This is a genomic window from Rubritalea spongiae (assembly GCF_042652385.1).
Lineage (GTDB): Bacteria > Verrucomicrobiota > Verrucomicrobiia > Verrucomicrobiales > Akkermansiaceae > Rubritalea > Rubritalea spongiae.
The window spans coordinates 1896800-1953778 of the sequence record NZ_JBHSJM010000001.1 but is presented as its reverse complement, the minus strand read 5'-3'; the positions used below and the strand labels follow the sequence as shown (position 1 = coordinate 1953778).

Annotated in this window: 57 protein-coding genes (2 of these 57 only partly in view); 42 read left to right on the top strand and 15 right to left on the bottom strand. The window is 47.5% G+C overall.

The window, feature by feature from the left end; genetic code table 11:
• On the bottom strand, positions 1 to 859 hold the 5' portion of the coding sequence (locus tag ACFPK9_RS08905; RefSeq protein ID WP_377094510.1) for a sodium:solute symporter family protein. 965 nt of this gene lie to the left of the window's left edge; 859 of the gene's 1824 nt are visible here — the first part of the coding sequence; its start codon is at positions 857 to 859; its stop codon lies off the left edge, out of view.
• Between the two features lie 63 nt (positions 860 to 922).
• Entirely contained in the window at positions 923 to 1189 is a 267-nt protein-coding gene (locus tag ACFPK9_RS08900) for a DUF4212 domain-containing protein (RefSeq protein WP_377094509.1), read from the bottom strand.
• Positions 1190 to 1482: 293 nt separating this feature from the next.
• Here ACFPK9_RS08900 and ACFPK9_RS08895 point away from each other — a divergent pair, with 293 nt between their 5' ends.
• Together ACFPK9_RS08895 and ACFPK9_RS08890 are read left to right on the top strand one after the other, a co-directional pair.
• A complete protein-coding gene (locus ACFPK9_RS08895; RefSeq protein WP_377094508.1) occupies positions 1483 to 2556 on the top strand; it encodes a CNNM domain-containing protein in 1074 nt (357 codons plus the stop codon).
• 60 nt (positions 2557 to 2616) lie between these two features.
• Positions 2617 to 4266, top strand: a complete 1650-nt coding sequence (locus tag ACFPK9_RS08890) for an ATP-binding protein (protein WP_377094507.1) — start codon at positions 2617 to 2619, stop codon at positions 4264 to 4266.
• 117 nt (positions 4267 to 4383) lie between these two features.
• Here the strand turns inward: ACFPK9_RS08890 and ACFPK9_RS08885 are convergent, their stop codons facing one another.
• Complete coding sequence (locus ACFPK9_RS08885; RefSeq protein ID WP_377094506.1) at positions 4384 to 4842, bottom strand: outer membrane lipoprotein; 459 nt, start codon at positions 4840 to 4842, stop codon at positions 4384 to 4386.
• Positions 4843 to 4917: 75 nt separating this feature from the next.
• On the opposite strand from ACFPK9_RS08885, the gene ACFPK9_RS08880 reads away from it, so the two are divergent.
• Complete coding sequence (locus ACFPK9_RS08880) at positions 4918 to 6066, top strand: hypothetical protein (RefSeq protein WP_377094505.1); 1149 nt, start codon at positions 4918 to 4920, stop codon at positions 6064 to 6066.
• On the opposite strand, the gene ACFPK9_RS08875 is transcribed toward ACFPK9_RS08880, so the two are convergent.
• The 4 genes from ACFPK9_RS08875 to ispG are packed head-to-tail and all read right to left on the bottom strand — an operon-like array spanning position 6059 to position 10720.
• Positions 6059 to 7183, bottom strand: a complete 1125-nt coding sequence (locus tag ACFPK9_RS08875; RefSeq protein WP_377094504.1) for a HupE/UreJ family protein — start codon at positions 7181 to 7183, stop codon at positions 6059 to 6061. The two genes, ACFPK9_RS08880 and ACFPK9_RS08875, sit on opposite strands and share 8 nt — an antisense overlap.
• Entirely contained in the window at positions 7158 to 8042 is an 885-nt protein-coding gene (locus ACFPK9_RS08870) for a thiamine-phosphate kinase (RefSeq protein ID WP_377094503.1), read from the bottom strand. The genes ACFPK9_RS08875 and ACFPK9_RS08870 overlap by 26 nt, the downstream gene beginning before the upstream one ends.
• 5 nt (positions 8043 to 8047) lie before the next feature.
• Positions 8048 to 8893: a CPBP family intramembrane glutamic endopeptidase gene (locus ACFPK9_RS08865; protein WP_377094502.1), complete on the bottom strand. Its 846-nt coding sequence runs from the start codon at positions 8891 to 8893 to the stop codon at positions 8048 to 8050.
• A gap of 24 nt (positions 8894 to 8917) precedes the next feature.
• The gene (gene ispG / locus ACFPK9_RS08860) at positions 8918 to 10720 is read right to left on the bottom strand and encodes a (E)-4-hydroxy-3-methylbut-2-enyl-diphosphate synthase (RefSeq protein ID WP_377094501.1); all 1803 of its coding nucleotides are present in this window, start codon (positions 10718 to 10720) and stop codon (positions 8918 to 8920) included.
• Between the two features lie 97 nt (positions 10721 to 10817).
• On the opposite strand from ispG, the gene ACFPK9_RS08855 reads away from it, so the two are divergent.
• A complete protein-coding gene (locus tag ACFPK9_RS08855) occupies positions 10818 to 11468 on the top strand; it encodes an SDR family NAD(P)-dependent oxidoreductase (RefSeq protein WP_377094500.1) in 651 nt (216 codons plus the stop codon).
• Between the two features lie 124 nt (positions 11469 to 11592).
• Here ACFPK9_RS08855 and ACFPK9_RS08850 read toward each other — a convergent pair whose 3' ends face one another.
• From ACFPK9_RS08850 to ACFPK9_RS08835, 4 genes are all read right to left on the bottom strand, one after another.
• Positions 11593 to 12645 carry a nucleoid-associated protein gene (locus tag ACFPK9_RS08850; protein WP_377094499.1) on the bottom strand — a complete coding sequence of 351 codons (1053 nt, stop codon included), beginning with the start codon at positions 12643 to 12645 and terminating at the stop codon, positions 11593 to 11595.
• 62 nt (positions 12646 to 12707) lie between these two features.
• Positions 12708 to 13574 carry a hypothetical protein gene (locus ACFPK9_RS08845; RefSeq protein ID WP_377094498.1) on the bottom strand — a complete coding sequence of 289 codons (867 nt, stop codon included), beginning with the start codon at positions 13572 to 13574 and terminating at the stop codon, positions 12708 to 12710.
• A 27-nt stretch (positions 13575 to 13601) separates the two neighbouring features.
• Positions 13602 to 15128, bottom strand: a complete 1527-nt coding sequence (locus ACFPK9_RS08840) for an SUMF1/EgtB/PvdO family nonheme iron enzyme (protein WP_377094497.1) — start codon at positions 15126 to 15128, stop codon at positions 13602 to 13604.
• A 9-nt stretch (positions 15129 to 15137) separates the two neighbouring features.
• Positions 15138 to 16295, bottom strand: a complete 1158-nt coding sequence (locus tag ACFPK9_RS08835; protein ID WP_377094496.1) for a tetratricopeptide repeat protein — start codon at positions 16293 to 16295, stop codon at positions 15138 to 15140.
• Positions 16296 to 16434: 139 nt separating this feature from the next.
• On the opposite strand from ACFPK9_RS08835, the gene pabB reads away from it, so the two are divergent.
• Positions 16435 to 17655 carry an aminodeoxychorismate synthase component I gene (gene pabB, locus ACFPK9_RS08830; protein WP_377094495.1) on the top strand — a complete coding sequence of 407 codons (1221 nt, stop codon included), beginning with the start codon at positions 16435 to 16437 and terminating at the stop codon, positions 17653 to 17655.
• A gap of 54 nt (positions 17656 to 17709) precedes the next feature.
• Complete coding sequence (locus tag ACFPK9_RS08825) at positions 17710 to 18324, top strand: YdcF family protein (protein WP_377094493.1); 615 nt, start codon at positions 17710 to 17712, stop codon at positions 18322 to 18324.
• A 58-nt stretch (positions 18325 to 18382) separates the two neighbouring features.
• Here ACFPK9_RS08825 and ACFPK9_RS08820 read toward each other — a convergent pair whose 3' ends face one another.
• From ACFPK9_RS08820 to ACFPK9_RS08810, 3 genes are all read right to left on the bottom strand, one after another.
• Complete coding sequence (locus tag ACFPK9_RS08820) at positions 18383 to 18856, bottom strand: hypothetical protein (RefSeq protein WP_377094492.1); 474 nt, start codon at positions 18854 to 18856, stop codon at positions 18383 to 18385.
• A 42-nt stretch (positions 18857 to 18898) separates the two neighbouring features.
• Complete coding sequence (locus ACFPK9_RS08815; RefSeq protein ID WP_377094491.1) at positions 18899 to 19783, bottom strand: polyprenyl synthetase family protein; 885 nt, start codon at positions 19781 to 19783, stop codon at positions 18899 to 18901.
• A gap of 80 nt (positions 19784 to 19863) precedes the next feature.
• Positions 19864 to 20865: an aspartate-semialdehyde dehydrogenase gene (locus ACFPK9_RS08810; RefSeq protein ID WP_377096596.1), complete on the bottom strand. Its 1002-nt coding sequence runs from the start codon at positions 20863 to 20865 to the stop codon at positions 19864 to 19866.
• A gap of 575 nt (positions 20866 to 21440) precedes the next feature.
• On the opposite strand from ACFPK9_RS08810, the gene ACFPK9_RS08805 reads away from it, so the two are divergent.
• The 29 genes from ACFPK9_RS08805 to ACFPK9_RS08665 all read left to right on the top strand — a co-directional run bounded on the left by ACFPK9_RS08805 (position 21441) and on the right by ACFPK9_RS08665 (position 46661).
• The gene (locus ACFPK9_RS08805; RefSeq protein ID WP_377094490.1) at positions 21441 to 21563 is read left to right on the top strand and encodes a hypothetical protein; all 123 of its coding nucleotides are present in this window, start codon (positions 21441 to 21443) and stop codon (positions 21561 to 21563) included.
• 107 nt (positions 21564 to 21670) lie between these two features.
• Entirely contained in the window at positions 21671 to 21820 is a 150-nt protein-coding gene (locus ACFPK9_RS08800) for a hypothetical protein (protein ID WP_377094489.1), read from the top strand.
• A 62-nt stretch (positions 21821 to 21882) separates the two neighbouring features.
• Positions 21883 to 22359 (top strand): GbsR/MarR family transcriptional regulator, encoded by a 477-nt coding sequence (locus ACFPK9_RS08795; protein ID WP_377094488.1) that lies wholly within the window; start codon positions 21883 to 21885, stop codon positions 22357 to 22359.
• Positions 22359 to 22889, top strand: coding sequence for a transcription termination/antitermination protein NusG (gene nusG / locus ACFPK9_RS08790; protein WP_377094487.1), 531 nt, complete (start codon positions 22359 to 22361; stop codon positions 22887 to 22889). The genes ACFPK9_RS08795 and nusG overlap by 1 nt, the downstream gene beginning before the upstream one ends.
• 264 nt (positions 22890 to 23153) lie before the next feature.
• Positions 23154 to 23402, top strand: a complete 249-nt coding sequence (locus ACFPK9_RS08785; protein WP_377094486.1) for a DUF2061 domain-containing protein — start codon at positions 23154 to 23156, stop codon at positions 23400 to 23402.
• A complete protein-coding gene (gene cysC / locus ACFPK9_RS08780; protein WP_377094484.1) occupies positions 23399 to 23995 on the top strand; it encodes an adenylyl-sulfate kinase in 597 nt (198 codons plus the stop codon). Before ACFPK9_RS08785 ends, cysC begins: the two co-directional genes overlap by 4 nt.
• 7 nt (positions 23996 to 24002) lie before the next feature.
• Positions 24003 to 24908, top strand: coding sequence for a sulfate adenylyltransferase subunit CysD (gene cysD / locus ACFPK9_RS08775; RefSeq protein WP_377094482.1), 906 nt, complete (start codon positions 24003 to 24005; stop codon positions 24906 to 24908).
• Between the two features lie 61 nt (positions 24909 to 24969).
• Entirely contained in the window at positions 24970 to 25140 is a 171-nt protein-coding gene (locus ACFPK9_RS08770; RefSeq protein WP_377094481.1) for a four helix bundle protein, read from the top strand.
• On the top strand, positions 25088 to 25315 hold the full coding sequence (locus ACFPK9_RS08765) for a four helix bundle protein (RefSeq protein ID WP_377094480.1): 228 nt from the start codon (positions 25088 to 25090) through the stop codon (positions 25313 to 25315). The genes ACFPK9_RS08770 and ACFPK9_RS08765 overlap by 53 nt, the downstream gene beginning before the upstream one ends.
• Before the next feature lie 56 nt (positions 25316 to 25371).
• On the top strand, positions 25372 to 26616 hold the full coding sequence (gene cysN / locus ACFPK9_RS08760) for a sulfate adenylyltransferase subunit CysN (protein WP_377094479.1): 1245 nt from the start codon (positions 25372 to 25374) through the stop codon (positions 26614 to 26616).
• 111 nt (positions 26617 to 26727) lie between these two features.
• Positions 26728 to 27300: a PEP-CTERM sorting domain-containing protein gene (locus ACFPK9_RS08755; RefSeq protein WP_377094477.1), complete on the top strand. Its 573-nt coding sequence runs from the start codon at positions 26728 to 26730 to the stop codon at positions 27298 to 27300.
• Positions 27301 to 27329: 29 nt separating this feature from the next.
• Positions 27330 to 28517: a DegT/DnrJ/EryC1/StrS family aminotransferase gene (locus ACFPK9_RS08750; RefSeq protein ID WP_377094476.1), complete on the top strand. Its 1188-nt coding sequence runs from the start codon at positions 27330 to 27332 to the stop codon at positions 28515 to 28517.
• Between the two features lie 11 nt (positions 28518 to 28528).
• Entirely contained in the window at positions 28529 to 29464 is a 936-nt protein-coding gene (locus ACFPK9_RS08745) for a UDP-glucuronic acid decarboxylase family protein (RefSeq protein ID WP_377094475.1), read from the top strand.
• A 14-nt stretch (positions 29465 to 29478) separates the two neighbouring features.
• The gene (locus ACFPK9_RS08740; RefSeq protein ID WP_377094474.1) at positions 29479 to 30267 is read left to right on the top strand and encodes a WecB/TagA/CpsF family glycosyltransferase; all 789 of its coding nucleotides are present in this window, start codon (positions 29479 to 29481) and stop codon (positions 30265 to 30267) included.
• A 10-nt stretch (positions 30268 to 30277) separates the two neighbouring features.
• Positions 30278 to 31594: a flippase gene (locus ACFPK9_RS08735; RefSeq protein ID WP_377094473.1), complete on the top strand. Its 1317-nt coding sequence runs from the start codon at positions 30278 to 30280 to the stop codon at positions 31592 to 31594.
• Entirely contained in the window at positions 31578 to 32255 is a 678-nt protein-coding gene (locus ACFPK9_RS08730; RefSeq protein ID WP_377094472.1) for an FkbM family methyltransferase, read from the top strand. The genes ACFPK9_RS08735 and ACFPK9_RS08730 overlap by 17 nt, the downstream gene beginning before the upstream one ends.
• Before the next feature lie 3 nt (positions 32256 to 32258).
• Entirely contained in the window at positions 32259 to 33128 is an 870-nt protein-coding gene (locus ACFPK9_RS08725) for a hypothetical protein (protein ID WP_377094471.1), read from the top strand.
• Between the two features lie 19 nt (positions 33129 to 33147).
• Positions 33148 to 34119, top strand: coding sequence for a sulfotransferase family protein (locus ACFPK9_RS08720; RefSeq protein ID WP_377094470.1), 972 nt, complete (start codon positions 33148 to 33150; stop codon positions 34117 to 34119).
• 7 nt (positions 34120 to 34126) lie between these two features.
• The gene (locus ACFPK9_RS08715; RefSeq protein WP_377094469.1) at positions 34127 to 34996 is read left to right on the top strand and encodes a glycosyltransferase family 2 protein; all 870 of its coding nucleotides are present in this window, start codon (positions 34127 to 34129) and stop codon (positions 34994 to 34996) included.
• Between the two features lie 59 nt (positions 34997 to 35055).
• Positions 35056 to 36531: a hypothetical protein gene (locus ACFPK9_RS08710; RefSeq protein ID WP_377094468.1), complete on the top strand. Its 1476-nt coding sequence runs from the start codon at positions 35056 to 35058 to the stop codon at positions 36529 to 36531.
• Entirely contained in the window at positions 36503 to 37606 is a 1104-nt protein-coding gene (locus ACFPK9_RS08705; RefSeq protein ID WP_377094467.1) for a glycosyltransferase family 4 protein, read from the top strand. The genes ACFPK9_RS08710 and ACFPK9_RS08705 overlap by 29 nt, the downstream gene beginning before the upstream one ends.
• A complete protein-coding gene (locus ACFPK9_RS08700) occupies positions 37603 to 38766 on the top strand; it encodes a glycosyltransferase family 4 protein (RefSeq protein WP_377094466.1) in 1164 nt (387 codons plus the stop codon). Before ACFPK9_RS08705 ends, ACFPK9_RS08700 begins: the two co-directional genes overlap by 4 nt.
• Positions 38767 to 38865: 99 nt before the next feature.
• The gene (locus ACFPK9_RS08695) at positions 38866 to 39576 is read left to right on the top strand and encodes a sulfotransferase family protein (RefSeq protein ID WP_377094464.1); all 711 of its coding nucleotides are present in this window, start codon (positions 38866 to 38868) and stop codon (positions 39574 to 39576) included.
• A 23-nt stretch (positions 39577 to 39599) separates the two neighbouring features.
• Complete coding sequence (locus ACFPK9_RS08690; RefSeq protein WP_377094463.1) at positions 39600 to 39989, top strand: adenylyltransferase/cytidyltransferase family protein; 390 nt, start codon at positions 39600 to 39602, stop codon at positions 39987 to 39989.
• A 6-nt stretch (positions 39990 to 39995) separates the two neighbouring features.
• Positions 39996 to 41117 carry a CDP-glycerol glycerophosphotransferase family protein gene (locus tag ACFPK9_RS08685; RefSeq protein ID WP_377094462.1) on the top strand — a complete coding sequence of 374 codons (1122 nt, stop codon included), beginning with the start codon at positions 39996 to 39998 and terminating at the stop codon, positions 41115 to 41117.
• Between the two features lie 69 nt (positions 41118 to 41186).
• Complete coding sequence (locus tag ACFPK9_RS08680) at positions 41187 to 42101, top strand: exosortase/archaeosortase family protein (RefSeq protein WP_377094460.1); 915 nt, start codon at positions 41187 to 41189, stop codon at positions 42099 to 42101.
• 3 nt (positions 42102 to 42104) lie between these two features.
• A complete protein-coding gene (locus ACFPK9_RS08675; protein ID WP_377094459.1) occupies positions 42105 to 42851 on the top strand; it encodes an exosortase-associated EpsI family protein in 747 nt (248 codons plus the stop codon).
• Positions 42852 to 43353: 502 nt separating this feature from the next.
• Positions 43354 to 44748 (top strand): sugar transferase, encoded by a 1395-nt coding sequence (locus ACFPK9_RS08670; RefSeq protein ID WP_377094458.1) that lies wholly within the window; start codon positions 43354 to 43356, stop codon positions 44746 to 44748.
• A gap of 8 nt (positions 44749 to 44756) precedes the next feature.
• The gene (locus ACFPK9_RS08665) at positions 44757 to 46661 is read left to right on the top strand and encodes an O-antigen ligase family protein (protein ID WP_377094457.1); all 1905 of its coding nucleotides are present in this window, start codon (positions 44757 to 44759) and stop codon (positions 46659 to 46661) included.
• A 180-nt stretch (positions 46662 to 46841) separates the two neighbouring features.
• On the opposite strand, the gene ACFPK9_RS08660 is transcribed toward ACFPK9_RS08665, so the two are convergent.
• A complete protein-coding gene (locus tag ACFPK9_RS08660) occupies positions 46842 to 48320 on the bottom strand; it encodes an O-antigen ligase family protein (RefSeq protein WP_377094456.1) in 1479 nt (492 codons plus the stop codon).
• Positions 48321 to 48517: 197 nt separating this feature from the next.
• On the opposite strand from ACFPK9_RS08660, the gene ACFPK9_RS08655 reads away from it, so the two are divergent.
• The 7 genes from ACFPK9_RS08655 to ACFPK9_RS08625 all read left to right on the top strand — a co-directional run.
• Positions 48518 to 49777, top strand: coding sequence for a hypothetical protein (locus ACFPK9_RS08655; RefSeq protein WP_377094455.1), 1260 nt, complete (start codon positions 48518 to 48520; stop codon positions 49775 to 49777).
• Positions 49778 to 49902: 125 nt separating this feature from the next.
• Positions 49903 to 50706 carry a hypothetical protein gene (locus ACFPK9_RS08650; protein ID WP_377094454.1) on the top strand — a complete coding sequence of 268 codons (804 nt, stop codon included), beginning with the start codon at positions 49903 to 49905 and terminating at the stop codon, positions 50704 to 50706.
• A gap of 9 nt (positions 50707 to 50715) precedes the next feature.
• Positions 50716 to 51588, top strand: coding sequence for a polysaccharide biosynthesis/export family protein (locus ACFPK9_RS08645; protein ID WP_377094453.1), 873 nt, complete (start codon positions 50716 to 50718; stop codon positions 51586 to 51588).
• A 266-nt stretch (positions 51589 to 51854) separates the two neighbouring features.
• Positions 51855 to 53918, top strand: a complete 2064-nt coding sequence (locus tag ACFPK9_RS08640; RefSeq protein WP_377094452.1) for a polysaccharide biosynthesis tyrosine autokinase — start codon at positions 51855 to 51857, stop codon at positions 53916 to 53918.
• A 68-nt stretch (positions 53919 to 53986) separates the two neighbouring features.
• Complete coding sequence (locus ACFPK9_RS08635; protein ID WP_377096594.1) at positions 53987 to 54955, top strand: SDR family NAD(P)-dependent oxidoreductase; 969 nt, start codon at positions 53987 to 53989, stop codon at positions 54953 to 54955.
• Between the two features lie 11 nt (positions 54956 to 54966).
• A complete protein-coding gene (locus tag ACFPK9_RS08630; RefSeq protein ID WP_377094451.1) occupies positions 54967 to 55641 on the top strand; it encodes an inositol monophosphatase family protein in 675 nt (224 codons plus the stop codon).
• Positions 55589 to 56979, top strand: partial view of an N-acetylneuraminate synthase family protein gene (locus ACFPK9_RS08625; RefSeq protein WP_377094450.1) — the 5' portion only. Its footprint extends 154 nt past the window's final position; 1391 of the gene's 1545 nt are visible here — the first part of the coding sequence; the start codon lies at positions 55589 to 55591; the stop codon falls past the right edge of the window. The genes ACFPK9_RS08630 and ACFPK9_RS08625 overlap by 53 nt, the downstream gene beginning before the upstream one ends.

Genomic DNA, 56979 nt, shown 5'->3' with positions numbered 1-56979 from the left:
TCCAGCAGGCTGACTTGCGCACGGCTTTGACGTTTTTCACGGTGAAGAATCGGACGATCACGTGTGGCAGGCCAGCGGTGCCACACATCAGGGCGGCGGTGATACAGAACATGTTGACGGTGGAGAGTTTACCCGAGGTGTATTCTTGGAAGCCAAGTTCAGTGTTGATGTTGTTGAGTTTGTCTAGGAAGGGGACGGGCTCAACTCCGCCAGCAGTGTATTCGCCAATGAGGCCGAACTGTGGGACGACATTTCCTGTGAGGGCCATTGAGATAAAGATGGCGGGGATGGTGTAGGCGAAACACATGACGCAGTATTGGGCGACTTGAGTATAGGTGATGCCTTTCATGCCGCCGAGACCCGCGTAGAAGAAAACGATGGCGGCGCCGACGATGACACCGGCGGATATGCTGATGCCGAAGAGCTGAGAGAAGACGACCCCGACTCCGCGCATTTGCCCCATGATGTAGGTCATGCAGATGAAGATGGCGCAGACAACGGCGACGGCTCGGGCGACTTTGGAGTAATAGCGGTCGCCTACAAAATCAGGCACGGTGGCTTTACCGAATTTCCGAAGGTAGGGAACCATGAGGACGGTTAGCAGGACGAAGCCACCGGTCCAGCCCATGAGGAAGCGGGAGCCATCGTAACCACTGATTGCTACAGTCCCGGCCATGGAAATGAAGGTAGCGGCAGACATCCAGTCGGCAGCCGTGGCCATGCCATTGGCAAATGGAGAAACGCCGCCGCCTGCAGTGTAATATTCCTTAGTGGAAGAGGCGCGAGAGCGTACGGCAATGATGATGTAGACGGCGAAAGTGATGCCGATGAAGATGAAGTTGAGAAGGTCTTGGGACACGAGTTTTAGAGGTGGAAATTAGAAAAAAGCAGTTAGATAATCGAAAAAGTGTTAGAATGGTGCTTAGTCTTCTTCGGTGTAGCCGTGTTTTTTATCGAGTTTATTCATTCCCCAAGCATAGACGACGAGGATGAGGAGGAAGGTGATGATGGAGCCTTGTTGGGCCATCCAAAAGCCGAAAGGAGCAGTGCCGATGTTAGGCATATTCATGTCTAACCAATCTCGAAAAAGAACGCCGCACCCGAGACTGACAAAGAACCAGACGGCGAGAAGTGCGAGTACGAGGCGGAGGCAGGCAGCGCGGTGACGGCGTGGATGATCAACTTTCATAGGGTTTGAGAAATTTAGTAATCTACCATTGCTATGTGTTAGTCATCTTCATGACAAGGAAGGAAATGTGGCAAATGTAATTGAGCGTAGGCCATGTGGACAAATTGCTTCACTACAAGAGCGGATGGTTGTTCCTTTAAACTTGAGTCAAGTTAGACCCGTGCTATTTTCCCCTAGATCAATCAAACTATCGTGCATCCTTATTATAATCCGACTCAACGCGCTCGCTGCGCAGCGCTCTTTTCTTTTGTTAGTCCCCAAAAAATCACTAAGGCTCATAGATAATTACTGAGATGGGATTACTAGTATTTTATGTTGTATTGGCGTTGGGGGTGTCTTTTTTGTGCTCCGTACTGGAAGCTGTTTTGCTTTCGATCACACCTGGATTTATTCAGCACGAACTGACCTCCGGTAAGAAGTATGCGAATCGTTTAGCGAAGATGAAGGAGGAGGTAGACGAGCCGCTTTCTGCTATTCTGACGCTGAATACGATTGCCCATACGATGGGTGCAGCTGGAGCGGGTGCGCAGTGGAAGGTGCTGTATAATGACACTGGCGAGGCGATCTTTGCGGGTGTGCTTACATTATTAGTTTTGATTCTTTCAGAGATTATCCCAAAGACATTAGGCGCGAAGCTTTGGCGTCAGCTGGCGGCTCCAACAACTTACATTTTACGCATAATGATTTGGGTGCTGACCTACCTGCCTCCGTGGCCATTACCGGTTCTGAAAATGATTACCAAGTTGGTTGGTGGTGGCGGACATGGATCTGGTGTGAGTAAGGCTGAGTTGGCCGCGATGGCAGACATCGTGAGCCAGTCAGGTGAACTTAAGAATGAGGAAAGCCTGATTCTTAAGAATCTCTTGTTGTTTCAGTCGACTAAGGTGAGAGACATCATGACGCCTCGGACGGTGGTTTATGCGATGCGCCAGTCGAACACGGTGGATGATTTTCTAGAGGATTCCATGTTGAAGCCATTTTCGCGCGTTCCTGTGTTTGAGAAAGATAGAGACCATATCACGGGATTTGTACTTAAAAGTGACATGATGTTAGCAAAACTCAGTGGTGGGCATATCGACAAAACGCTCGCGGATTTTATTCGTCCCATCATGGCCGCATCTGGTCAGGATTCGATTTATGAGGTCTTCAAAACAATGACACAGAAAAAGCAGCATTTGATGTTAGTGGTGGATGAGTTTGGTGGAATGGATGGCGTGGTATCTATGGAGGACGTCGTTGAGACATTATTAGGAATGGAGATTGTAGACGAGGCGGATCGCAATGAAGACATGCAGGTTTTGGCTAGAAAGCTGTGGGCTCAGCGTGCGAAGTCGATGGGGATGGAGGAAGATACTGGCAGTAAATAAACTGAATGATTTCGATTTGAGTTGTCGACTCGGGTCAAGATCGGTGAGTTTGTAGAGGTGATGGAACTTCCTAATTGGTCGAAAGAGGTGATAGCGTCCTACGAGAGTGGGACAGCGGGTTGCTTTGTGCTACATGGTAATGTGAATGATCGCCTGTTGTTAGGGTATGGCAGGCAGAAGCGCAAACTGGGGAGTTTGAGCGAGTTTGTGCAAGAGACTCTCGTGCCGCAGTTTGAGGTAGTGCTTAGTTATGATCTTGGATTTGGATTGAGAATTGAACGAGGTGGGGAAAAGTTTCGTGAGTGGCCATCGCTCGAAGATACTCCAGAAATGCCACATGACCCGTTAGAAGCGGTGCGCTTCATTACGCATTATTTACAGTATTGCAGAAATCTACAGATTATGGGGCGGATGGCTCCGCGGGTGGCAGTGATCGTTAAGCAAGCGCATTTGGTGTGTCCTGCGATTCCTAATTTGTTGAATTACGATCTTAGCTCGATGGCCTCCTTGCTGCGAGGCTGGGCGGCAGATGCGCGACTTCAGGAATATGGGCAAACTGCCTTTTTAATTTCTGAAAACCTCAATGGCTTGCATCCACTGGTGGCTGAAAGCAGCCGTGTGAGCTCGATCGAGGTGCCCTTGCCGAATGCGGGGCAGATAGTGGATTTGTTAGATTTTTTGAAGGTGCGCTGTCCGAAGCCGCTCGAGGCATATGAGAACCAAATTAGAGCTGTCGCTGAAAAGCTGTTAGGTGCGAGCACCACTGCTGTTGAGCAATTGTTGTTGAGAGCGCAGCACGATGGGGAATCGCTCAGTGAAGGGCGTCTCTCGGAGCTGAAGAAGCAACTAGTGGAGCGTGAGAACAAAGGGTTGATCGATTTTGTTGAGCCTGATCGTTCTCTAGAAAATGTGGTTGGTCTGGACGGTGTGAAGCAATGGCTGAGACAAGATATCGCATTGTGGAATCAAGGGGAGTTAGAAGCGCTGCCGATGGGGTATTTGTTCTGTGGCCCGGTTGGTACTGGTAAAACTTATTTGGCCGAATGTCTCGCTGGCGAAGCTGGAGTTCCAGTGGTGACGATGCGTAATTTCCGAGATAAGTGGGTGGGCTCGACCGAAGCGAATTTAGAGAAAATCTTTGCCCTGCTTCACGCGCTTGGGCGCTGTATTGTGTTTGTCGATGAGGCGGATCAGGCACTCGGCAAGCGTGAGAGTGGATCGGGTGACTCCGGTGTGTCATCGCGCGTTTATTCGATGATGGCAAAGGAGATGTCGAACACGCGCAACCGTGGGAAGATTGTGTGGGTGCTGGCGTCGAGTCGTCCCGACTTGATAGAGGTTGATCTAAAGCGGCCAGGGCGAATCGATGTAAAAATCCCGCTCTTTCCCTCGCTCAATGCGAAGGAAGGTTTCGACCTGATCCAAGCGCTGTGTAAGCGCAGGGGCATTGTGTTAGAGGATGGCGATTTCGAAGAGCTGGCAGCTTATGTGCCTGAGTTGTTAACACCAGGTGCCGCGGAGACGCTGGCTGTGAAAGCGTATCGCATTAAGATGACGCAACAGTTCAGCGACAGCGAGTCACTGATTGCTTGCCTTAAAGAATATCGCCCACCCGTGGCACTGGAGACTCTGCGTTTCCAAATGCAGATCGCTGCTGACGAAGCAACGGATGCGAGCCTGATTCCTGAGGAGCTGGGACTTCATGAATAGTGGTCAAGTCTATGGTAGAGGTGTTTTATAGGGATGGGAAAATGGATTAACTGTAAAAAAATGGCCCGCTAGTTGCGAACTAGCAGGCCATAATTAAAGTGAAGTTGATGTGATTGATTAGTGAGTCACACGAGAGGTGCTACCATTGCTGAGGACGCGGACGCGGTCACCGACGGAGAAGGTCTCACGTTTGTTGACTTCTTGTACGACTGATACGCTACGGCCGCTGTCGAGGTCGACATTGATTTCGATGCCTTGGCGGGAGCCGATTGCTTGTTCGAGGTGTGAGCCGAGGGCTGCACCCGCTGCGGCACCACCGATTGCACCAGCAGTGTTTGCTGCGCTACCGCTACCGATTTCGTTACCGAGGAAGCCGCCGGCGATACCACCGAGCACGGCGCCAGCTTTGTTATTACCTTCGATTTTTACGTAACGGATAGAAGTGATACGGCCAGGGTTGACGGATTGTGCACGACCAGCTTCACCACGTGTGTAGGTGTCACCTGTCATGGAATTTTGAGCACAAGATGCAAAAAGCAGTGGGGCTGCTACTGAAAGGATAAGTAACTTTTTCATAGTCGACAGCGATGGTACATTGGTTTTTCTTTTCTGCAAGGACCATGATATGAAGGGGGTTGCGTCCGTATTATTATGAAATTTCCAAAGCTTACAGTTGCTGCATTGTCCTTACTATCAGATTTTTTATCTGCTCGCACTTGGACTGATGTAAAAGGGCGAACACTTGAGGCTGAGATGGTGAGTAAGAGTGAGAGTTCAGTGACCGTGTTGGTTAGGGGGCAGAAAACGGAGATAGCTTTGGAGATGCTGAGTGAGTCCGATCAAAAGTTTGTTAAGAATTGGGAGCGAGGGGATGTAGCGGGGTATGAGGCTTTATTTGAGCAGAAATGGCCAAAGCTCGTATCGATAGATCTGGATATTGAAATTACCGAAGAAGAGGGTGAAGATGGGAGTTACATTTACCGTAGCCCACATTATGAATTTATTAGTAATACTGAACTGAGTAAGGTTCCAGTGAAGCGGTTTTCAGTGTTGTTTGAAGCGACGCGCGAGTATGTGAGGCAATTGCCGTATGCGAATAAAAAAGCGCATCAGGAAAGTGTGCGTTATCAGGTGTTTTTATTCGATACGATGGAGTCCTACGTGCGAGCGGGTGGGCCTGAGGGATCGGCTGGAGTGTATTTGGGCGGCAAAGACGTGATCATGGTGCTGTGCCAGAGTTTGGGCTTAGTCAAACGGGGTAGCACTTGGGCGATGGATTATGATCGTACTAACAAGACCTTGCCCCACGAGATTACTCATCAGCTGACGGATAGAGAGTATTTTGTGGAGGGGGCGCGAGGATGGTTTAGTGAAGGTTTTGCTGAGTATGTGGCTGTCACGCCGTATCGCAGTGGGAAGTTTTCAGTGAGTAAGGCTCCATCGTATATTGAAGAATATGTGACTTCGTTCTCAAGAGTAGACAATAGGGGGCGTAATTTAGGTGAGGAGATTTTGGCGCCTCGCTTAGAGAAATTCATGACGATGTCGTACAGTGATTTCGCTTCTGCGGAAAATGGGAATTTCAATTATGGTCTCGGAGCTTTGTTAGTGACCTACTTTAACCATTATGATGGTGAGGGAGATGCAGCGAATATTAAGAATTTTTTACGCGCAATAAAGCAGGGGAAGACAGGGACGGAAGCGCTTGAGGTTTTGCGCGCAGGACGGAGCTGGGAGCAGTTAGAAGAGGATGTGACGACGGGTTGGCGCAAGCGTGGGGTGAAGATTGATTTTATGTGATCCGTTCGAAAATCCAGTAGCTTCCAGTGAGAGCAATGGCGCAAGAAGTGGCTTTGAGTACTTTGGGGAAGTAGGTTTTTTGTCGGAACCAAAATAGTATTAGAAACACTATGGCGATGACGGTGATTTGCCCTAGTTCGACCCCAAGGTTTGCTGCGATGAGTGGCGTGGTGATCTGGTCGGTGGTGCGAATGGTATTGCCTAGTACGGCGGCAAAACCGAGACCGTGGATAAGTCCGAAGAGGAAAATAGTGGCGAGTCGGTGAACTCGCATTTTTTGAGAAATGACATTTTCGATAGCAATGTAAACGATGGTCGCCGCGATGCCTATTTCGACCCATTGCAGCCTGTTAGGGGAGAGCGTAGGGAGAACATTGGTGATACTTAGCGCCATGGTGATACTGTGGCCGAGGGTGAAGATGAGTGATTGCGCTAAGAGCGGTCGCCACTTGAAACTTAGGCAGCAGAGGGCGGCGATGAAAAGGACGTGATCCCAGCCTTGTGGAAGGACATGGCGGTAGCCATAGTGGACGAAATTCCAGAAGCTTTGCGAGCTGCTCGGTTTGTTTTGAAGAGTTTGCCAAATGACGATGGACTGAGCTGGTTCTACGGTGAGCAGGTTCTCTCCATTGGCAAAGACGAAGTCGGGGTGATCTCCATCAGTGACAGTTACATTGAGTTTTTGCTGTGGTAGAGGCCCGTTCATGACAATGTCAAAGTAGGCAAAGCCAAGGTCGGTGAAAGGATTGCGGAATTGTGGAGGGCTGCTTTGCCATTCAGGGTACTGGGCTGTCCATTCTATGGCTTTGTTGCCATCGCTAAAAATGAGGCAGCTGCGGAGGTATTTTTCCGCTTCTTTGCGGAACATTGCCTGTTCAGTAGTGGATTGTTCTAACAGCCACTGTCGTCTTGGTTGAAGAGCTTGTTTGTCAGCCCGCATTTCGGGGAGGGCTATGCCGGCGTCGAAGCGGACAGTAGCGTTCCATTGTTTTTCATCTGTGGTGACATCGACGAAGAGTTGTTCGACGATATGGGCGTTAACGCTCAGGCAGGTGAAGAAAAAAATGGAGAGGAGCAGCCGCATGCGAGATTTAGTAAAAATGATCCCAGCCGCCATCGAGCGCAGTGTTTGTTTCGCTACGCTGTTCTAGAATCCCAATCTGAGTAAGAGGAGTGAGATCGCCCGGCCAGTTAGAAAGGAGGTACTCTACTTGTTGAGTGGGCAGAGTAAAAAGAAGTTCGTAGTCTTCACCATCACCGAGGGCTTGTTCAACTGTGCAGTTAGGGCTGATGGGGAGGGTTTGAGGATCGAGAAGGAAGCCAAGATTACTGAGTTTGGCGAGGCGTGGAAGGTCTTTTGCTAGGCCGTCTGAGAGGTCCATCATTGCACTTGGTTTGCAGTGATTTGCTAACCATTGTGATTCTTTGACTCGGGGGGTGAAATCGAGATGTTTACCCGTGAGTGAGCCGCCTAAGCGGCCTGTGACGAAGATCGTATCGCCTTGGTTCGCGGTGCTGCGGAGGATCAAGTTGTCCTTCGTGACATTGCCTGTGCCTGCGATGGAAAGCATATTGGCTGAGTCTTTTGGAGCGGAGGATGTTTCGCCTCCGACGATGGAGAAATCGAAGGTGTTAGCGCAGTTTTGTATCCCTTGATAGAGTGCTTCGAGCCACGCTAATTTAGTATCTGAACGTAATATGAGTGTGACGAGCATGGAGCTAGGAGTCCCCCCCATGGCGGCAATGTCGCTGACGACGCGCGCCATGGCTTTCCAGCCGACACGTTCGGCCATTTCTTCTGGGTAGAAATGAACGCCTTCGACGACACAGTCGGTTTTTTGCAGCTGGAGTGCGCCATTTTCTAACTGAACGACAGCACAGTCGTCACCGGGGCCGACGAGGATGTCTGAGCGCTGCGTCAGCTGAGAGCAGATACGCTCGATGATTTGATCTTCGCTGCTTTCGCCCAAAGTCATAGGGTTTAGAGCTGATCCCCCATGGAGAGCATGAAGGCTACATTGATGGAGTTAAAGAGTGCGTGACAAAGGATGCAGGACCAGATGCTTCCACTCCATTCATAGAGGGCTGCGAGTAGGATACCGAAGAGTGAGAGCGGGATGACAGCCCAGATGTTACCGTGAATAGCTCCAAAGATGATCCCAGTGACGATAGCAGCGAAGACGGGCTCGGTGTAACGTTTGAGTACTGGGTAGAGGTAACCGCGGAAGATGATTTCTTCTGCGAGCGGAGCGATGATGCAGGTGCCGAGAATGAGGATGAGTTTGCGCTCCACTTCCACGGCATTGATCATTTCTTGAACGATTTGTTGATGCTCTGGTTCGCCGAGACGGCTCTCTAACCAGGCTTCGAGACCGGCGTGCTGCAGCACAATGGAGAGCAAAATAAAGCCAACATACACAGCTACGCCCCACGCAAAGACGTAGGCAGGATGCTTGGGGCTCAAGCCTAGAGCCTCTGGCAGCATGTCGCGCTGCTTGTACATGAAGAGTACGATGCCAGACATCATGAGTAACATCCCAAAGCTAATCGCTAATTCTATGGGAGTGAGCGACCGCCCTGGTCCAGCATAGGAGAGGAAAAGTGTGTGGGTGAATGGCAGGGTTACAAAGATACAGCCGATGATGTCTGCAGGTGCAATGCGTGAAGTGTCGACCTTACCAGATTGGTTCCACTGTAAGCTTGGTGTTGTTTTACGTAGCCATGCGTGGAGTAGCCCAGCCAGAACTATGGAGATCAAGCAGATGAACCCAATGTCTTGAAGGACTTGATGGCCGAAGGCGCCTTGGCTGAGTGCGAGTTGCAGCATTGCTAGAGTGTTCTGTTAGGTGGCTTAGATCTCAGCAACGACAGTTGGAGGTTCGATCCATTTGTCATGTTCTTTGATCAGATCGATCAGGCGATCCACGGCTTCAGCTTCAGGGATGTTGAACTTCACTGGTGTCTTGTTGACGTAGAGGTTGATCTTGTTAGGAGCTCCCCCAACGTATCCGAAGTCGGCGTCAGCCATTTCACCTGGACCATTGACGATACACCCCATGACCGCGATGCGGACTCCTTTGAGGTGGCCGGTGGCGGCACGGATTTTTTGAGTGGTTTCTTGGAGATTGAAGAGAGTTCGGCCACAGCTTGGGCATGCAACGTAGTCGGTTTTGAAAATACGAGTGCCAGCTGCTTGTAGGACGTTATAGGCGAGTCTGAGAGATTGGCCCGGTGCTTGTTCGCCCTGAATGAGGATAGCGTCGCCAATGCCATCGCAGAGCAGGGAACCGATGTTTCTAGCAGCTGTTAGTAGTGTGTCTTGGAAATCTTTTTCAGGATCGTTAGACGGGTGGAATGTATCTTTGAGGAGGATCGGGTGGTGGGCGTCGAGCTTACATGCGAGAAGGCGGTAGGCGTGGATGACGGCCATCGGGTGACCATTTGGAATGGTGACTAGGGTGGGTTTAGACTCCGCATTGATAGCCGCGATTTCTTTGTCGTTTTCAGGGTCGACCTCAACTGCTCCAGAAGTTTCGATGACGATTTCAGGTTTGAAGTCGCCGAGTTTATCGAGTTTGTGCTCTAGTGCATCGTATTTTTCCTGAGAGGTGAAGACTCGGACAGTGTTGGCTCCACCGAGCTTGAGGTTGCCGATGGTGATTTCCTTGCTGCCACGGCGTTTGTAGGAGAATGGATCGTAGCTGAGTGTGCCGCTTTGTTGGTTCTCTGGGTCGTGTGGCAGGTGGGAGAATTCGATATTATTGACCAGTGCTTTGGCTACTGGGATTTCTTTTACTGGATCTTCGGTGAGTGAGACGCGGATAGTGTCGCCGACGCCGTCAGCTAATAGTGAGCCGATGCCGATAGCGGATTTGATACGGCCGTCTTCGCCGTCGCCAGCTTCGGTAACGCCGAGATGTATTGGGTAATTCCAGTCTGGCCCTTCTTGGGTGAGGCGGGCGACGAGAAGGCGATAGGCTTCGATCATGACCTTCGGGTTGGAGGCCTTCATCGAGAAAATGAAATTGTGGTAGTCGTTATCGCGGGCGATACGGGCGAATTCGAGGGCGCTTTCGACCATGCCGAGAGGGGAGTCGCCGTAGCGATTCATGATGCGGTCGGAGAGCGAACCATGGTTGGTGCCGATGCGCATGGCGCGGTTGTTCTCTTTACAGAGTTCTACGAGAGGAGTGAATTCTTCGCGAATACGTTCGAGCTCTTCTTCATATTGAGCATCAGTGTATTCGCGGATTTCGAATTTCTTTTTGTCGGCGTAGTTGCCTGGGTTGACGCGGATTTTCTCGACCCATTTGGCGGCTTCGAGTGCTGCGTCTGGTTTGAAATGGATATCTGCGACGAGTGGGACATCGCAGCCGGCGGCGCGGACTTCGCGGACGATATTTTCTAGGTTTTCTGCGTACTTGCGAGTTTGTGCGGTGACGCGGACGAGTTCGCAGCCAGCTTCGGCGAGTTCTAGAATTTCTTTCACACAGCCATCGGTGTCGCGGGTGTCCGAGGTGATCATGGACTGGATGCGAACGGGGTTGTCGCCGCCCATTTTTAGTGGGCCGATGGTGATTTCACGTGAGACTCGGCGCTGATAGGCAAAGAGGTCTGGGCAGTAGTGGAGAGCTGTGTGAGCGTCTGCGGTCATGATGTTTTAGGGTATAGACTAGATTTCTGATCCCGTCCAACTTCCAAGTAGTTAGTTTTCGGTGGTCTGACAAGAAATCTGCTAGTAGAAGGTGTGTATGGCGAAGCGTGCAGTGATCACAGGTGGACAAGGAGACTTAGGTGAGGCTTTGCATACGCAGTTGAAAGCGAGTGGTTATGAAGTACTTGCTCCAGGACGAGAGGAGCTGGATGTGACGGATGACGCCTCGGTTGATGCGTTTTTTAAAGTATGCGGAGAGGTGGATCTTCTCGTTTGTAACGCAGGAAAGACGGAGGATGGACTTTTGGCTAAAATGTCAGAAACGGTGTGGGACAGGGTCATGGAAGTGAACCTGAAGGGGGCGTTTCGCTGTGCGCGTGCAGTGAGTAAAGCGATGCTTAAGCGTCGTTCAGGTCACGTGGTTTTTGTGAGTTCGTACTCGGCATTTCATCCGCCGCTGGGGCAGGCGAATTACTCTGCTGCAAAGGCTGGGCTAGAGGGTATGTGCAAGTCGCTTGCTCAGGAATGGGGCGGGTGCGGAGTGCGCGTGAACTTGATAGTGCCTGGATTTATGGAGACAAGGATGACGGAGAGTCTCAATGAATCTGTGCTCGATGCGGTGAAGAAGAAGCATGTACTGTTCAGTTTTAACTCTCCTGATAAGGTCGCGCAGTTCGTGAGATTTCTTGATCAAACAATGACTCAGACTTCTGGGCAGGTATTTAATCTGGATAGCAGGATTTTGTGAGATAGGACTACTTGCTTACATCAGCCAAGAGGGTTCTTGGTGTTTCAGAGTGTCGAAGGGCGGTGGGTTGGAATTGAGAGTCTCATCGTGTGGTCGCGATGGGATTTCGAGCCACGGCTGTGATTTACACTTCGTCGTTGTAGTAGACTTTGACGTATTTCATTTGCATTTTTTCGTCGTAGCCGCGCTCCATGATTTCGTTTTGGCGCTCAGCGAAGTCAGGAGTGAACTTGAGGACAACACCAGTATCGAGTCGGAGGTTTGATTTGATCTTGCTGCCAGCTTTTTTGGCTGCCGGTTTGCTGATTTCAAATTCGTCTGCGAGTGGTTCGCCGTCTTCGTCTTTGTAATTGTCTTTGAAGTGAGAGAATTTTTCTACGATTGCTGGCTCTTTGAGGACTTCTTCTTGGAAGTGCTTTTCATCGAACCTTTCTTTTTCGGCAAAGTACTGCATGGCATCGTTCGCTACGCGGTACTTGTCTTCTTGTGGCATGTCTTCGGGGAGACCTTCATCGGCGAAGGAGACACACATTTCAGCATATTGCTTGGTTTTGTAGTTGTTGTCCTTGCGCGCGCGAGCGCCGAGGAAGTCGCGGACCCAGAAGTTGGTGTCGGCGCCTCCTTTATCAAAGGTGAAGACGGTGTAGCCGGAATCTTTTTGGGAGTTAATGACGAGACAGCCTTTGTCGATTTTGTCTGGGTAGATGCCGTTATGAGTGGTGAGCTGGAGGTCGCCGTCGTTGTCGGAAATCTCGAGGAAGGGAGTGAGGCTTTCGGATTTGACGACGGAGATGGCGTCGCAGGGTTCACCATCGATCTGCACTCCTTTAAGGTAGGCGATGCAGAGGTCACCCGATTTGATGTTAGGGTGTTTGGTTTTGTCGTAAAGGTGGCGTGCGATCTTACGGGAGTAGGTGAGGAAGCGCTCTTGCTGGTCGAAGATGGTATTGACGTAGCAATGCATCTCGTGGAGGTCGAGCGAGCTGGTGTGGTGGAAGTGGTAAGGTTCGAGATTTTTGAATGGTTTGAGGAAGGCGAGAGTGAGAATTTCTTTATCGTCTTCGCCAAATTTGCAGAGGTCTTTAGAAGTTTTCAGGGATTCTCCACGCAGAGGGTTGCCGATTTTTGCAAGGGTGACGTGAGAGAGTGTGGCTTTATTAAAGTTAGGTTTGGACATGAGTGTGGTGCGCTGGCTGGTGGCGGGGGACGCTCAATGAGGATGTGGTGGGATGCAATATTTTATTGTTCAAATCCACCAGGAACTTCGGAGAGGCTGTGGAATTTTTTCTGCTCTTCCGCTTCTTTTTCTGGGTCGTAAAGCACAGAGTTCGCAACGACTACGGATCCATCATCGTGGGTGTGGAGGTAGGGTTTGGTGGAGCCTATTGCTTTATGGTAGAGTCGTTTGACTGTGTCTCCTGAGGTGTTGACGATGGTGTAGCAGTAGAGTTCAGGAGTGGTCATGAAGAGGACGTGGAGTTTATTTTCTCGGTCGATCGCTTTGAGAGCCTGGCGGAAGGAAAGGTTTCGGCCCATGCTGTAGCAGGCGAGCATGCGGCCGAGTCTGACATCTTCTACTTGTACGTATAGTTGCGGGCTGGAGCCATTATTAAAGTCGATGAGTCGGTATTCGCGCTGGTCACCAGCGACGCCTGGGACGCCGACTTTTGCTTTCCATGAGGGGACTCCACGGTTGACTGTAAAATAGCCTTGATTGGAGCGCGTGCCTTCGCGGCCATTCTGCTCTGGTGTTCGGACTACAGCATATACGCTGTAGTTGCCAGGAAGAGCGAGATCGTAATGATTGTTGAGAGTGAATGAGGAGCGGATGGTTTCACCGGTGGGGATGGTGGTGCCGGCGTATGCGGTGGCTGCGACTTGACCGACAACGCGACCACTTTGGTTTTTGACGACAAATTCGATCCAGCTGTTGTTGCCGGTGTTACGGAGGGTGAGTGGTCTGCCCGCTTGGTTGGTAATGGTGACTTGGATGTCGATGGGTTCGTAACTGAGGTAGGCCTCGCGGCTAGGTTTCGTATGTACGGTGATTTGAGCAAATAGGTTTGGGCTGAGCAGGAGTGCTGTGAGTAGGATAATGAGGCGCATAAGAGTGTGGGCGTGTTAGAATTTAGTTTAGTCGGGGCGGTTAGAAATGGTTCGGAAGCCGATGTCTCCTCGGCGAATGCTGCGGGCGTCTATTTCTTCGGTTTGTTCGGTGGAGAGCCATTCGCGGGAAGTCGCGGAGCTACTTTTTTTGAGGTAGGAGCCGCCGCAAACTACAGGCATTTCAGGTTTGGTGGGAAAGGTGGGATCTTTGCTTGGGTTGGCGGCCCACTCTGAGACATTTCCGGCGAGGCCATAAATGCCATTGTTGGTGATGTCTTTACTTTGCTGGTCGACGGGTCCCCAGTTTGAGCGAGTTAAGTGATCGGCTTTGGAGTGACGCAGAGTGGCGTTCCATTCTTCTTGAGTGGGAAGGCGGCGTCGGTTGTAGGCACAATAGGCGAATGCGTCCCACCAGTCGATTCCAATGATTGGGCAATTGAGGTCGACTTGGATGCCATTCCATGAGGCGCCATTGCGTGCAGCGGTGAGCAGGGATTGCCAGTCGAGTGGGAGATGGTTAGTTTTTGAGCTGGGTTGTTCAGGGTGCTGGTAAATTTCTGATTCTTCTGCGCTGAAGAGGTCCATGGCTTCGAGGAATTTGGCGTACTCGGCGATGGTGACTTCGTGTGCATCTATCCAGAATTCGTTTAGCTCGTTTCGGGAGCCTTCGTGAGTAAGATATTTTCCCGCCGGGATGTGAACGGTGTCTGTGAGTTGACGTTCTTTTGGTTTTTCAGGCTGATTGAGAAGGACGGCGCCGAGGCCTATTACAATGGCGGCTCCAATTCCAGCGCCAGCTAGTAGAATGAGGGATTTCGATTTGTTGGGTGAGGGAATTTGTTCAGAAATAGCAATGGGGACGCTGGGCTCGGAAAGTTGGAGTTCGACCTCTTCTGAAAGTTCGCGAATTTGTTCCCAAGTTAAAGGGATTTCTCGCCCGAGGTCTTCCATGTAGTTAAGCAAAGAACGGGTGCGGGTGGAGCCGGGGCATCCTTCTTGCAGTATGGGAATGAAGGCGGTGGCGATGGTGTGCTTGTCCTGAGTGGAAATGTTGTGGTCGCGATCGCCACCGACGGCCATATTGATTAGTCGGCAGAGGCTGTGCTCGGAGATAAAGATCTGCTCGGGGCTAATCGGCAATGAGGCAATTTTGTGTTGTTCGAGATAGAGGTTGGCTTCGGCAATTTGGCGGATGATGTGGACGACTTTTTCAGGTCGCATCTTGGTCTCATCTTCGGAGAGTTGCTGGAGGGTTTGTCCGTGGAGGCATTCTCTGGCGTAGAAGCAGAGTTTACCTTTTCGAACGGCTTCGAAGACGGATCCAATGAGTGGGTGGTCGACATGTGCCTTCGCTCGGACGTCGCTGAGGAAGGTGGCAACGGTTTCTTCGTTGTCTTGTTCGGAGCGGTTGAGGCTGTCGATAATGACCTCGCGGTCGACTGAGACTTGGTGGGCCTGCCAGGTGCGGGTGGTGGGGCCATCGTAGATAAGTTCATCTAAGCGATAGTCTCCGACCTGCATGCCGACTTCGAGGCGTTGGTTTGCATTCTCCATGGTGTTTTATTAATTGCGCGGGAGTGCGGGCAGCAAAGGGTTGTCGGGGTTTATATTTGGCAATGGCTCATCGAGCGGGAAGTCGAAAGGCATGTCGTAATTTGGCTGATTTTGTTTTTCAGCATGGATAGCATGTAGTCTGCGTGGGTACGCTTGCTGGTCGAGGAGTTCATTTTTGTAATAGAGCTCAGCGACGTAGCCAAAATATTTTCTTTCGCCGAAGAGGTGGACGTCGGCTTCAGTGGCGGAAGGGAGAGTGTAGGTAGCTTCGGCGATTTCTTCACCATCCGCCCAGTCCATGGGAGGGTTGAGCCAGCGTTCGGACTTGGCATCTGCACGGGCGGGCGGGACGGGTTCGATGCGTTTATTGTCGACGAGGTCGTAGTGGTGGACTTCGACAGAGATGTGGGTGGGATCGAAGTCGCTATTGGAGCCAGAGCGAATAGGGATAGTAAGGCGGGCGTGGAGCTTGTCGTCTGAAATGCGGTGGAGGATGTGGCCAATGACGAGGAGGTTTTGCTTGTTAGCCTCTGGATTAATACCGTGAGAGAGTTTGAAGGCCGCTTTGTGGTAGAGGACGCCGATGCTGGGGCCCATGGTGAAGATTTTTTCGTAGTTATCGGTGGCGCGATCCCACTGACCCATGTCCTCGAAAAGTAGGGCCTTGCGGTAGAAAATGGCGGGTTCGTCGGAGGCGAGGGATTCGGCTTCTTCGAGTTTGACGAGGGCGTTCATGATGTCGCCCTTGCTGTGTTCTTGGATTGCTTGTTCGATGAGGAGTTCGGCTTGCGGGTCCTCGATGAAAAATTCTGAATCTGAGGGTGTGGGTGAGTAGGTTACAGGGGTAGAATTTGTAGTGGCAGTTGTAGTTTCGAGGGCTTCAGAGGAGACTTCGACATCGCTGGCGTAGGTGGCTAGGATTTGTTCAATACTGCGTGGCTCCGCGGCCTTGCCTTTGGGTTCGATGGGGTCGCGGAGGGTGGGGACTGAGACGATGAGTGGATCGCCTTTGACGTAGCGGATGACTTCGCGGGTTTCACCGGATCTAAGAGCGATGGCTATGCCTACTGAAAGTAGCTGGGCAAAGGCGATACAGGCGAGCAGACCGCACGCGAAAGCGAAGGTCGGACGCCGAGTTGCAGCCGATTGTGGGGTAGGTGTGCCCATGAGCAACGCAGACTAGAGGAGAGAGGTGGGGGATGGAAAGGATGATTTTCGCTAAATGATTTGCTGTTAGGGTGAATATTCGATTGGAGGAAATGGGTGGATGGCGTATGGATTTTGCACGGAAATGATGAGCGCTGAAATGAGAAAGCTAGAGCTGGATATGAAGCCAGTGGAGGTTGCTGCTGGCTTGCGGCATCTCGGCGGTTTGGTGTTTTTTGATAGTTCTGGAAATTTCCCCGAGAGTGCGGGTGAGATTGTGAGTGTGGTGGCGGCGCGTCCAGCTCGAGTGTTGAGGGGAAATGTGGATGATATTTCGGAGCTCGAGCAGGTGCTCGCTGAGAATGATGGTGCGCAGTCTGAGCTGCCGAATGGAGGGCTTTGTGGTTGGGTCGAATACGATGGTGGGTATTGTTTCGGCGAATACCGGGAGATGTTAGTATATGTGCACGCTGCTCGCCAATGGTATGAAGTGGGGGAGCTTTCTACGGAATTTAAAGATGTGACTGAAGAGGAGGTGAGTCTGGGTGTGTTTGAAGCGCAGATGGAGCGGGAGGATTATATGAGCAAAGTGGAGCGGATTAAGGAATACATCGCGGCGGGAGATATTTACCAAGTAAATTTGACCCAGCAGTTCGTTGCGACGATCCAGGGTGGCAGTGGGTGGGGGCTGTACAGAGTTCTGCGAGACGTGACTCCGGCACCCTTGGCGAGCTATCTTGCGCTTGGAGGAAGAGAGGTGCTGTCTTCGTCGCCCGAGACATTTCTTAAATTTGATAATGGAAGAGTGGAGACGCGGCCAATTAAGGGGACGCGCCCGCGATTTGAGGATCCGGCGCAGGACCAGCGCAGTGCTTTTGAGTTGAGGACATCTGAGAAGGAGGTGGCTGAGCTGGTGATGATTACGGACTTGGAGCGCAACGATCTCGGGCAGGTTTGCGCTTTTGGATCGGTGCAGGTGGAGGCGATGCTGAAGTTAGAAAAATACGCGCAGGTGTATCACTTAGTTTCTACTGTTACAGGGCAGTTAGAGGATGGCGTGAGTCAAGTGCAGGCACTGAAGTCGTGTTTCCCTGGGGGTAGTATCACTGGAGCTCCGAAGAAGCGGGCGATGGAGATTATTGATGAATTAGAGGAAGAATCGCGTGGTTTGTACACTGGGGCGGTGGGGTATTTTGGATTTAATGGTCAGAGTCAATTTAACATAGCGATCAGGACATTAGTGCGCGATGGCGAGAGCCTGCACTACCATGTTGGTGCTGGGATAGTGGCGGATTCTAATCCAGTGGCTGAGTATGAGGAAACATTACAGAAGGCGAGGGGGATGCGGCTGGCTGTGGATCAATATAAAAAGAGAAGTTAGAGAGTTTACAGTGGTGACTTTTCTAGAGAAGCTGCCGCGAACACGTGTTTCCCCTTGGCAACGAAGAAGACATTTTTTGAATCTTGGCGACGCCGATTAAAGATCGGTGCGTTGATTCTTGTACTGTTGCTCGCTTACATGGGCTGGCAGGCGTGGTCGATTCATCACATTGGTTATAGCGATGATGGATCGAATGCTGACTGTGCGATTGTTTTAGGTGCGGCAGCGTATCACACGAAGCCGTCGCCGGTGTTTCAGGCGCGGATCGATCACGCGATTGAACTCTACAAAGATGGGCGGGTGAAGTCCTTGGTGCTGACGGGAGGTTATGGCAAGGATGCTGAATTCTCTGAGAGCGAGGTGGCTTACGATTATTGCGTGGAAAATGGGATCCCGGAGCGTGATCTTTTTATTGAGAAAAAGTCGCAGACGACAGAGCAGAATATCATGGAGGCGCAGAAGTTAATGCGGGCTGAGAATTTCGATAATGCGCTATTAGTCAGTGATCCATGGCATCTCAAGCGCGCTTTAGCGATGGCTAAGAAGCATGATGTGGAGGCGAAGCCTTCTGCCACGCGAACTACGATGTATCGCTCAGAAAAGAGCCAGTGGCAGTTTTTGTTACGCGAGATGTATCACATTCACGTGTGGCGCCTGGTGGGTGAGTGATTTTCACCGTGAAATACGGGATTTCTAAAAAGGAAGGCCGAGAGTGCGGTGTTGATGTCTATTTTTTATAGCCTTCTTTTTTTAAGATTGCAGTGAGTTCGTTGAGGAATTCTTGGGGTAGGCGGACGTCGAGCACAAGGGGTGCGTTTTCTTCAAACTCTGATAGGTATTGGCGGGTGCCGATATCCATCATTTCGCGAATGACATAGATGCCGTATTCCGGTGCGTATTTACCGACGAGTTCACGGACGGATTTGACGACAGAGTCTTGGATATTGAGTTCGGATTTAAGTTCAAAATGCTTTTTTACGAGCACGCCTTTTTCGACAAGGAAGTCGAGTTTTTGATTGATTTGGCTGAGTTGCTTTTCGAAGTCTTTAGCATTGGGTTTACCCGTATCGACACCCATCATGTGAATGTGATAGCCGGCATTTTGGCTGACGATGGAGAGTTCGTGCCACGCGTCTTGGACATCGTCCGCATTGGCGAGTGGGGCGAGCAGTAGGGTGGCGAGGAAGAAAGTTTTGAGCATGGTGGGAGTATGCTCAACATTGTGCCTAGCGTCTAGCAGGAATCAATATTCGCGCTCGAGCATGTAGCGTGCGATTTGCTCGAGGCGTGTGGCCTGTTCGCCGAGTGGCTTGAGAGCATCGAGGGCGAGCTGGGTGAGGCGGACGGCTTCAGCTTTTGCTTCCTCGAGACCGAGAATAGCTGGGTAAGTGGATTTATCGACCGATTCGTCCTTGCCGGCCGTCTTGCCGAGTTGCTCGGTGGTTTGGGTGACATCGAGGATGTCGTCGATGACTTGGAAGGCGAGGCCGAGATTGTAGCCAAAGTCGGTGAGTGCCTGAAGTTGTTCAGCGGAACAGTTTGCGCTCATGCCGCCGAGACGGAGTGAGCTGCAGAGTAGAGCGGCGGTTTTTGCCTCGTGGATGTGGACGAGTTGCTCTTGGTTGAGGTTTTTTCCTTCACCTTCGAGGTCGAGGACTTGGCCACCGATGAGCTTTTTGCTGCCTCCTGTTTGCGATAGTTCGAGGACGTAATCGCGAGCATTGTAGCGCTTGGTGGTAGGTGTTTGAGCGACGATGGTGAAAGCCTCGGTGAGGAGAGCGTCACCAGCGAGGACGGCAATGCCTTCGCCATAGACAACGTGAGCTGTCGGACGGCCGCGGCGGAGGTCGTCGTCGTCCATGCACGGGAGGTCATCGTGCACCAAGGAATAGGTATGCATGACTTCGACTGCGCTGGCTGGAAAGAGAGCGGCTTCTATATTACCTGAGCAGGCTTCAGCGGCAGCGAGGCAGAGGACGGGACGGAGTCGTTTACCCCCAGCGAACATGCTGTAGCGCATGGCTTGGTGAATGGTGGTCGGACGTGTGTCTTCTGATGGCAAGAGTGAGTCGAGCGCACGGTCGACGATTTCTTGTTGGGATTTCAGCCAAGTTTTGAGCTCGCTCATAGATAGAAACCCACTACCCCAAAAATGGGATAGTGGGTAGTGTTAAGTTTGAAGTATTAGTTTCGTGTTTCGCGAATCTCTTAGAGAATTTCTGCGATTTGGACAGCGTTGAGCGCTGCACCTTTGCGTACTTGGTCCCCAACTACCCAGAGAGCGAGGGCGTTGTCGATGACTTTGTCCTCACGGATGCGGCCAACGAGACAGTCGTCTTTGAGAGTCGTGTCGAGTGGCGTTGGGAAGAGGTTTTGCGACGGATCGTCCTTAGAGTCGACACCTGGGTAGTTTGCGTAGACTGCTCGTGCGTCTTCCACGCTTGGTTTGTTTTCAAAAACAGCGGTGATGGAGACAGCGTGGGAGCGGTAGACTGGTACACGAACACAGGTGCAGGTGACTTTGAGTTCAGGGACGCCGAGAATCTTGCGGGATTCGTTGAGCATCTTGAGCTCTTCCTTGGTGTAGTTGTCTGGCTGGAAGACATCGACTTGCGGAATCACGTTGAAAGCGATTTGGGTCGGGTAGACTTCGGAAACTATTTCACCGCCGTTGGCTAGTGCTTCGCACTGTTGTTTGAGCTCAGCGATGCCTTGAGCACCTGAGCCGGAAACTGCTTGGTAGGAGGAGGCTATGATCGCCTTAAGTCCGTACTTCTTGTGAAGCGGGAACAGAGCCATTAAGGAAATGATGGTGGTACAGTTCGGGTTGGCGATGATGCCTTTTTTCGCTTCCTTGGCTGCTTCTGGATTTATTTCCGGCACGATGAGCGGGACCTCATCGTCCATGCGGTAGGCGGAGGAGTTGTCGATGACGATGGCGCCTGCTTTGGCGGCGGATGGAGCGTACTCGAGTGAGGTGTCGCCACCAGCTGCGAAGAGGGCAATGTCTACGCCTTCGAATGAATCGTGAGTGAGTTCCTTAACAATAATGTCTTTGCCTTGAAAGGGAATGGTTTTGCCTGCAGAGCGTGCGGATGCGAGCAATGTGAGCTCGCTGATTGGGAAGTTGCGCTGGTCGAGACAAGCGAGCATTTCTTCACCTACGGCACCTGTGGCGCCGACGATTGCGATGTGTTTAGCTTCTTTCATGGTCTTAGAACTCGGGTTGAGTTGGGCGGGAAACATACTCATGAATTTTGATTTGGCAATGCTAGTCTTTGGAGAGTTTGTCAGTTTATTTTGTTAAGATTAATTGATTTAAATGGCTGCGAGTGAATGGGTTGGGTGATTGAGTTTTCGAGGGTGAGTGGGAATATTCAGGAAAACGATTGAATTCACTAGAATAGACCTTGCATCTAGCAGGATTGTTTACTAGTTTAGGTTTGATGTTAGATGGCTGTAGGGCTTGTCTAACCGTACATTTAATTAACCTATAAAACTTATGAAGTTCATTAAACTTATCGCACTATTGGCGGCCTCCGTGTCATTCGCTTCTCTCACCTCATGTGGTAGCAATGCCGAACCAGCACCTGTGTACGTAGCTCCAGCGAAGTAAATCTATGAAATTCGTTAAAGCTTTCGTCTATGCTGCTGCGGCAGCATCTCTCGCTTTCCTTAGTTCTTGCTGTGCAGGTTGCATGTAAGTCTAATGGAATGGCATGTTTGACATGCTAGTCTAACCAATGCCCGTATGGGCGTCTAACTAATAAAAACTAAATAGTATTATGAAATTCGTTAAAGTAATCGCACTCGCAGCAGCTGCAGCAGGTCTTGCACTCACATCTTCATGTGGTTCAGCTGGTTCATCTCCTGAGCCTGCTCCAGTGCCAGTAATGCCAGCGAAGTAATAGCTGATAAGCAACACATTTGAAGCGGGCTTTCCTGTGGAAGCCCGCTTTTTTCTTGCGCTGATGTTTTGCTCGCGCAATATGCATTGCGAAATAAATAACACTCTATGAAAGCACTACGTATTCTAACAATCGCTGCAGCTGCTGCAGGTTCTGTTCTTTTAAGCTCCTGTGGCTGTTGCACAGGTGAGGCCAAGGCTCCACCGCTTCGACCACTTCCGCAATTTGCTGATATTCCTGTACACTCCGGCAAATAATTTTTTTGAGGCCGCTACTTCTTCTGGAAGTAGCGGCTCTTTTTTTGTCCTAAATTTAAGTAATGGCTGAGGCGAGTTCTGATTTAACGCGATTAGAAGAGGGTGTAGTGGCGCTATTTGCCGATGGGGTGAAGGTGTTAGGTTTGCCTAAATCGGTAGGTGAAATTTATGGCTTGCTGTACATTCACGAGGAGGCGCTGTCATTAGATGATTTAGTGGAGCGTTTGCAAGTGAGTAAAGGGACAGCGAGTCAGGGCTTGAAGATGCTTAGGACATTGGGGGCAGTGCGTGAGTGTGGTTTGACAGAGGGGCGCAAAACATATTATGAGGCTGATGTTGAGCTAAAGAGTTTGGTGGGAGGATTTATTCGGGAGGAGATTCGTCCGCACCTTTCTTCGGCGAAGGCGAAGATTGGGGTATTGCGCGAAGAAGTGGAAGAAGGAGATGCTTTTTTGAAGGATCGGGTAGATCGTTTGGATAAGTGGCGTGCTAAAGCTTCGCTGTTGTTGCCCATTTTACAGAAACTATTGTCGAGTTAATGAGTGAGGATGCAATGGCGTGGTACGTGGTGCGTTCGCAACCGAAGCGCGAGCGTTTGGCAGCGAGTTCGCTGCGGGAGGCATTGGGGATTGAGGTGGTTTGTCCTATAGTGAAGTATCAAAAAGTGACTCGTAGGGGTAAGGTGTGGTGGAGTGAGGCGATGTTCCCAGGCTACCTTTTTGCACGTTTTGATAGGTCGCAAGATGGGCGTGCTGTGCAGTATGCGCAGGGGGTGCTGACGCTGGTGCAGTTTGGTGATTATGTGCCAGCGTTATCTGATAGCTTTATGCGGAGCTTGAAAGATGAATTAGGCGATACTGAGGAAGTGGAAATTGCGCATAGCGTGGAGGCGGGGGAGAGTTATGAGATTGCGGGTGGCCCTTTGATGGGGGAAATGGGCGAAGTGGTTGAAGTGTTGCCGGCGCGCGAGCGTGTGCGGTTGTTAGTCGAATTTATCGGTGGAGAGCGCGAAGTGGAGCTGGATATTTACTCTTTATTGCTGCCTGGGAGGCCTGATGATGCGAGTTAACTCGGTGGGGTTCAACTTTGTTCATTTTTAATTGAACTTTTTTCTAATCCTGTTGTTTTTCATCTGATTGATCGTTGGATAATGCGGTTAGGTCGAAAAAATTCACAAAAAATGCTCTGAAGGTTTCTGGTAGAAAACGCTGGATCGACCAAGGGCGGCAGCGTCTTTGGAGTATCACCACACCTAATCATTAGTAAACTTGGTAAGTTAACAATGAAATAATTCTTGCCAAAATGAAGGGGCAAGCTTAAAGCCGTCGGCGTCATGAGCGAACCCCAAGGAGACAGCAAAAGAAAAAGTGTGATTAAAGGTATCACTTGGCGTTGTTTGGCAACGTTGACTACTTATCTGATTGCATGGTTGTGGACTGGAGAAACTGAGATGGCTGGCAAGATTGCGGCGGTTGAGTTCTTTTTGAAATTTTTCATTTATTATATGCACGAGCGCTTCTGGCAGTGGCTGCCGAGACAAAGTGCGATTTGGAAAGCAAAATTTAGCAAAGCAGAAGCATGAGTAATATCTATCCAGAGTACGAGCGCCAGCTACCACAGTCGGCGAAAGAGGAGCTTCTTGGTCAACGCGGTTTGGTAGTGTGGATGTACGGGCTTTCGGGTTCGGGAAAATCAACGATCGCAAATGCTGCGGAACAAGCGCTGCACGCTGAGGGCCGCTATGTGACGATGCTCGATGGCGACAACCTTCGTAGCGGTCTCAATGCAGGACTTGGCTTTACGGATGAAGACCGCAAGGAAAATATCCGCCGGGCTGCAGAGCTTGCGAAGATCCTCCGTCATAACGGAGCGATTGTCTTAGTGTCATTGATCACACCGCAGAACATTTTTCGCGACCAAGTGCGTGAGATACTTGGAAATGATCAATACCTCGAGGTCTATGTGAAGGCGTCATTCGAAGCTTGTCAGGAGCGAGACGTGAAAGGGCTTTACGCGAAAGTGAAGGACGGTAAGGTTGCGAACTTCTCTGGAAAATCTTCTTCATTTGAAGAACCAAACAATGCCGATCTAGTGATCGAAACCGAAAACCAAAGTGTTGAAGAGAGCTTGGCGCTTCTCCTGGAAGTAATCTCTCCCCAAATTTCTCAGAACTAAAAAGAATATGTCTAATTATAATTTGAGTCACCTTAAGCAGCTTGAAGCGGAAGCGATCTACGTTCTCCGTGAGACAGCGGCACAGTTCGAAAATCCGGGTCTCCTTTTTTCTGGAGGTAAGGATTCTATCGTGATGGCGCATCTTGCGTACAAAGCATTCCACCCTGCGCGTATTCCATTTCCATTGGTGCACGTAGACACTGGACACAATTTCCCTGAAACCATCGAATTCCGCGATTTTTATGCGGATAAGATCGGCGCACGTCTTGTGATAGGCTCTGTGCAGAAGTCCATCGACGAAGGTCGTGTGCAGGAAGAGACTGGTCCAGATGCGAGCCGTAACGCGTTACAGACGATCACGCTTCTTGATACTATTGAGGAGCACAATTTTGACGCCTGTCTCGGCGGTGGACGCCGAGATGAAGAAAAAGCACGTGCGAAAGAGCGTTTCTTCTCACACCGTGACGACTTCGGTCAGTGGGATCCGAAAAACCAGCGCCCAGAGCTCTGGAATCTTTTCAATGGCCGCAAACAGCAGGGCGAGCACTTCCGTGTATTCCCGCTCTCTAACTGGACAGAGATGGACATCTGGCAGTACATCAAGGCTGAGAACATCGATCTTCCAAGCCTCTATTTCGCAGCGGAGCGTGAGTGTATTACTCGTAATGGCACCATCCTTGCGATCTCTGAGTTCGTTTCTCCTCGCGAAGGTGAAGTAGTCGAGAAGAAGAGCATTCGTTTCCGTACCATGGGTGATGCGACCATCACTGGCGCAGTAGAATCTACAGCAACCGAATTTGATGGCATTATTGAAGAGGTTGCAGCAGCACGTCAGACTGAGCGCGGTAACCGTGCTGATGATAAGCGCTCTGAAACCTCCATGGAAGACCGCAAAAAAGAAGGTTACTTTTAGAACAAGCTTTGCTTGTTAGAAGAATGAAGAGAGATCGGCATTGCCTGTAAGCATTTAGAAAATGGCACATAATTTTCAAAATCTAGAGATCTGGAAACGAGGTTGTGTGCTGACTGAAAAAACTTACGCCGCATTTAAAGGATCAACAGAATACGAGCTGAAATCTCAAATGGTACGCAGTGCTCTTTCTATCCCATCGAATATCGCGGAAGCGATCGGAAAGGAAGAGTAATCCAGATTCCATTCGTTTTCTGGGATATGCCAAAGGTTCTATCGCAGAACTCTTCACCCAAGCTTCTGTAGCCTCCAATTTAAATATTCTTCCGAAGGAGACTGCATCTTATTTGAAGAAGGAAAGCATGGAAATCTCTTCAATGATCGAAGCTCTTATCAAACGACTACAATAATACTAACTCCTCTCCGCACGCACAGCGTGCAGTCTAATATCTAAACTCTTATAATTATGGATCTTTTACGTTTTACCACAGCAGGTTCCGTTGATGACGGTAAATCCACACTCATCGGTCGCTTGCTCTACGATTCCAAGTCAATTTTCGAAGACCAGCTTGAAGCTGTTGAAACTAGCTCTAAGAAGCGTGGTGATGAAGAAGTGAACCTCGCTCTTCTCACCGACGGCCTTAAAGCTGAGCGCGAACAAGGTATCACCATCGATGTAGCTTATCGCTATTTCGCGACACCGAAGCGCAAGTTCATCATCGCAGATACTCCAGGTCACACACAGTACACACGTAACATGGTGACTGGCGCGTCCACGGCGGACATGGCAATTATTCTCATCGATGCGCGTAAAGGCGTGATCGAGCAAACTAAGCGTCACACATTCATCGCTAACCTTCTTCGCATCCAGCACGTGGTTGTTGCGGTGAACAAGATGGATCTCGTTGAGTACTCAGAAGAGCGCTACAATGAAATCGTTGCTGAATACCGCGAGCTCGCGAGCCGACTCGGTAATCTCGTTGAAATCACCACGATTCCAATCTCTGCGCTTCGCGGTGACAACGTGGTCGATAAGTCTGAAAACATGCCTTGGTACGAAGGTGGCAGTCTTCTATACCATCTTGAGAACGTGTACGTTGGCGGTGGTGAAAACCACGTCGAAGCGCGTTTTCCAGTGCAGTGGGTGATCCGTCCGCATTCTAATGAGTGGCATGACTTCCGCGGATTCGCTGGTCGCGTAGCTGGTGGCGTATTCAAACCAGGTGATGAAGTTCTCGCACTCCCTTCTGGTTTCAAGAGCATTGTGAAATCAATCCACACTGCCGATGGTGAGCTCGAAGAAGCATTCGCACCGCAGTCTGTAACGATCACTCTCGACGACGAAATCGACATTTCGCGCGGCGACATGATCGTGAAGGCGAACAACCCACCAGTATCGACTCAAGATGTCGAAGCAATGGTTTGTTGGTTCTCCGAGCGTCCACTTACTGTGCGTGGAAAGTATATCATCCGTCACACCGAACAGGAGACGAAGGCGATGATTCAAGAGCTTGATTACCAAGTCGACGTGAATACCTTCCACAAACAAGAAGATGTGCAGACACTCAGCATGAACGACATTGGTCGTATCAAGCTCCGCACAGCGAAGGCCCTTCACATCGACCCATACACTAAGAATCGTCACACGGGTTCTTTCATTCTCATCGATGCGGGCACCAACGAAACGGTTGCCGCTGGTATGATTGTTTAATATTTTAAAGCCCGTTAGAGAATGTTCTAACGGGCTTACTCCCTCTGTTTAGGGGGGTGCCGATGATGAAATTTCTAGCCATTTAAATGCAGATTGTTATGATGGTTCGCAATGAAAGCAAAAGTGTGTGTATTCATTGTTGGTGCGGCCTTGTGGACAAATGTTCAGGCTGCAGGAATTTTGTTTGATCTCCGAGATACAGCTTATACCTCAAGTATTGAAGCTGGAAGTTATGAAGTTGATGGAGTGATCTTGAGTTTATCTTCACCCAGTGGTGTATTAAACCAGACTACGAGTAATTTTGGCATAAATCATGCAGGAGCTGGTGATGATACCGCTCAAATCGATGGAGATGCTGGAGCTGAAGTACTACTTTTTAGCTTCGATACATCGGGAGTGTTGGAAGCTCTTAACTTTTCTTCTGTAGGGGGTTCTGACTCCTTTAGGGTCACTAAAAATGGTGCGGGAGGACTAATTTATTCGGCAAATTCAGTACTGCCGAACCTCTCGTTTACAGCTAGCGATGTTTTTGAGATCGAGCATATATCTGGAAATGGTGTGAGTTTTGATTCTCTCTCGATCACAGCCATACCAGAACCTTCTTCTACACTTTTATTAGGTATGGGTGGACTTGCCCTGCTTTCTCGTCGTAAAAGAACACATCGTATTAGGATGCTTTCCTAATGGGTAAGTTTTAATCTCACATTTATTCAATGCCAGTACCACTTCTCGACGTCAACGCACAGAATCTCCCACTCCAAGATGAACTCAGAGCGACCTTTGATCGTGTTTTGCAATCGGGTCGCTTTATCATGGGAGAAGAAATGGAAGCCTTCGAGCGCGAAGTTGCTGAGATGGTCGGCGTTAAGCACGCTCTCTCGGTTTCGTCTGGCACTGATGCCATTTTGTTAGCCCTTATGGCGCTTGGGATTGGCGAGGGGGATGAGGTGCTTTGTCCATCGTTTACTTTTTTCGCGACAGCGGGTTGCATTGCTCGTACCGGAGCGACTCCGGTATTTGTTGATAGCTGTCCGGTGTGTTTCAACATCGACCTTGAGGATGCGGCAAAGAAGCGTACGGCAAAAACTAAGGCCATTGTGCCAGTGCATCTTTTTGGTCAAGCGGCTGACATGGATGCAGTGATGAGTTTTGCGGCGGAACATTCTCTCAAAGTGATCGAGGATGGAGCGCAGGCGATCGGTGCGAAGTATAAAGGAAAAAGCGTTGGCTCGATTGGTGACTTTGGCGCGTATTCGTTTTTTCCATCGAAGAACCTTGGCGGCTTCGGGGACGGTGGAATGCTCGTCACCAACAATGATTCTTTAGCTGAAATGGCACTGATGCTGCGTAACCACGGGATGAATCCGAAGTACTACCACAAGTACGTGGGGGGGAATTTCCGTTGCGATGCGCTGCAAGCAGCTTTGCTCAGAGTCAAGCTGCGTGAATACACGGGCTATACCGAAAAGCGCCAAGCGAACGCGCAGTATTATACCGAAAAGTTGTTGCAGTTAGAGGGTGTGGTACAGGCACAACAAGAAGATTGTGGATGCTTGGAGTCACAAACTCTGAAATATCAAGCCGATGCTGCGAAGTTGGTGCTTCCTGTGGCCTATGATCACAATGAACACATTTGGAATCAATTTACGATTCGCGTGTTAGATGGACAGCGCGATGCATTTCGCGAGCATCTCACGGAAAAAGGAATTGGCTGTGATACGTATTATCCGGTGCCACTGCACCAGCAGGAGTGTTTTGCGGATATACCGAAGCATGCACTTCCAGTATGTGAGCAGCTGGCTCAGGAAGTGATTAGTATTCCGATCTACCCGGAGTTGACTCAAGGGCAGAAAGATGAAGTGATCTCAGCAGTTCAAGCTTTCTTAACATCTAAGGTCTAGTATCTTTCATCATGCGCATATTAGTTACAGGAGGAGCTGGATTTTTAGGGTCTCATTTATGTGAGAGGCTATTAAAAGAGGGTCATGAAGTCATTTGCCTCGATAATTATTTTACGGGATTTAAGCGGAACATCGTGCATTTGATGGACAATGCGAACTTTGAGCTGATGCGCCATGATGTGATTGACCCATTCAAGGCTGAGGTGGATCAAATTTATAATTTAGCGTGTCCTGCATCGCCGCCGCATTATCAGCACAATCCAATCAAAACGATAAAGACCTCGGTGATGGGGGCGATTAATTCCTTAGGCTTGGCGAAACGTACTGGAGCGCGCGTGTTTCAGGCATCTACTTCTGAAGTGTATGGTGACCCGCATGTGCACCCGCAACCTGAGGAATACTGGGGGAACGTGAACCCGATTGGGATTCGTTCTTGTTACGATGAAGGGAAACGCGCGGCGGAGACTTTATTTTACGACTACCACCGGCAGAATGGGGTCGATATTCGGATTGTGAGAATTTTTAACACTTATGGGCCACGGATGAATCCTGATGATGGCAGAGTGGTTTCTAACTTTATTGTTCAGGCGCTGCGCGGAGAGGATATTACGATCTATGGAGACGGCTCACAGACTCGTTCGTTTTGTTATGTCGATGATCTGATTGAAGGCTTTGTGCGCTTGATGGACCAGAATGAGATTGTCGGTCCAGTGAATATTGGTAATCCCGGAGAATTTACGATGCTGGAGCTGGCGGAACAGGTTTTGGCGAAAGTCGGGGGTCCTTCAAAGCTAACTTTCCACGCACTACCAGGCGATGACCCGAAGCAACGTCAGCCGGATATTGGTCTGGCGCAGGAGAAGTTGGGCTGGGAGCCAAGTGTATCCTTAGACAATGGGCTGGATCTGACGATTAAGTATTTTAGGGAGTTGTTGAGTAAATCCTAAGTGATTGTTTACCATTGGGAGAATTCACACCATTTCAGACTGTTGATGTCATTGGCTTGCCAGTGGCGGTGACAGATTACAGTTCTGCGATTGATTGGATATTTGATCGCGCGCTTGCAGCTGATCGAGCTTATGCGATTGAGGCGGCGAATACGCATGTGGCCGCATTAGCAAGACACGAGCAAGAATTTGGTGAGGTGATGGCTCAATTTGACCTCATTTGTCCCGATGGGATGCCGCTGGTGTGGGCGATCAATAGGTGCTTAGGAAAAAGGAAAAAGGAAAAAGAAGAAAGCCCGGAGAAGCTGACGGATCGAGTGTATGGGCCGACCTTGATGTTGAAAACCATTGAGGCGTCTGAAGGACAGCCGGATTTAAAGCACTTTTTCTTGGGAGGAGCGCAGAGTACTTTGGAGAAACTTCACCGCAGGTTTGAAGAGCAATATCCAGGGAGCCATATCGCGGGGAGCTACTCGCCACCTTTTGGTGATTGGCCGGAAGAGGAGTTCGAGAAAATCAGAGAGAATATTGTAGCATCTGGTGCGAATTTGATTTGGGTAGGATTAGGCTGTCCGAAACAAGAGCGCTGGATCGCAAAATATAAAGAACAATTACCTCCAGGGTGTTACTTTGGTATTGGAGCGGCGTTTGCCTTCCATGCTGGAGAAGTGGACCAAGCTCCGTGCTGGATGCAGAGAATTGGGATGGAATGGTTTTACAGATTATGCAAAGAGCCGAGGAGGCTATCTAAGCGGTATTTTAAGTATAATGGGCTGTTTGTGTGGTACCAGTTCAACAAATGAATTCCATAGAGTGACGCAACTACTAAAAATACTTAGAGGGCACCAAGCATTTGACTTTTCTTCACAAGTTCTCATTTATGCATTGCGTTTAATTGCTGGTATCCTTGTGGGTGCTTATGTGGCTCGCTATTTAGGGGCCGCTAATTTCGGAATCATTTCATTCATTATAGCCTTAGTTGCAATGATAGCCCCATTTATTGAGTTTGGGACTAAAAATATTTTAATCAAAAATGTATCGGTTGCTGATGAGGCTGTAGCGGGTCGATTTTGGGGAGGACTTTTTTTAAAATGTGTAATATCATTCCTTACGCTGGCTGTGTTTCTTTGGGCATATCATGGAGAATGGTTTGCAGACGAAGGTATAAATAACACGGTGTTAGCGTGGATCACTGGAGGAATGATATTACTCATTCCTTGGAGGCAATTTGAGATATTGATCACAGCCCATTTAAAAAATGCTGATCTAATGAGAGGTCAGATTTGTGTGCTTATCGCTAATTCTGTTTTTAAAATATATTTAGTTTGTTCCCAACAAGAACTAGAATGGTTTTTGCTATCTTACCTTTTGGATAATCTATTTATAATAATTAATTTCATATGGATTTCTCATCGCAATAAAACCATACCTCCATTCCAGTTTTCATTTATTGATGGTTGTAATCTATTGAAGGAGAGTTCATTTTTGATGGTTTCTAGCGTATCTATTGTTTTATATATGAAATCAGATATTTTGATGATTGGATATTTTATGAAAACACAGGACGTGGGTTTCTATGCAGTCGCGAGTGCGCTAGTTAGCGCAGCATATTTTGTTCCTACTGCACTAGCTAAGACTATGTCAAAGAAGGTGTATCAAGTACTTGCAGCTAATAGTGAAGATGGATTCTTAAGCTCTGTTTTTACGCTATTCTCTTTATTTGGAGTTGTTATTGGGGCAGGTCTTATGAGTGTGGCTCCATTTTTTATCCCCGTAGTGTATGGTGATGAATATTTAGCCTCGGTTACTATATTAATGATCTTGGCTCTTGGCGTTCCTGCGGTTGCGCTTGGTTTAGCGAGATCTCTCTACTTAGTGCATCACGGTGAGTATCGGTTTATACTTTTTACTAGTGTGTTGGGTCTTGTTTGTAATTTTGTACTGAATTGGATCTTCATTCCACTATACGGTATTACTGGCGCTGCAATTGCCTCTGTTGTGTCCTATTATGTCTCAGCTGTTGGGGCTTCGTTTTTTTTCAAGAAGGAAGAATTGTTTATAGGGCAAATTAAGTCGTTATTTTTAACATATCCGAAAATAAAGAGATCGTTTCATGAAGTTAAAAGATAGATTGTTGAACAGGTTAAAGTACCTTTTGAAGTATAATCCTAGAAAATCTTTAAATAAATTAGATGATGTTATTGAGAAGCATCTAGATATTAATAATGGTGTGTTTATTGAGGTAGGAGCTAATAATGGTATTTCACAAAGTAATACATATTACTTGGAAGTAGTAAAGGGATGGCGAGGTTTGCTAATTGAACCTATCGAGAGATTATATAAAGAATGTGTCTGGAATAGACCTAGAGCTATGGTGGTACAACGAGCTTTGGTTGGTTTTGATTTCAAAGGAACGAATGTGACCATTCATGATTCTAGTTTGATGTCCGTTATTCAACACGGTGATTCTTTGACTCCCGCTCAAGAGAGGCATCTTGAGCGGGGGCGAAAATTGCAGAACTTATCAAAATCTCCATTCTCACAGGTGCCTGCTCAACCATTATCGAGCTTGTTGGATGGTATAGATGGCATGGAGAAGGTGGATCTTTTTAGTTTGGATGTGGAAGGGTTTGAATTGCAAGTTTTAAAGGGAATAGATTTTTCTAGACATCGTCCAAGTTATATTCTTGTAGAAACTTCTCTATTTTCTGATGTACGTGCATTACTTGAGGAAAATAATTACACCTTTCTAGAAAAATGCACTCATCATGATTATCTATTTAAAGGCTAATTTATGAGTTTATTGGATACATATCTTCATTTGAGGTATAAACCTAAGCGTCCGCAGTTTAATAAATATGAACTGCCTCCTGTGTTTAAGCATTTTGATTTGGTGCTGTGGTGGCCAGATAGTATTAGAGCTTCAAGAATCTATAATAGATCACCAAAAAACATACTATGTTTGGCAAACTCTAAAACATTTAAATTATTAAACTTATGTAGTAGTTTTTTACGTGATTGCACCATTATAGTTGCGGGAGAAGATACTAATCTAAGCGTTTTTTTAGAGGTCATAGACCCTGTTATAATTCAAAATAACACGATTTATTATGAAGCAAAAGATGTGTATCACGACACTATAAAATCGTTTTCTATGGGGTTGATATCTTATTATGTGCATCGTGTAGGCGAAAAATTTATTGAATCCCAATTAGGTAGATTAAGTGATTCATCATTGAAAAAGCAAGGAGTTCTCGCAGCGTGGGGAGGGATTTGGAAGCATCTTGATGAAGAATTAGATGATAGGAAGAGTGCAGTGGAATTTGTGAATAAAGCTTCGTGGATATCAAGAGAGTTATTGAATCCTCAAGAGTATTGGAAACGGTTAGTAGATGTAAAATACCTCATCGCCCCAGCTGGTCAAGGAGTGCAAGCTCCGAAGCTAGCTGAGGCCTGGTTGGCGAATACCGTGCCTATAGTGACAAGAAATCCTTGCTTCGAAGATTTGGCGGAAGCTGGGTTTCCTTTAGTACTGCTAGACAATTGGGGTGATTGTACAGAGCGTACTCTTATAGAGTATGAGAGTAGCAGGAATGCGATAGACTGGAAGAGGGTAGAGTATTGTATCACAGGGGAATCCTTCTTAAGCAAGGTATTGAAATAAAATACTTATAATAGTTTGTATGTCTTCACCAATATTTATATTTTCACTGCCGCGGTCAGGTTCAACTTTACTGCAAAGAATTCTTTCAGGAAGTCAAGATATTTCGACAGCTCCTGAGCCATGGATTTTATTACCTTTTTTTTCTTATGAAAATAATATTAGTTGTTATGCGAATTATTCACATAACACATATGTGACGGCAATGAATGAATTGTTTTCTAGGTGTGATGAAAGAAAGGATTTCTATTACAGTTCTGTTAGGTCTGGTGTCAGTGAATTTTATGACAAGCTATCTGATGGAAAGCGTTATTTTTTAGATAAAACGCCAAGGTATTATTTGATAGCACCTTCTATTGTAAAGGCATTTCCTGATGCGAAATATATCTTTCTATGGAGAAATCCGGCGGCTATTATGTCGTCAATTTCTAGAACTTGGCTTGATTCTAAATGGAAAATGTCAACATTTGAAGTAGATTTATATGATGGGGTAGAATCCTTGGTGAAGACATTTCAGCTAGATAATAAAAATTTTCACTCACTCCGTTATGAGGATTTAGTAAAGGATCCAAACACAGAGATAACGAATCTTGAAAGGTTTCTTGACCTAGAAAATGGAGATTTATCTACAGATATAGTTCAAACGAAATTATTTTCCAAGTCCGCGTTGGGCGACCCTACTGGTTTGTTGGAGTATTCTAATAAAATTAGTCAAGACTCATTGGATCGTTGGAAAGATGAGTTTAAAAATAATTATAGAAAAAAAAGTGGGATGAACTATTTAGATTGGATTGGTGATGAGAGATTAAATATAATGGGGTATGATAAGAGTTCGTTAGTTAGTGATATTAAAAATGCCCCTTTAAAAGGAGGATATATTAATGATTATGTTGATTTTTTTGTCGATGAAGTTAAATGTTTGCTTCAATCGAAAGTGTTAAAAAAATCGGTTAGTGATAGATTGAACGGAGTGAAAGGGAAACGTCTAGATTAAATAATGTATGTTTGAGACAGATTCAAAAGTATGGATTGTTATACCTGTTCATAATCGCGTAGATATTACTAGGGAGTGTCTGAAGAATCTTGAGGTTCTTCAGATTAAAGGGAAATACAATGTACTAGTCGTAGATGATGGGTCTAGTGATGGTACTGAAGAGATGATTAACGTGGGTTATCCTTGGGTTTATGTTCTCAAAGGTGATGGTTCACTTTTTTGGGGTGGAGCTATTTCAATAGGAATGGACTATGCAGTTAAACGAGGCGCTGAAGTTATCGTGTGGTTGAATGATGATTGTCTGCCTCAAGATGATTCAATTAAGCTACTAGTGAATCGTGTCAAGACGAGTAAAGGTGTCTGTGGTGGAGTTTGTTGGGATGATTCAGTAACAGAAGTAACGTACTCAGGTTATAAGAAGAAAGTGTGTGGTAAAATGCAATTGAGACCTGAGGATGGAATGAGGCTGGAAGCTGACTTTTTGGGAGGTAACCTTGTTGCTATTCACGCGTCTGTAATCCGACAAATAGGATTACTTGATTCAAGTGAGTTTCAGCATTATTTTGCGGATGCTTGGTACACATGGAAAGCCAAGCAGTCAGGAGCAAGTGTAGAAGTAGACGGTAGCGCGATCGCTATCAATGAATCATCCAATTATTTTGACCGTATAGGGGTTTCTCTTAGCGCTTTAGATGCGTGGAAGAGTTTGTGGAAAAAAGGTTCCCCAGCTAATCTAAATGATAGATTTCGTTTTCGGAAGAATGTTTGGGGAGCACTGTACGCATTGAGTAGTTTCAAGATTATTTTGGTGATGGTTAAGTATACGTTTGTTGCATATACGAGAGGGGGAGTGAGAGGGTTATTTTTGATAAGGTAAATTTATTGTGATCCTGAAGAGGATGTTATTTGGTAGTTAATGATATAAAAAATAGTTTGATGAATTCTCCTACAGGAAAAAATATATTCACACTCTGTGGCATCGTGATTTTGATGTTTCTGGTGACTCTTGATGTTTTTGCGGGAGACTGGAATCAATTAGGTCGGATGATGCGTTGGATTGCGATCGTCGGCGGCTTATACGGTCTTATCTTTCCTAAGCGAGGTGTACTCGTCTTCCTTGTATCGCTCTTTTACCTAGACTTTCTCAAGAGATTGTTGATTTTATGGAGCGGCACCTCCATGCAGGATGTGATGGTTTCAATAGGAGCTGGTCCTGTTATCATCGTTGCGATTTGCATTTCTTGTACTATTTTGATCATTGCTCAGCGCATCAAATTCGGAAAGTTTGGAGATTGGCTTTTTTATCTAGGCTGTGTTGTGGTATCCGTTTCTGGAATTTTTGGAGAGGGAGAGGATTGGATGGAGCGAGGTCAGGCTATGATGGGATCATCATTAGTTGGGATGACCGCTCTCGCTAGTTATTGTTTGTATAGAGAGAGGGCGGACTCGTTGAAATTGCTTAAAGTATTAGTGATAGGAGCCCTACCGATGGCTCTGTATACAGCTTGGCAGTATTTTAATGGAATTGCCATGTGGGAGGAGGAATATATACAAACAGGGTTGAGTGCTACTTTGTATAATTTCTATCTTGTTGACGGGGGGGTCGAATACATGCGTCCTTTTTCGACGTTAAACCTCCACCCGTCGGTGGGCGCCGTAAGTGGAGTTCTTTGTATATTAGCGTTTTTGTTATGTGGGAATCGGGAGGGCATCGGTACAAAGGCTTTCTATTCCATGATTGGGGTTATCTTTTTCAGCTCGATGCTATTTGCCCAAAATCGTACCACTTATTTTATTCCATTATTTTACTTAGCTTTTACGTGGGGTTTTAAGAATCAAGGGCGGACACTATTATTGTATACGGTAGGTGTAATCTTATTTGGTTTGATGATTCATTACAGTGCATTCATCTATGATAATATCAATGCTTGGTCAGATGGACTGACCTCAACCCCCGTAGGTGAGAAATTAGGCACCCTTGGGACATATCAAGACCGCTTGGAAGGTTTCATGAATCTCTCAGAAGTAGAAAATTGGAAGCCTTTAGGCTTTGAAGAAGGTTTCGAACCTCTTTCTCACGATCCTCTTAGTATGATTTTATTCCGCTTTGGTTATGTTCCACTTGGATCGATGCTTGCTGCGGTGGCCGGAGTTTTAGTTGTATGGCATCGCAAACTTTATAAAATGCAATCAGATGATGACCGTATATATTATACGAGGTTGACTGCGGTTGTTGCAGCTTTGGTTCTGTCTGGGTTGTTGTATGGTAACTTGTTGTTTGTTTCACCTGTAAATGCGGTTCTGGGCGCTCTTGTTGGTGTTGTATTTGGAGGTATTCGAGATACAGGAAGGCGAAATCTAGGGAGAAGCATGTCAGATTTGAATGCAGAAAATACCGATAATGGGGAATAAATCTTCATCTGTGTTACTGTTACCTGCTCATCCAGCTAATGGGAGTATGTCGATGTTTCGGTATTGGCAATTATTGGCGGGGCAGATTCGGGGTGAGGATAGTTATGCACCTAGGAGCTTCTTTTTTGATGTGGATGAGTCGTTACTGCAGCGTGGTTCAAAGATGCGAAGAGCGTGGACACGAGGCATTCATTATCCTTGTTCTATTTTGAGACAGCCCAAGTGTGACTTGTATCATGTATTAGACCACAGTTGGGCGGATCTACTTAGATGGATACCTAGTGGGGCGAAAACCGTAGTTACTGTACACGATTTAATACCTTTACGGTTTGCAGGAGAACTGAAGCAGAAGCAAGTCGAACGTTTCCGTAAACGTGTATCGTATTTGAGAAAAGCGGATGCACTTATAGCGGTATCTGAGCACACGAAGAATGAGATTATTGATATATTATCGATTGCTCCAGAGAAAATACATGTTGTGCCTAATGGTGTGAAGCCCGCTAAGTATGACGTGACATGCAAACCTCTAGGAGGTGAAGAAGTTTTGCGTGTGGGTAGCTTAGGTAGCGTTTTAAAGAGGAAGAACCTTGAAATTTTGCCGGCAGCTATTGAACAATATTTAGAGAAGGGGGGGAGGAAGATGGAGTTAGTGCGGGCTGGGGCTTATGTATCGAAACAACTGGCGGAAGAGTTTCAGTCTATACTAGGCTCTAATTTTATAGAGTTGGGTCGGGTAAGTTCATCTGAACTAGAAGAGTTTTATAAGGACATCGATGTGTTGGTTGTTCCTTCTTTATATGAGGGATTTGGTTTACCATTACTAGAAGCAATGGCTCGTGGAGTTCCAGTAATAGCATCAAACACAACGAGTTTGCCTGAAGTTGGAGGAGACGCAGTTATGTATGTGAATCCGCATGGTGCGAATGACATCGCTCAGGCTCTTTTGAAGATACAAGATTCAGATGTGCATTTAAGAATGATGCGCAATGGCTTAAAAAGAAGTCAAAACTACAGTTGGCGAGCGACTTTAGAGGGTAATTACGCAGTGTACGACAAGGTGCTAGGTAGATCATGAAAATTCTACAGATATTTAATCAATATCTTGAGTATGGTGGGGAAGAGGGCAGCGTGAGTAGGATTGCTCAACAATTACGTAGTGAACATACTATAAGGACGTATACTTATTCTACTCAGGAACTGCTTAACAGCCCCTTGGGTAAGCTGTCGATGCCCTACAAAATGCAATATAATGCAAGAGTTATTAGAGATCTGCGCGGTTTGCAAGAAGATGAGCAGTTTGACTTTTGGCAAATTCATAATGTTTTTCCAGCAATGTCAGTCGCCGTGTATGAGCTCGCAGCGGAGTTAGGCGTTCCTGTCATACAGTTTTTGCATAATTATCGATTTGGTTGTGCTGATGCGACTTATTTTCGTGGAGGAGAGAGGTGCTTTGATTGCTCACCGAGCAATTTTTTCCCGGCTATTCAGCATCGTTGTTGGCGTAGCAGCTTTCCAGCTACGATCTCCATGGTGGCGACGTTAAAAAGATTTTGGTTACGCGGTGGTAAAGAGAGTATCAAAGCTTTTATTGCTATTAGTGAATCGCAAAAGCAGCGGCATGTGAAAATGGGGATAGCAGCAGAGCATATTCATGTTCTACATCATAGTTTAGATGCTGGATTGGAGTATAATAAGCCTCCTCAGAATGGGGATGTTTTATTTATTGGGCGTTTGACAGAGGAAAAGGGTTTGGAGCTTCTGTTGCGAGCTTGGAAAGAGGTGGCAGAAACTAAACGGATACTTAGAATTATTGGTTCAGGGCCACTTGAGGAGGATCTTCATGAATTATGTCGAGCTGAACAAATTGGGAATGTTAAATTTATGGGGTTTGTAGATAAATCACAACATGATGCATTTTATAAAAAGAGTGCATTTGTAGTTGCTCCATCTGTATGGGAAGAACCTTTTGGAATGGTGGTGCTAGAGGCTTGGAAGCATTATCGACCTGTCCTCACGACAAATATAGGAAGCTTTCCAGATCTTATTGATAATAAAAAAAATGGCTGGTTAGCGCCAACTGACAGATGTGGTTTCGCAGCGGTATTGGAAAAAGCGCTGTCTTCTCCTGCGTACAATGAAATGGGAGTAAATGGTCATTTTAAGTTAGAGCAGCAATTTAATACGAAGGTATGGTTAAATAAGTGGAAGTCTATCGTAGAGAGTGTGCCGCATTAGATTATTATTGCATTGTTTACTGCTTATTAAATTGATTTTTGGATATTTTGTCTCTGTCCTTATATCTCTGTTAAGAATAGAGATAAACTTACTTAAGTGATGAATAAGTATAAATTATGGTATTATTATGATTTGATTCTTCCTGATGTAGTGAAGCATAAAATTAGGCTTAGTAGGCATGGGAGTCATTTTCCGCAGGCATATAAAGATACCAATAGTGTATATATTCACATCCCTAAAACTGCAGGAACATCGATAGCTTCCGCTATTTATAAGGATAAAGGGGTGGGGCATGGGCACTATCCGTATTATGAATTTTTAAGAGAGGACGAGGGTTTATACAACAGCAGCTTTAAATTTGCATTTGTACGGGACCCATGGGACCGGCTTGTTTCGGCGTATTACCACTTGTCATCGCCTCCGTCCTGGGTTGCAGATAGAACTAAATTAGTTTCTGAGTATATTAATGCGAGGGCAGATGATTTTTCAGAGTTTGTAAGGTTGTTATCTGTAGATAAGCGTATGCAGCGATGGGTGCATATGGAGCCGCAATCGAAATTTGTGCTTCATGAGGGAGAAGTGATGGTAGATTTTATAGGGAGGTTTGAAAACTTGGAGGAAGACGTAATAAAGGTGGCAAAAGCGTTGAATTTGAATGATGTTAAAGTGCCTCATGTTAATAAAAGTAAGGATCGGGCGCATTACTCTATTTTTTACGATCAATACGCGATAGATTTTGTACGTGATTTTTATGCTCAAGACATTGATGTGTTTGAGTATGATTATATTGATCAAAAGGGGTGTGAGTAGGGGCGGTACATGGAATATTTTTTATGAAAAAGGTAATCACATACGGAACATTTGATTTATTTCATATTGGTCATTTGGAGTTACTAAGAAGGGCTAAAGAGCTAGGGGATTACTTGTTGGTGTTTGTGTCGACGGACGAGTTTAGTAGTAGGGATAAAAATAAGGATTGTGCTATTCCGTATGAGGAGCGTGCAGCCATTGTGGAGGCTATACAGTATGTTGATGAAGTGCGTCCTGAAAGATGCTGGGAACAAAAACAAACTGATGTTATAGAATACGGGGCAGATGTATTTGTCATGGGTGATGATTGGGAGGGGAAGTTTGATTTTTTGAAGGAGCTTTGTGAGGTGAGGTATTTGAGTAGGACAGAGGGGATTTCAACAAGCGGTATTAGAAAGAAGTTAGAGGGTTAAATTGGGGTGTTAAAAAATGTATTAAAGCATTGTTTTTATTGGGTGGCGAGTCTGCTGCCTAAAAGGAACTATTGTTATCTCAAGGGGATTCCGAGTTATGACGATAGTTTGGTGGCTTTGTATAAGCGTTTTGATACGGGAGCCTATGAGAAGATTATCTGGAGTGTGTATGATCTATCGCATTCAAGGCCGTTTGAGATGCGGAAGGGGACGGAGTTTGTACGCAACGGCAGTCTGAAGGATTTATGGTACGGAATGGTTTCGAAGACGATGTTCACGACGCATGGGCATTTTCTGAAAGCGGTGCCTCGTGGGCAAGTGTGTGTGAATGTGTGGCATGGGATGCCTTTTAAGGCGATTGGCTTGTTGGCGGGGGAAGAAGGGAAGGACTCGAGTTATTTTTGCAGTACATCGCCACTCTTTCGGGATGTGTTGGCTCGGTCGTTTGGGGTGAGGGAGGAATGTGGATGGATGAGTGGAATACCGCGCAATGATTTTCTGTTTGAGTCCAAAGAGGGAATTTGGGAGGCGATGGGGTTAGAGAGGGAGAAGTACAAGAAGGTTTTCTTTTGGTTGCCGACGTATCGGACATCAACCATGGGGAATCTTATTGAGGATGGGGTGGAGGCAGGGAATGTTTTCAATATGGTGGGTTTTCCAAGTACAGCATTTGCTCGTTTTTTAGAGAAAGAGAAATGTTTATGTATCATCAAGCCGCATCCATTAGCGCCACGGAATGAGGAGGAATTTCCGGAGAATATTATGGTGATTGATGAGGAATGGATGTGGCAGCGTGGGGTGTTGCTGTATCAGATACTCTCTGAGGTGGATTTTTTGGTTTCGGACATCTCGTCGGTGATGGTGGATTTTGCCTTATTAGATAGGCCCATGTTTGTGTGTTTTGAGGATTCGGAGGAATATAAGGCAAAACGCAAGATGGTATTTGAGCCGATTGAAGACTGGTTGCCAGGAGAGATCGTGCATGGATATGAGGGGCTCAGAGAGGCGATCAGTAGCTGTGTGGCGGGAGAGGATAGCTCTCAGGAAAAACGACGCAAGCTTTGTAAGCAATTCCATAGCTATCAGGATGGTAGGTCGACTGAGCGGGTTCTCGAGGAGCTCGGATGAATGCGCATTATATTTGACAGATGGTGTAGCTTGCTGTGTCTGTGAGTGCAGGTCTACGAATTATATAGAATGAATACGCAACGAGACTGGATAAAATCCCCCCTGACAGTGCCTTTGATTTTGATAGGATCTGTCGTCATATACTTTTTTGGGGTGTGTGATGTGTACACGGTTATAGATCACCGGAAGAGTGAGGTTATTCCGTGGATGGTGGATTCTTGGAATGAGAGGAATGATTTGCTGCATGGGTATGCGGTGCCGTTTTTGTTTGTGGCGTTTTGTTATTCAGCGGTGAGGCCGATTAAGGCTGAGGGGGAATCGAGCGGTTGGTTTGGAATTCCGGTGTTGTTGTTTGGTTTGTTGTTGTTTGTGGCATCGGTTCGGACGATTCAGCCGCGATTGGCTTTGATTGGTTTGCCGTTTTTGATTGCTGGGGGGAGTATTTTTGTATTGGGGTGGAAGAAGGGGAGGCACTTGTTGTTTCCGGCGTTTTTCTGGTGGTTTGCGATTCCGGTGCCGGGACTGAACCAGATGACGAATCACCTGCAGGTGTTTGTGACGCAGGCGTGTTATTATGTGGGGACTGGCGTGGGGATGGATCTGATCAATACGGGGAACAACATTCATTCGGGGTCGAACAAGTGGGATTTCAACATTGCGGAGGGTTGTAGTGGGGTGCGCTCGCTTATGGCGCTGGTGATGATAGCGGCGATTTATGCGTATTATACGCAGAAGGAATTGTGGAAGAAGGCGGTGGTGTTTGCATCGGCATTGCCGTTGGCGTTGTTTGGGAATTTTTGCCGGGTGTTTACGATTCTCGTTTTAGCGGAGTTAGGTTATGAGGATTTTGCGGCGAATGCGTATCATGATTTTTCGGGGCTCTTGTTGTTCTTCCCTGCTGCTTTGGCTGGGCTGTTTTTGTTGGATCGATTGCTCAATCCAAAGAGGTTTAAGAAGAAGGTGAAGGTAACTCAGAAGGCTTAAACGATGGATGCTATTACAAAACGTTTGTGGGTGCTGCTGGTGATTTTGGCAGTGGGGTTTTCCTCGATTTGGCTGTTACCGAAGCAGAAGGAGATGGCGGTTTCACGACTGAGTAAGGATTTGCCAGTGTCACTTGATTCATGGACGAGTGAGAAACGTGAGGTGAGTGCGGCGGAGTTAAAGATTCTGGCGGAGGATACGGAATTCGCTCGACGGTTTTATAAGGATACTACGAATCAGGGGTTTGCAGGAGTGGAGGTTTCAGTGGTCTTTTCGGGTAAGGACATTAATAATAGTCTGCACCGGCCAGAGGTGTGTTTGCGAGGGCAGGGATGGAATTTTGTACGTGAGCGTTCGATCGTGATTCCGAACGTGTTTGAAGATGGTAGTGGGCTGCCAGTTCGAGAGATCGTCTGTGTACGTCCGCGGGTAGCGCATGATGGGGTGGAGCCGCCGAAGAATATGTTTGGGGAGCCTGTGTATGATAAGAGGATTCAATATTATACGTTTTTTGGGGCTGAAAAGATAGTTTCTGGGCATTATGATCGAACCTTTGTGGATATTCAGGCACGTTTGTTGAAGGGCTACGACCAGCAGTGGGCGTATGCGACCTTTAGTGTGCCGGTGACTTCGGTGTATCGAGAGCAAGGTTTTCAGATACCCGACGAACAGGTGTTTGACGAGGCGCAGAGTGCGGAGCTGATGGAGGAGTTCATGCGCAAGCTGCTGCCAGAGGTGGTGGCGCCGTAGGAGAATGTTGAATGGCAAATGTCGCGTGTTGAGCGCCAGCACGGTGGTTTTTATCACGAGTGGGACACCAGAGGCATTGATTTAAGAAGGAAGGTGTCGGCTAGCTGAGGTTTTTCATTAGACTTGGCGTTCAGCCAAGTGTGGTTCCTAAGCTGCTAGTCCCTCCTTCGTCAAGGATTCGGCTGACAAGTCGTTGGGCACGCCGCGACGAATCGTGTTGGATGCTAGCATGACGATTTTTATCGCGAATTGATCGGATCGCACGCATGAGAAGATTTGATGCGATAGTTTATACCAAATCGCATCCTATCTCTTTTGAATCGCGAGGTTGTATTACGTTGAAGTTGTTGGTGGGTTTGTTAGGTATTGACAGGGCAACGTTATAAAATAGACAGATGATGCTCATGTGACAGAATGAATAGCGTACTCGGCGAGTACGCTCAACCTACGAAAACCTAGCTACGACACAACAGGCGAATAAAACCGTCTCATTTATATCACTTTGTTCGGATCACGTAAAAAAGAGGAATTTTCACTACAGGCGCTACAGTTGTTAGACGCTTTTTTGGTGTGGGCGGGGTTTGCGATCGCATCGGCGATACGCTGGAATGTGATTGATCAGGCGTACTCGGGATTAGGGTTAAATCCGATAGCGTGGTTGCTATTCATCGTGGTTCCGTTCACGCCCTTAACGTTGGAGTTATTTGGGTTTTACAAGAATACGCTGAACCTGAAGGCCTCAGCTGCGCTGTGGAAGATCATGCAGACATCGGCGGTGTTAGGGGCGGTTGTGGGTGGCTGCGTAGTGGTATTTCAGCTCGATCCTTCATCGCGCTTAGTATTGGGCTTTGGTGGTTTTTTTGCGTTAAACTTTGTATTTTGGCGTTTTGTGTGGGTTCGCAATGTGTTGCGTCGGCGGGTTAAGAAGGGGGCGGATAGGGAGAAGGCTATTTTGGTGGGAGCGCTGGAGGATTTGGCGGATTTTGAGGCTGAGTTACCGGCATCAGTGACGGACTATATTGAGATATGTGCGCAATTTGATTTGAATGGTCGGGATGTGTTGGAGTTGGCTGATTTGATAGTGGAGGAATCTGCGCAGCGGGTGATTGTTTCTCCGCGCAATGTGTTGTTCGATAAAGTGGGCGAGGCGGTGAGGATTTCCGAGGTGCAGGGGCTTGAGGTATGGGTGGCGGCCAATTTTGTGAGTGCGCAGATCTCTCGGCCGGCATTTGATACCTTGGGGGACAAGCCGATGTTGGTATTGCGATCGACGCCGGAGTTGTCTTGGGCATTGTTGATGAAGTCGCTATTAGACCGTTGCTTTGCATTTGTGGTGATTTTGGCGAGTGCTCCATTGTGGGTGTTAGCTGGGGTGGGGATTTATCTTTCTGACCCTGGTCCTATATTTTTTAAGCAACGTCGCGCAGGGAAGTACGGAAAGGAGTTTAGGATGTGGAAATTTCGTACAATGTGCGTGGATGCGGAGGAGAAATTGGCGCAGGTTAAGGCGCAGATGGGAAATCAGATGACTGGACCAGTTTTCAAGCTCGATGACGACCCGCGGGTTTTCCCTTTTGCTAAATTTTTGAGAAAGTGGAGTATCGATGAGCTTCCACAGTTTATTAACGTGTTGTTAGGTGATATGAGTGTGGTGGGTCCACGTCCGCTGCCGGTGTATGAGGTTAGAGAGTTTGAGGAATCGGCGCATCGTAGACGTCTGAGTGTGAAGCCTGGGATTACTTGTACTTGGCAATGTGGTGGGCGGAATACGATTACCTGTTTTGAAGATTGGGTAGCGATGGATTTGGAGTATATTGACAATTGGTCGCTGTGGGTTGATTTTAAAATTATTTTCAAGACTATTCCTGCGGTGTTGTTTCAGAGGGGAGCGAGTTAAAGCGGTCGATGATGAATCGCTTAGTACACAATACTTTTTGGTCGCTGCAGGGCTTGTTATTACTGATAGGCTATTTGCTCTGTGTGACAGTGGCGACTTGGGATCGGCCGGAGGCGATGGCTCCTTATGTAGCTGTGTTGGCAGTGGCGGGGGTGTTGGCGGTGCTTGGAGTTGCCATTTCAAAACGACTGAGCTTGGGCGGTTTCGATGCTACGGTGTTGTGTGTGGCTGGATATTTTGGCTGGCGCGCTTGGGGATCACCGGTGGCTTTGTACGGCCAGACCGATCTCGTTTTGATTTTGTCGGCAGTGTTAATGTGGTTCACTTGTCGGACATTTTCTGAATTAGGAAATGTGGCGAAGCGGGTGTGGCTGGTGGCGATGTTGTTGATGCTCGGAGCGAACATTGCGGCGAGTTGGTATCAGCTCAATGTGGACTTGCGCTGGTGCTTGTTTGTGGAGCGGACTGAGCGAGCGGTGATGCCAAGTGGTATCTTCACCCACCGGAACTATTTTGGCAATTTTGCTGCTGTGGCAGCGCTGAGTTGTCTGGGCTTATTGTTTGGGAAATCGAGTGGGCTGTTGGTGCGAGTTTTGTCTGCGATTGTGGTTGTAGGGAATTTAGTACTGTTAGGGATGTGTGCCTCGCGCGGTGCCTTTGTGAGTGTAGCGGTTGGTTTGACGGTGTTTTTTATGTTTTACGCGATTCATTTGTGGAATGCGGGTAAGATGAAGAAACCTGTGGTTGTGGCAGGCTTTTCGTTATTGGCGATTGTCGCTGCTGGGGCGGCGTATTCGCAGTTTGGTCGGTTGGATCAGAGCCGCGGATGGACAGCGCATGGGGGGCAGGTTCAAGATAGTGGGCGTAAGGATTTCAGCTCGCTGGCAGTGGATCAGTTTTTTGAAGCGCCGCTGTTAGGCTCGGGTGCGCATTCGGTGGAGTGGCGGAGTGTTGCCTTGTTGAGTAAGCGTGGTGAGGGGGCTTTGGGAACCTTGAACTATGCGCACAACGAATATTTCCAGGTGCTTTGCGATTACGGCTTAGTGGGATTCGTGTTGCTGTTGTGTTTGATTTTTGGCTATGGTGGGCGCCTCGTTTTTTCCTTGTTGAAGCGTGAGGATATGGTGTGGGGAATGGCGGTGTTTGCAGCCTTTGTGGCATTTTGCGTGCATTGTTTCTTTTCGTTTCCTGCGCATATCCCCGCTAACTTGCTGACGATTGTGGCGGTGTGCGCGCTCGGTTGGCCGTCGCTCAAATCTTCAGAAGGTGTGAGGAAATGGTTGGTACGCGTGCCCGTGCTTGTAGTGATGTTGATTGGCGCAGCCTATGGGGCGCAATTTGCATGGAAAGAATGGCCAGCGTTTCAGTTGTACACGAAGTTTAATGACACCATGGAGCTGAGTGATTGGGAGCCTGAGTTGCGACAGCAAGCGGAGCAATTAGAGAGCGTGGTGGGACGTGCGCCAAACTTCAAACGGTATAGGCGAGTCGGCGGGATGTACAATGCGCTCTACCAGAAATCTGGCGACTTGGCGGATTTCGAGAAATCGGCTGAGTATTATATTCTAGCGGCTGAGTTGTATCCGATGTCGCCTGACTTGCGCTTAAGTGAGGCGGGTTTTATGGCTGTGCGTGGCGAGTATGCCCAAGCTGAGGAAGCGTATAAATTCGCCATAGAAAATGGTGTGAGTCAGCAGCGCTGGTTATATCCTTATTGGAAATACGGGCTCTATTGTTACCAACGCGGAAATTCTTTATGGCTCGAGCGCGAAGCTGAAATGGCGCTGGAGTATTTTCTGCAAGCACAAGAGTTGCTAGCGAAGGCTCGTCCTCCACGCGAGGAGCGCAAGCGCTTCAGTGAGATACAAAAAGAGCTTAAGGCGAGAGTCGATTTGCTAGAGAGTGTGTTTTAGTGGATTTAAGATGGCGGAGCACGCCGATGAGGTTTTTCATTAGGCTAGGCAGTCAGCTAAGTGTGCTTGTGGGTAGGGTAATCCTAGGCTAAGGCTTCGCTCTAGCCCGAGGTTTCGATAGGTATCGCCGTTGGTGAATAATTACTGGCAACGCCATGCTCGGGCGATCTTGCTCTATCTTTACTGGCGACTGTGTCGCCTTAGGCTGGGGGCGGCCCAGCCGATGGAAAGGACGGCGGCAAAAGAGATGGCGATGGATTCGATTTGGAAGGGGAAGTCGACGGTGGAGTGGAGTAGGAAAATGAACATGCCGATGGTGGCTCCGTTGAAGTAGAAGAGGTGGGTTCGGCTTTGCTTTTTACGCTTTGCGAGTTGTTCGTAGAGTAAGAGGAAGGCTGATCCGGCAATAAGTAAGATCCAGAAGGAGGTTCCAAGCCATCCCCACTCGATGAGGGTCTGGAGGGGATCGTTGTGAGCGTAAATCCATTTTGAGTTTAATGCTCCAGCTTTATCGTGAGTAAAGAATGGGAACATAGGCATGAAAGATCCTGGGCCATATCCTAGAGCGCCCCAGTTTGAGAATTTAGGGTGATTTTCTTCTAGCATGGTGAGCATGCAATGATTGGCAATATGGCGATGAGTGAGTGAGCCGAAGTCGGAATCGAGAGCTCGATTCCAGCGTTCATGAAAGACTCCACCAAAGCTGACAACTGCAAAGATCATCGTGGCTAGCACGCTACTGATGATGATGTTACGTTCGTGTGGGCTGCCGCTGGGTAAGAGTGCCGTAGATTGGTGGAGGAGTTTCCAGATGGAGCGCAGATTAGTGAGTAGCCAGAGGAGAATAGTGATGACTGTGAAAATGGTTCCCGCTTTAGAGCCTGCGCTCATGGCAGCTGTAGTGAGAATGACTACACCGATGCTGATGCAGATAGGTAAAGTGGGTTTTGCATGTTTCTTTCTGCGGAGTCGATGACTGGTTGCCAGCAAGTAGCTGAGGCCCATAGTTAGGCAGAGGTTGAGATAGCAAGCGGCGATACCGGGGCTGCGGAAAGTGGCGAAGAAAAGTGGGCGGTGACGATCATAGAGCTCTTCATTCCAGTAAAATCCAGGGGCATCGGTAAATCTTTGGGCCAAGCCTAAAAATGCAATGCTCACTCCGATCCAAAAAATAGTAGCGCAAAGGGTCGAGAGTTTTATCGAGCGAGAAGCGAGCTTCAAATGCAATACCGTAAAGTAGAGCAGTGCGGGTATGATATAACTGAGACGGTCTGCAGCTTCTTTTTTGTCAACTGTTCCCGGAAGAGTAGGATAAGGTTGATTGTCGAGTGAAATGATTTCCCAAAAATAGTGACGAGTGCCGATCACTTCATTTTCAATGAATTCTCCCCAAGTGTTATTCAGCATCCAGAGGCCTTGAGTCACTATGAGAGTGACTAGCAGTAGAGGTAGCCATTTGGTGATTCGGCGATGAGGAGTGTGGCCTCTGGGAGACAAAAACAAGCTGGCAGCAACAGCGATCCAAGTTGCGTAAATGAGGGGCCAGCGATATTCATTGTAGTAAGAGCCGAGGTACCAGGGGCCAATAGCTAATGGAAATAATATTAAGATAGCTAAAATAACTCGTAGCGCAGGCATGGCAATAGAGGTATAGGCCATGCCTTGAAACATACAAGGCTGCTGAAAAAGATTTTGCAGGGTGTTGTAGATAAAAAGGGGAGTGTTTAGCTTGCGTTAGACGATTCCTTTGATTTGTTAGTGTTCTAACAAAACATTTAAAATCAAATGCTCGTTTATCGCTTGACTAAATCAGTGTAGGCGCTTTTTTCGGGTGTAGCGATTAGAGCGTTAAAGTTATGAAAAAACAGCAGTTCAAGAACACCCCCAGCCCCCGACTCGTAACTGCACTCGGGGCTCTGGCGATAGTAGGAAGCGCAACCGCGCAGGATCTAACAGGATCTTACGGTTCATTCAGTGATGCGGCCCTTCAGTCGGCGGCTCTGGAGGCCTTCGGAGAAGGTTTTAGTGAAGATAGTTACGCCTCTACGGCGTTTGAATATTTTTCCTTTGGAGTGAATGTAAATGCGGAATACAACGATAACATCTTTTTGACAGATCAAGATGAAGTCGAAGACTTCATTTTCCGTGTGAGTGTGCCATTGGGGCTTTCTAACGATAAAGATTCAGAGAATCAGTGGAGTCTAAGTTATACGCCACGTTTTAATTTTTATGCTGACAACTCTGATCAGGATGGTGTGGATCAGTTTGTCGATGCTGGATATCGCCATGTGTTTGCAAAGACCACTGTAGATCTAGGTTTGGGTTATGAAAAGACAGATGGTGCTGATCGTTTTGCATCAGGATCGATTGCGAAAGATGCCTACAAAGCGAATCTCGGAGTCAGTCATCAATATTCTGGAAAGTCCCGTTTCGATCTTGATTTGGGCTTTTTAGCGGACGAGTTTGAGGACGATAGTCTTTTTGATCGTGAGCGCTACAATGCTCGTGTTTCTTGGCAGTATCAGGCGACAGGGAAGATTGAGGTCGGGCCTTATGTGGCGTATGAGCATGCGTCTCAAGATGGTGTGGCAAATCCAGATCAAGACGCTATTTCCTTCGGTGTACGCGGAAAATACCAAGCATTTAGTAAAACTACCCTCATTGGTTACATCGGTGCGGAGCATCGTACTTTTGACGGAGGTGACTTGGATGACAAGACATCACCTACTTTTGAATTTGGGGCGAAGCATCAATTGACTGGTAAGATTGATCTTACAGGGATGCTTTATCACAATATTCGCGCTTCTTACTCAGATGCTGGACAGTCTTATACAGCGACAGGTGTGAATTTCTTTGCTAATTATGCAGCTACAGCGCGTATTAGTGTGAATGCAGGAGTGAGTTACGAGCATGATAATTATTTTGAGACCTCATCCTTGTCTACAGCGGGAGATCTTGATTCTGACTATGTGACCCTCTTCTTGGGTGGCAATTATGTCATGGATAATGGTTTTTATGTGGGGCCAGGTCTGCGCTACTCTACCAATGATTCGGAAGCGCCTACTCGCGATTTTGGAAATTTGATCTTCAATATCAACGCTGGATATAATTTCTAATTTTGGCATTGGAAATGCTTTTAGTAGGTTAGAAGACAGACTAAGCGTGTTTTCGAGTTGCAATTTAAAGGTGAATCTTTACCAATCATCTCGTAGAGGAGTATAACCCCCACTAAACCACCATCATGAAAGCGAAATCATTTTTTCAACTTAGCGCAATGGGCGCATTCACGGCAATTGCCGGATTGGCTTTTCTCTCGCCAGAAAGCGTGTCAGCTCAAACAGTAGCAGCGGAAGATTCAGCAAGTATAACCATCATGGTGCCCGCAGACGGGACTGCAGTAAGTTATACGGTTGGAGGTGCAACGTTCTGGATCCAGCCGGGTAATACGGTCGCACTCCCTGCGGCTGCTACCAATATTCAGCTTACGCCAGGAGCGGTTGTGATTGCTAATGTGAGGCGTCCAGATGGTTCGGAGACAACTGCGAATGTTGAGCTTACATCTGCGACGACGCTTCCAGCAGTCACATCGGCAGATATTAGTCAGACACTGGCTGGGAGTTCAGCTCCGATTCAAGTTATTTCGATCACAGATGTTCAAGCGAATGGTGATTCGACAACGATTGATGTAGCGAACAGAACTACGACTGTAGTTGAGGGAAATAAGACGACAGTGATTAGTCGTTCTGGTCCAAGTATGACGTCTACTACTACCATTCAAGAAGCAGGAGGAACTACCACGGTGACGACTGTTGTTGATTTAGCGACTGGTACGGGAACGACTACGGTGACATCTCCAAGCGGTACCACTACTGAGCCTGCTACGAGCGCTCAGGTGAATGCGATTCAGCAAGCGACACCATCGAGTGGACAGCAAAACACAGGTGGAGCGATCCAGGCTTTAGTTGAAGCAGCAGATCAGGTTCAAAATGACGCTGCAGATATAGCCACCACCTCAGGGGTTGGCGGTACCGATAGCAACGGTTAATCAAAAAAGATGCTCATCCCCATTTTTCAGGGGTGCTACGGAAACGACCGTGGTACCCTTTCTTTTGCACTCTACTATACCCCAATGAGAACTTACTTCGCTGCTTTTCTCTTTCTTCTGACCTCCTTGCTTGTGTTGAATGCTGCTGAGGATAAAGAATACAAATTACAGAAAGACGACGTTATTCGAATGATTGTTTTTCAGGAGCCCGACCTCACTACTGAATCTAAGATTGGTAAATCGGGCTATGTTTCCTTTCCGCTGATAGGTAATGTCAAGGTCTCTGGTAAGGGTTTGAAAGAAGCCGAGGATGAAATCAAAGCACTCTACGAAAAGGATTATTTGGTCAATGCTCAGGTTAATCTGTCGATTCTTGGATTTGCAGAAAAATGGGTGATTGTCGGTGGCGATGTTCGCTCACCGGGAACAGTACCGTTTCCTGAAGAAGGCGCGCTTGATCTGCGTGGAGCTGTGGCACAGGCTGGAGGTGTTTTAGAGTCAGCCAATACGGACGGTATTGTAGTTCGCAGTAAGAGTGGTGCGATCAGTTATCATAGTTTGAAGGGCTCGGGCAGTCGGGTTATGAAACATGGCGATACGATTACGGTGCCACGCCAGACTATGCAGAAGATGACGCTGACGGTTTCAGGTCAGGTCAATCGACCAGGGGTTGTGGAGTATCCGAAAGAAGGGAAAATGGATATTATGACTGCATTGGCGCAGGCTGGAGGTTTTAGCCGGATCGCGTACAAGAAGGCGGTTACAGTGCACCGGAATAAACGTCAGATGTTGGTGGATATTAAAGCGATAGAAGATGGTCGTGCACCGATGTTTTTGCTAGAGCCTGGTGATTTAGTAGTGGTGCGTGAGAGTCGGTTCTAAGGACGCTGGTGGTGCGGTTTTTCAGTTGCTAGTTTTTTCAGTTTTTGATGTTCAACACGATGAAACGGAAGGCTTAAGACAGGAATTACATAAATGACAGAATTACGTTCTTTGTGACCCGCATATAATTACGTAACACAGCGCCGCAGGCGTTAAAATTTCCAAATGAGGTGGCTCGCCGAGCACACCCTACCAGAACTTAAACTTAAATTGTCGCATAGCGACTAATAACTTAAACTTGAAGCTTCGCTTCTAATATTGAAATAATGAGCCGAGAAATTGATCCTTTTGCAGATGAAGCAAGAGAGCATTTAGATACAAAAAATGACGAAGCCCCAGTGAACAATCGCTTGGGAATGAGCAACGTCCGCCAAGCTTTAGGGCGTTGGTGGGTCATGCTTGTTTTTGGCATTCTAGGTTATTGTGGAGCTTTGTACTATATGTCGATCGTTCCTACGACTGTGGAGGCGGTAGCAGTGCTAGAGGTGGAAACGAAGCAGGATCAATTGATCGGGGCTGAGTTCCAACAAGAACAACTCGAGTTGGAAATGCAGCTTGCAACTACTATGAGCAAGTTGTTGAGCCCTAGTATTCTGTCACAGGTGGCTGAAAGCCCAGAAGTACAGGCGCTCACAGAGTTTAAAGCTCCAGATTTTTCCTACAAGCCGCGCTATATGCGGAGTGATGAAGAGTTGGAATACACAGCGGCCTCTGAATTAGAAATTTCAGAAATCGTAAAAAGTTTCACGGGATGGCTTGATATCGGGATGCGTCCTGGAACGACTTTGCTCGAAGTGAAGGTGAGACACGAAAAGCCTGAGACAGCGAGAGTGATTGCTGACACCCTATTGCGTGTCTTTGTTGAAAAGGAAGAAGGATTAGTAGCGAGTGGATCTTCTGATGCTTTCAAAATCTTGCAAAATGAAGCGGATGGAGCAAAGGATAAGCTCGAGGCGGCAGAGACAGCAGTTCAGGTGTATGTGACGGCCATTCGTCTCAGTGAACAAATCCAAGAGAAGCGTTCGGAGATTGTGACCTTGCGCCAGCGTTATAAGTCGAAGCATCCGCAGCGGATCCAAGAGGAAGCCATTTATGTAGATCTTTTGAAGAGGTTTTCGCGTGAGATCAAGCGTTCGGCTTCGGTAAGGAGTGAGAAGCCTTATTGGCTGCAGTTTACTGAGCAACTTGATGAATTAGAGGCTTTAGCGCAACAGTCAGAAGGTGAAGAGGCTTATCAGGCTGTCGATGAGTGGCTTTCCATCGCACAGAATGCTCTCAATTCCAGAGCAAATCTCTTGCAGAAAAATGTAGAACAAAACAGCACAATGTACGCAAACATCTTACAGCGTATGACTGAGATCGATGTGTATTCTTCTGATGATAAGAATTTGACTAAATTAAAAATCATCGAGCCGGCATTCATCGGCACGGAGATTGAGTCTGTGCGTCTTAAATATTTGGCAGTGGGTTCTTTCTTGGGGGCGGCGGCCGGTTTTGGAATTGCGTTTTTGTTGTCTGTGATCGACTACAAGATTTACGATGTGCGTTCGGCTGAAGAGGCGACTGGTTTGACATGTTTAGCGGCCATTCCAGCGTCGAACAAATTTGGGCGCAAGAAGGGTTGGGAAACTGTATTGAAAAGCGACCCACATTCTTCGAACTCTGAAGCTGTACGAAATTTGCGGGCATCTGTTATTTTGTTCGGTAAAAAAGAACGGAATAAGATTTTACTGGTGACGTCGGCGATTCCCGGGGAAGGGAAGACGACGATTTCAGCAGAATTGGCTTCTGCATTTGCGTTAAATAAAGAGCGTACTTTGCTGGTGGATATGGATTTACGTCGTCCTAAGTTGACGGAGTCGTTTCCACAGTTGAAAGGTAAAAAGGGAGTTGTGGAAGTGCTTGCTGGTCAGGCGACCTTAGAGGAAGTAATTCACGACACCGACATTCCGGAGATGAAGGTGTTAGCATCTGGAAACCGTGCACCGAATCCTTCTGAACTGCTGCATGAAGGTGAGTTTGTAGAAATTCTTGAGCAATTGAGTCCTCGATTTGATCGGATTATTCTGGATTCGGCGCCAGTGTTGCCGGTTGCAGATTCACGCTTGCTAGCGAAGCATGCGCAGGCAGTGATCATGGTAGTGCGGACACGCAAGACCCCGATTGGAGCAATGGTGCGTGCGCGCGACTTGCTAAACTTTGCAGGTGCAAGGCTTGGAGGTGTTGTGGTGAATGGCATGCGCAGCAATGATCGCGGCAATTATGGAGGCTATCGTGGCTACGGCGAATATGGAGCCGAAGATTACGGCTATTATGGAAATGAGAAGTAGAACTTGTTGAAGTTGAAGTAAAGTGGCTGAGCCGCAGTTTAAGTAATAATATGAAGAATCCCCCGAAAATGCCAGTTTTGGTAACTGGTGCTGCTGGTTTTATAGGATCTAATGTGGTCAAGCGTTTGCTTGATGCCGGTTGTACTGTAGTCGGAATTGACAATCACAATGCTTACTATGATGTGAGTATTAAGGACCATCGCATCTCTGAGTTTGAGATGCATGAGCGTTATACGCATGTCCGCGGTGATGTGGCAGATAGAGAGTTGATGAATCAGCTTTTTGAGCAGCATAGGCCTGAGAAGGTGTGTCATTTGGCAGCTCAAGCTGGGGTGCGATACTCCTTGGAAAATCCGCATGCGTATGAGGAAAGTAATTTAAAAGGCTTTTTAAACATTTTAGAATGCTGCAGGCATTTTGCGGTGCAGCGTTTGGTGTATGCCTCTAGCTCTAGTGTTTACGGCGGTAATACTAAAATTCCGTTTAGTGAGGCAGATGCGGTAGATAACCCCGTCAGCCTTTACGCAGCGACGAAAAAGGCGAATGAATTGATGGCTCATAGTTACAGTCACCTCTATGGTTTTCAGACGATTGGCTTGCGCTTTTTCACTGTTTACGGCCCTGCGGGTAGACCGGATATGGCTTACTGGTTATTTACGGAAGCCATGTTGAATGGGAAGAGCATTAAAGTCTTCAATAATGGGGATATGCAGCGTGATTTTACGTACATCGATGATGTTATCGATGGTGTCGAAGCTGCCATGTTTAAAGACGGGCTCGATCAGTACGAGATCTTTAACTTAGGCAATAACCAGCCAGAGCAGTTGATGGACATGATTCAGTGTCTGGGAAAAGCTCTCGGGGTGGAACCTAAAATGGAAATGTTGCCGATGCAGCCAGGAGATGTCTATCAGACCTATGCCGATATTGACAAGGCCCAGCAGAAGCTGGGTTACCAACCACGCACTTCGCTTAAAGAGGGCTTAGACCGATTTGTGGAGTGGTACTCCTCGTATTTCGATCACCAAAAAGGTTAGAAAATAGAAAAATGTCTGTACTTAATTTAATACAAGAAGGAGTGCTTCAACAGCTTGAGGAGATTCTGGCTCTACGTGCGACGCGCGAGGAAAAGGAAGATGGTTCTTATGTGACGAAGGGAGATCTGATGGTTCAGGATATTGTGATGCAGAAGATTGCAGGGCATTATCCTGATGCGATCGTGATCTCTGAGGAGTTAAAGAATGTGGAAGTAGACATCAGTTCGAGTGATGTGTTTGTGGTGGATCCTATTGATGGGACTGAGAATTTTACTAGTGGTTTGGCTGAATGGGGAGTCTCGGTCAGTCATTACCAGAATGGCAAGCATTTCGAGTCGATGGTCTTCTGCCCTGAGATGCAGCAATGTGTGCAGACTGGAGATGTGTTTGAGCGTCACGAGTCTCGGATTTGCGGTTTATCCTCGTCATTGACGATTGAGGAAATCATTCAGGCGACCCGTGGTTTTGAGTACCGTATTTTAGGATGCTGCGTGTACAATATGATGAATGTGCTTAAGGGCTCGTTTTGTACCTTTGAAAACCCCAAGGGAGCTAATTCTTGGGATATATTAGCAGGATTAAACTTAGCATTAGAACATGGCTTAAATGTCATCGTAAACGACAAACAATACCATGGAGAATATCTCCCCCACACTACAAAATATCGTTTCAAAGTATCAGGGTAAACCGATCTTTGTGATTGGCAAAGGGCCAAGCCTGGATGCCATAGACACTTCTGCATTGCCAGAAGGGTTGATTATTAACCTCAATGATTCTGAGCGTATTGTTCCAGGTGACGTGGCTATTTTTAGTGCCAACTGGGTGCGTCATAGCTTGCAGGAACACGGCTTTCGCAGTGGCTATTATTTAGCTGGAAAGCCTCTGCCTGAAGAGGTGTCTCATGAGGTGCTAGCGCCAACTCCGATAGAGCTCGATCACGAGGACATGAATGTTCTTCGTCTAGAGAAGGAGGAGTTCTTTGATGAGTCCTTCGTGTTGTTAAATGCGATTAAGTTAGCATTGCTAGCGCAGAAAGATGCTGCAGAGCCTCTCGATGTGTATTTTCTAGGCTTTGATTTCTCTACGCAAGCAGCGTCTCAGACGACGAAGGCTGGCACAGACTGGTCAGGAACGAATGCGAATGAGCGCGCAGCGATCATCGCTGCACAGGAGCACGAGTTTAAGCAGTTTGTTCACTATTTTGAAAAAGCAGATCGTCTGCGTCTACATCATGTGGGAGAAGCTTCTTATAGTGAGTTTACTCCAGTAGCGTTTAATCGGACGATTTGTGGAGTTGGAGCACCTTTAGCGAGTGGGCCGATCGACTTGAAAGATCCCGATCGAGTATTGGTTGTCGCAGAGTTCACGAATAATCACTTAGGTGATCCAGAGCGCTTGGTGGAAATGATCGAACGCGCAAAGGAGGCGGGTGCTGATTTGATCAAAGTACAGAAGCGCGATGTTGACAGCTTCTACACTGAAGAGCAGCTTAATAGTTATTACTACTCCCCCTTTGGGAAAACACTAGGTGATTACCGCCGTGGGGTGGAGCTTAACGATGAAATGCTAGAGTTGCTCGATGCTACCTGTAAGAAGCATGACATCGAGTGGTTTTGCTCGATCTTGGATTATCCATCCTATGAGGCATTGAAGCGTTTTAACCCACGCCTGATTAAGATTCCTTCTACTATTTCTAATCACCGCGACTACCAAAAGGCGCTTTCTGAAGACTACACAGGGGCAGTAGTGGTTTCTACAGGGTATACTGAGCAAGAGTATGTCGACCACGTGATGGATACCTATAAACACAATGAAGCGGTGTATTTGCTGCATTGTATTTCCGCGTATCCAACTCCGCGCGAGGCATGTAACATTGCGGTTGTTGGGGAGTACAATGCGCTTGCTCGAGAGGATAAGCGCATCATTCCTGGTTATTCGAGTCACGACATCGGTTCTGTCGGCTGTATGTTGGCAGTGGCGAGCGGTGCGAAAATGTTAGAAAAGCACGTCAAACTAGGCGATGT

Coding starts and splice junctions, on each gene's coding strand:
- ACFPK9_RS08900 (WP_377094509.1), bottom strand. CDS start 1,189: ATGAAAGTTGATCATCCACGCCGTCACCGCGCTGCCTGCCTCCGCCTC.
- ACFPK9_RS08895 (WP_377094508.1), top strand. CDS start 1,483: ATGGGATTACTAGTATTTTATGTTGTATTGGCGTTGGGGGTGTCTTTT.
- ACFPK9_RS08890 (WP_377094507.1), top strand. CDS start 2,617: ATGGAACTTCCTAATTGGTCGAAAGAGGTGATAGCGTCCTACGAGAGT.
- ACFPK9_RS08885 (WP_377094506.1), bottom strand. CDS start 4,842: ATGAAAAAGTTACTTATCCTTTCAGTAGCAGCCCCACTGCTTTTTGCA.
- ACFPK9_RS08880 (WP_377094505.1), top strand. CDS start 4,918: ATGAAATTTCCAAAGCTTACAGTTGCTGCATTGTCCTTACTATCAGAT.
- ACFPK9_RS08875 (WP_377094504.1), bottom strand. CDS start 7,183: ATGGCGGCTGGGATCATTTTTACTAAATCTCGCATGCGGCTGCTCCTC.
- ACFPK9_RS08870 (WP_377094503.1), bottom strand. CDS start 8,042: ATGACTTTGGGCGAAAGCAGCGAAGATCAAATCATCGAGCGTATCTGC.
- ACFPK9_RS08865 (WP_377094502.1), bottom strand. CDS start 8,893: ATGCTGCAACTCGCACTCAGCCAAGGCGCCTTCGGCCATCAAGTCCTT.
- ispG (WP_377094501.1), bottom strand. CDS start 10,720: ATGACCGCAGACGCTCACACAGCTCTCCACTACTGCCCAGACCTCTTT.
- ACFPK9_RS08855 (WP_377094500.1), top strand. CDS start 10,818: ATGGCGAAGCGTGCAGTGATCACAGGTGGACAAGGAGACTTAGGTGAG.
- ACFPK9_RS08850 (WP_377094499.1), bottom strand. CDS start 12,645: ATGTCCAAACCTAACTTTAATAAAGCCACACTCTCTCACGTCACCCTT.
- ACFPK9_RS08845 (WP_377094498.1), bottom strand. CDS start 13,574: ATGCGCCTCATTATCCTACTCACAGCACTCCTGCTCAGCCCAAACCTA.
- ACFPK9_RS08840 (WP_377094497.1), bottom strand. CDS start 15,128: ATGGAGAATGCAAACCAACGCCTCGAAGTCGGCATGCAGGTCGGAGAC.
- ACFPK9_RS08835 (WP_377094496.1), bottom strand. CDS start 16,295: ATGGGCACACCTACCCCACAATCGGCTGCAACTCGGCGTCCGACCTTC.
- pabB (WP_377094495.1), top strand. CDS start 16,435: ATGAGAAAGCTAGAGCTGGATATGAAGCCAGTGGAGGTTGCTGCTGGC.
- ACFPK9_RS08820 (WP_377094492.1), bottom strand. CDS start 18,856: ATGCTCAAAACTTTCTTCCTCGCCACCCTACTGCTCGCCCCACTCGCC.
- ACFPK9_RS08815 (WP_377094491.1), bottom strand. CDS start 19,783: ATGAGCGAGCTCAAAACTTGGCTGAAATCCCAACAAGAAATCGTCGAC.
- ACFPK9_RS08810 (WP_377096596.1), bottom strand. CDS start 20,865: ATGAAAGAAGCTAAACACATCGCAATCGTCGGCGCCACAGGTGCCGTA.
- ACFPK9_RS08805 (WP_377094490.1), top strand. CDS start 21,441: ATGAAATTCGTTAAAGTAATCGCACTCGCAGCAGCTGCAGCAGGTCTT.
- ACFPK9_RS08800 (WP_377094489.1), top strand. CDS start 21,671: ATGAAAGCACTACGTATTCTAACAATCGCTGCAGCTGCTGCAGGTTCT.
- ACFPK9_RS08795 (WP_377094488.1), top strand. CDS start 21,883: ATGGCTGAGGCGAGTTCTGATTTAACGCGATTAGAAGAGGGTGTAGTG.
- nusG (WP_377094487.1), top strand. CDS start 22,359: ATGAGTGAGGATGCAATGGCGTGGTACGTGGTGCGTTCGCAACCGAAG.
- ACFPK9_RS08785 (WP_377094486.1), top strand. CDS start 23,154: ATGAGCGAACCCCAAGGAGACAGCAAAAGAAAAAGTGTGATTAAAGGT.
- cysC (WP_377094484.1), top strand. CDS start 23,399: ATGAGTAATATCTATCCAGAGTACGAGCGCCAGCTACCACAGTCGGCG.
- cysD (WP_377094482.1), top strand. CDS start 24,003: ATGTCTAATTATAATTTGAGTCACCTTAAGCAGCTTGAAGCGGAAGCG.
- ACFPK9_RS08770 (WP_377094481.1), top strand. CDS start 24,970: ATGGCACATAATTTTCAAAATCTAGAGATCTGGAAACGAGGTTGTGTG.
- cysN (WP_377094479.1), top strand. CDS start 25,372: ATGGATCTTTTACGTTTTACCACAGCAGGTTCCGTTGATGACGGTAAA.
- ACFPK9_RS08755 (WP_377094477.1), top strand. CDS start 26,728: ATGAAAGCAAAAGTGTGTGTATTCATTGTTGGTGCGGCCTTGTGGACA.
- ACFPK9_RS08750 (WP_377094476.1), top strand. CDS start 27,330: ATGCCAGTACCACTTCTCGACGTCAACGCACAGAATCTCCCACTCCAA.
- ACFPK9_RS08745 (WP_377094475.1), top strand. CDS start 28,529: ATGCGCATATTAGTTACAGGAGGAGCTGGATTTTTAGGGTCTCATTTA.
- ACFPK9_RS08730 (WP_377094472.1), top strand. CDS start 31,578: ATGAAGTTAAAAGATAGATTGTTGAACAGGTTAAAGTACCTTTTGAAG.
- ACFPK9_RS08725 (WP_377094471.1), top strand. CDS start 32,259: ATGAGTTTATTGGATACATATCTTCATTTGAGGTATAAACCTAAGCGT.
- ACFPK9_RS08720 (WP_377094470.1), top strand. CDS start 33,148: ATGTCTTCACCAATATTTATATTTTCACTGCCGCGGTCAGGTTCAACT.
- ACFPK9_RS08715 (WP_377094469.1), top strand. CDS start 34,127: ATGTTTGAGACAGATTCAAAAGTATGGATTGTTATACCTGTTCATAAT.
- ACFPK9_RS08710 (WP_377094468.1), top strand. CDS start 35,056: ATGAATTCTCCTACAGGAAAAAATATATTCACACTCTGTGGCATCGTG.
- ACFPK9_RS08705 (WP_377094467.1), top strand. CDS start 36,503: ATGCAGAAAATACCGATAATGGGGAATAAATCTTCATCTGTGTTACTG.
- ACFPK9_RS08700 (WP_377094466.1), top strand. CDS start 37,603: ATGAAAATTCTACAGATATTTAATCAATATCTTGAGTATGGTGGGGAA.
- ACFPK9_RS08695 (WP_377094464.1), top strand. CDS start 38,866: ATGAATAAGTATAAATTATGGTATTATTATGATTTGATTCTTCCTGAT.
- ACFPK9_RS08690 (WP_377094463.1), top strand. CDS start 39,600: ATGAAAAAGGTAATCACATACGGAACATTTGATTTATTTCATATTGGT.
- ACFPK9_RS08680 (WP_377094460.1), top strand. CDS start 41,187: ATGAATACGCAACGAGACTGGATAAAATCCCCCCTGACAGTGCCTTTG.
- ACFPK9_RS08675 (WP_377094459.1), top strand. CDS start 42,105: ATGGATGCTATTACAAAACGTTTGTGGGTGCTGCTGGTGATTTTGGCA.
- ACFPK9_RS08665 (WP_377094457.1), top strand. CDS start 44,757: ATGATGAATCGCTTAGTACACAATACTTTTTGGTCGCTGCAGGGCTTG.
- ACFPK9_RS08660 (WP_377094456.1), bottom strand. CDS start 48,320: ATGGCCTATACCTCTATTGCCATGCCTGCGCTACGAGTTATTTTAGCT.
- ACFPK9_RS08655 (WP_377094455.1), top strand. CDS start 48,518: ATGAAAAAACAGCAGTTCAAGAACACCCCCAGCCCCCGACTCGTAACT.
- ACFPK9_RS08650 (WP_377094454.1), top strand. CDS start 49,903: ATGAAAGCGAAATCATTTTTTCAACTTAGCGCAATGGGCGCATTCACG.
- ACFPK9_RS08645 (WP_377094453.1), top strand. CDS start 50,716: ATGCTCATCCCCATTTTTCAGGGGTGCTACGGAAACGACCGTGGTACC.
- ACFPK9_RS08640 (WP_377094452.1), top strand. CDS start 51,855: ATGAGCCGAGAAATTGATCCTTTTGCAGATGAAGCAAGAGAGCATTTA.
- ACFPK9_RS08635 (WP_377096594.1), top strand. CDS start 53,987: ATGCCAGTTTTGGTAACTGGTGCTGCTGGTTTTATAGGATCTAATGTG.
- ACFPK9_RS08630 (WP_377094451.1), top strand. CDS start 54,967: ATGTCTGTACTTAATTTAATACAAGAAGGAGTGCTTCAACAGCTTGAG.